Source organism: Algibacter miyuki, assembly GCF_030409805.1.
In the GTDB taxonomy this organism is placed as follows: Bacteria; Bacteroidota; Bacteroidia; order Flavobacteriales; family Flavobacteriaceae; genus Algibacter; species Algibacter miyuki.
In genome coordinates, this window is record NZ_JAUFQP010000013.1 from 1079215 (window position 1) to 1136885 (window position 57671).

Sequence of the window (57671 nt, forward strand, 5' to 3'; positions counted from 1 at the left end):
ATATTATGAATATTTACGGTGAAGCCTTAATAGAAAACAATAGCTTGAAAGCACGTGATGCTATAGGTATTTCGGAAATCGATACTTTTGAAATTAAAGCAAAAACGGTAACAAGTCTATTATTTATAGAAGTACCAATGCTGTTTTAGAACAAATTAAATTGAAATAAAAAAGAGCTGTTTAAAATATTTAAACAGCTCTTTTTTATATGTTATTTTTCAGAAGTATTATGAATAACTTGGTTTCAGTTTCTGACGCTTGTTAAATCGATACTTTCTATAAAAAATAATACCGATGGCAATAAATACGCCAAGTACGGCCATGCCAGCACCAACCCAATCGGCCGATGTGTAGCCGTAACCCATAGCAATCGGTAAGCCTGCAAAATAGGCTCCAGCAGCATTTCCAACATTAAAAGCACTTTGGTTTAATGACGAACCTAGAGTCTCAGAACCTTTGGAAGCGTTTATAATGGCTAGTGAAATGGGTGTAGATAAACAAAATGTAACCAATCCAATAATAAAAGTCATCACTAAAACCATTACTTTATCAGAAGCAAAATAGGTGTTTAGAGCCAAGCAAATAGCCATAAACACTAAAGTTAGCATTACTGCAAAAATAGGTTGCATTTTTTCGGCAAGTTTAGCTCCAATTATATTTCCGATAACCATACCTAGTCCAGCAAGAATCATCGCATAAGACACAACGCTGTCTTCATGATGTGCCACATCAGTTATTAACGGCGCAATATAGCTGTACCACGCAAAAAATCCGCCAGTTCCTATGGTGGTTAATAAAATAATTAACCATAGTTCTAGGCGTTTAAATATTTTGAATTCTTTTATAAAGCTCTTTTCCGAAGATTGTTTTAACACAGGCATCCAGAATTTCACACTTAAAACAGCTAAAACACCAACAATACCAACCATTAAAAAGGAAATATTCCAACTAAAATGTTTACCTAAATAGGTTCCGAGTGGTACACCTAAAAGGTTGGCAACCGTTAAACCGCTAAACATAATAGCGATACCTTGCGCTTCTTTTCCTTTTTTAGAGAGTTTTCCAGCAACTACAGCACCAATACCAAAAAAGGCACCATGTGGCAATCCCGATAAAAAACGTAAGGCTATAAAAGAGTTGTAACCTGTGGCAAAAGCTGACAGTGTATTAAAAACCGTAAACCATAGCATTAACACAAGTAAAACTTTGTTTGCAGGCCATTTGCTTCCTAAACCTGTAAGTATGGGCGCTCCAACGACTACACCAAGTGCGTAGGCCGAAATAAAATGTCCTGCCGATGGAATGCTAATTGCAAATGATGTGGCAATATCTGGTAAAATCCCCATGATAACAAACTCGGTAAGTCCGATACCAAAGCCACCAATGGCAAGAGATAGTAGGGCTTTATTCATAATAAAACTTTTTTTAAAATTGGGTACGTTTAAAATGCCTGCAAAAGTAGTTTATATCTCAGGTTTTGAACGTTAATTTTTCATAAAAAAAGCGTTAATAAATAACGATTTTCTTTATTAATAAGGAGCCGTATTGATAAAATTAAAGGAAGCGCCTTTTTAGTGGGGTTTAATGATATAAGATCCTTCTGATTGAAAAGTATGTAAAGTTTGAAATTTAATTATTGGAAACTTTAATTTTTACCTCTAAAAATGCGATATTTGCCTTTAGACTAACTATCAAAATTTAGAGAAAGATTATGGCAATGAATAAAAATACGGTTTTAGCTTGGGCTACATTTGTAATGATTTTTGTAGGATTGGCTTTAATAGCCTTAGGTGCATTTAGATATGATGATGTTGCAGGTTGGGGTTTTGCAGCAGTAGGATTCGGCTTTTTTGCCGTAGCTTGGGTATTTAATGCTTTAAAGGGACGTGTTTAAAATTTAGGTTTTAGACATTACAAAAATAAATTGATCAACCATTTAAAATAATACGCACAAAATGAGTGACGATAAAAAAATAATATTTTCAATGTCTGGTTTAACCAAGACATTTCCAGGTGCTAATACACCTGTATTAAAAAACATCTATTTAAGTTTCTTTTACGGAGCAAAAATTGGAATTTTAGGTCTTAACGGATCGGGAAAATCGACCTTACTTAAAATTGTGGCAGGAGTTGATAAAAACTTTCAAGGTGATGTTACTTTTCTACAAGATTATTCAGTAGGATATTTGGAGCAAGAGCCGCAGTTAGATGATGATAAAACCGTGATGGAAGTGGTTCGTGAAGGAGCTGCGGAAACGGTAGCTATTCTTGATGAATACAATAAAATTAATGACCAATTTGGATTAGAAGAAGTATATTCTGATGCAGATAAAATGGAGAAATTGATGAACCGCCAAGCGGAACTTCAAGATCAAATAGACGCTGCTAACGCTTGGGAGTTAGATACCAAATTAGAAATTGCTATGGATGCTTTACGTACTCCAGATGGCGACAAGAAAATTGGTGTATTATCTGGTGGTGAAAAACGTCGTGTGGCTTTATGTCGCTTACTGTTAAAAGAACCAGATGTTTTATTATTAGATGAGCCTACCAACCACTTGGATGCAGAATCGGTACATTGGTTAGAGCATCATTTAGCACAATATAAAGGGACTGTAATTGCTGTAACGCACGATAGATACTTTTTAGATAACGTAGCTGGGTGGATTTTAGAGCTTGATAGAGGTGAAGGTATTCCTTGGAAAGGAAACTACTCGTCTTGGTTAGATCAAAAATCGAAACGTATGGCACAGGAAAGCAAAACGGCTTCTAAACGTCAGAAAACTTTAGAACGTGAGTTGGATTGGGTACGTCAAGGTGCAAAAGGACGTCAAACAAAGCAGAAAGCGCGTTTGAAGAATTACGATAAATTAATGAGTCAAGACCAAAAGCAACTTGACGAAAAATTAGAAATATACATCCCGAATGGTCCGCGTTTAGGAACCAATGTTATTGAAGCTACTGGTGTTTCTAAAGGGTATGATGATAAATTATTGTATGATGATTTAAACTTCAACTTGCCACAAGCTGGAATTGTAGGTGTTATTGGTCCGAATGGTGCTGGTAAAACCACTATTTTTAGAATGATCATGGGTGAGGAAACTCCAGACAAAGGAGAGTTTACAGTGGGAGATACGGCTAAATTAGCTTACGTAGACCAGAAACACTCCAATATTGATCCTGAAAAAACAATTTGGCAAAATTTTAGCGACGAGCAAGAATTGATATTAATGGGCGGAAAAGAAGTAAATTCTCGTGCTTATTTAAGTCGATTTAATTTCTCAGGTGGCGAACAAAATAAGAAAGTAAAATTACTTTCTGGTGGAGAGCGTAACCGTTTGCATTTAGCCATGACGCTTAAAGAGGAAGGAAACGTATTGCTTCTAGATGAGCCTACAAATGATTTAGATGTAAATACATTGAGAGCTTTAGAGGAAGGTTTAGAGAATTTTGCAGGTTGTGCCGTTGTAATTAGTCACGACCGTTGGTTTTTAGATCGTATTTGTACACATATTTTAGCTTTTGAAGGCGATTCGCAAGTGTATTTCTTTGAAGGTAGTTTTTCTGAATATGAAGAAAATAAAAAGAAACGTCTTGGTGGTGATTTAATGCCAAAACGAATTAAGTATAGAAAACTAGTAAGATAGTTTTACTTATATTTTTTATTAAAAACGCCCACTGAAAAGTGGGCGTTTTATGTTTGTAATGCTCTTATAAGTTAAATATACTGCTGTTGGGTTTTAAGTTTTTCTTATTAGTAAAAGACTGCCGCCGCGAACATTGCGCAAGGGATTGAACGGTTTGTTTAAGCTCCCGACCTTAGGAGGAGCGCGTAGTGAAAGCCCGACCCTTTTCGGGATGCGCCCAAATTTTTGTTTGAAAAGATTAAAATGATGATTGAAAAAATAATATATAAAAAAGCGAAAAGGTGCTATGGTATGAAAGCGGTTGTTGACAAAGGGTAAAAAAAATATATATGACACTGTGTCAGTGTGACATGGTTGGCATAATGATTGACTTATACAACTCGAAATAAAAAATTAATATTCAACACAAAATAAAATATATTATGAGTAAAATTATTGGAATCGATTTAGGAACAACCAACTCTTGCGTTTCTGTAATGGAAGGTAACGAGCCAGTAGTTATTCCTAATGCAGAAGGAAAAAGAACAACACCATCGGTAATTGCTTTCGTAGAAGGCGGTGAGATTAAAGTTGGTGATCCTGCGAAACGTCAGGCAGTAACAAACCCAACAAAAACAGTTTATTCTATTAAACGTTTTATGGGTAACAAATATTCTGAGTCTAAAAAAGAAGCAGAACGTGTACCTTACAAAGTAGTAAAAGGAGATAACGATACGCCTAGAGTAGATATTGATGGTCGTTTATATACGCCACAAGAATTATCAGCTATGATTCTTCAAAAAATGAAGAAAACTGCTGAAGATTATTTAGGCACAACAGTAACAGAGGCTGTAATTACAGTACCTGCTTACTTTAACGATAGCCAACGTCAAGCAACTAAAGAAGCAGGTGAAATCGCTGGTTTAAAAGTTAGACGTATTATTAACGAACCAACCGCAGCTGCTTTAGCTTACGGTATGGACAAAAAAGGAACTGACCAAAAAATAGTAGTATTTGATTTTGGTGGAGGAACGCATGATGTATCTATCCTTGAATTAGGTGATGGTGTATTTGAAGTACTTTCTACTGATGGTGATACGCACTTAGGTGGTGATGACGTTGATGAGAAAATTATTAACTGGTTAGCTGATGAGTTTAATGCTGAAGAGTCTATGGATTTAAGAAAAGATCCAATGTCTTTACAACGTTTAAAAGAAGCTGCTGAAAAAGCTAAGATTGAGTTATCATCTTCTGCACAAACAGAAATTAACTTACCTTATATTACAGCAACGGCTAGTGGCCCAAAACACTTAGTACGTACATTAACACGTTCTAAATTTGAGCAATTAATTGACGACTTAGTAAAACGTACTATCGAACCATGTCAAACAGCTTTAAAAGCAGCAGGTTTATCTAAATCTGATATTGACGAGGTTATTTTAGTAGGTGGTTCTACACGTATTCCTGCAGTACAAGCAGCAGTTGAGAAATTCTTCGGAAAAACACCAAGTAAAGGTGTAAATCCTGATGAAGTTGTTTCTTTAGGAGCTGGTATCCAAGGTGGTGTTTTATCTGGAGATGTTAAAGATGTATTACTTTTAGACGTAACACCTTTATCTTTAGGTATTGAAACTATGGGTAACGTATTTACTAAATTAATTGAAGCAAATACAACAATACCAACTAAGAAATCGCAAGTATTTTCAACAGCAGCAGATAACCAACCATCTGTAGAAATTCACGTTTTACAAGGTGAAAGAGCTATGGCTGCCGATAATAATACTATTGGACGTTTTCACTTAGATGATATTCCACCAGCACGTCGTGGTACACCGCAAATTGAGGTTACTTTCGATATTGATGCCAATGGTATTATTAAAGTATCAGCTACGGATAAAGGAACAAATAAAACACAAGATATTCGTATTGAAGCATCTTCTGGTTTAACTGAAGAAGAAATCCAAAAGATGAAAGCTGATGCTGAAGCAAATGCTGAATCAGATAAAGTTGCAGCTGAAAATGCTCAAAAATTAAACGAAGCTGATTCTATGATTTTTCAAACAGAAAAACAATTAGAAGAGTTTGGTGATAAATTATCTGAAGATAAAAAACAACCAATAGTTGAGGCTTTAGAAGAATTGAAAAAAGCTTACGAAACTAAAGATGTTGCTGTTATCACTCCAGCTTTAGATAAAATAAACGAAGCTTGGAAAGTAGCTTCTGAAGAAATGTACAAAGCACAAGCCGACGCAGGTCAAGGTGGAGCACAACCAGGACCAGATGCAGGAGCAGAAGCTCAAGCAGAAGGAAGTGATGTTGAGGATGTAGATTTCGAAGAAGTAAAATAAGCAGATTACCAATTTCGCTTATTCCGAATTTGTTTCGGAAGCTTTGAAAAGCATATCATATTAATTAAAACGCAACCAGAAATGGTTGCGTTTTTTTGTTTAAAAAGGTGTTTTTAATCCGTTTATTTTACGTGAAAAACCAAACCAAAACCGTTACTTTTGCATTAAATTTCTAGCATGTCTTTTTCAAATAAAATAGAATCCAATTATACGCCCAAACGTCTCGCTGTAAAGTTAAATGCTAAAGGCGAACAATTTGTGGTACAAGGTCACCCATGGGTGTTTTCAGATAATATTACCAAAATTAACGATAATGCCAAGTCGGGAGATTTAGCCATTATTTTTGGTAAAAACAAAAACCGAGTTATTGGGTTGGGTTTGTATGATGCGAATTCACCTATTCGTATAAAAATGCTGCATAGTAGCACGGAAAAGGCAGAAATAAATACGGCTTTTTTTCAAAAGAAAATAAATGAAGCTTTTGCTAAACGTCGCTCGTTATTAAAAACAAACACCAATAGTTACCGTTTGTTATTTGGCGAAAACGATGGGTTTCCTGGCTTAATTGCCGATGTGTATGCATCTGTTTTAGTGGTAAAAATATATTCTGAAATTTGGTTGCCTTATATAGAAACCATTATACCAAGTTTACAAACCACATCGGATACCAAAACGGTAGTGATTCGATTAAGTCGAAGTTTAGAGAATTCAAAAAAGCACAAGTTGGAAAATGGCGATGTTGTTTTTGGAACACTTAAAAATGAAGTAGTTCAATTTGTGGAACACGACGTTAATTTTTCAGCAAATGTTATAAAAGGTCATAAAACCGGTTATTTCTTAGATCACCGCGCTAATCGAAAACAAGTGGGCGAGTGGAGTAAAGGTAAAACGGTACTCGATGTGTTTTCTTATGCTGGTGGCTTTTCTGTGCATGCCTTAGCGAATGGAGCAAAAGAAGTTACCAGTTTAGATATTAGTAAACAAGCTTTAGAAATTGCCTTAGAAAACGGAAAACTAAATAAATATAGAGGGAAACACCACACTATAGCTGGTGATGCTTTTGACGAACTTAAAAGTTTAATAAAGAAAAAAGTAACCTTTGACGTTGTGGTTATCGATCCGCCAAGTTTTGCAAAACAAGCTTCGGAAATTGAATTAGCCAAAAAGAAATACGCACAACTGGCCGAATTAGGCGAGAAATTAACGGCTAAAAATGGCATGTTAATGTTGGCTTCATGTTCGTCTCGCGTTTTGGCACAAGCCTTTTATGATATAAATAGTCAAGTGTTAGCCGATACCAAACGAAACTATAAAATTCTTGCCAAAACACAGCATGACACCGATCATCCTATTGGTTTTCCGGAAGGCGCATATCTGAAGTCTGTATATTATAGGTTTATAGATTAGTTACTGGTTACTGGTTACTGGTTACTGGTTACTGGTTACTGGTTACTGGTTACTGGTTACTGGTTACTGGTTACTGGTTACTGGTTACTGGTTACTGGTTACTGGTTACTGGTTACAATAGAACAAATGTTATGCGTGCATAATATTTTATTATATTTGTATAAATCAATATAACCAAATGGAAACTAAACTCACCACACTGCTTCAAATAAAATATCCAATAATTCAAGCTCCAATGTTTCTCGTGTCCAACACGGCCATGGTAATCGAAGCCATGAAAAGTGGTATTGCCGGATGTATTCCTGCGCTTAATTATCGGAGTTTAGATGATTTAAAAACGGCTATACATGAGTTAAAAGCGGCAAAAGTAGAAGGTGGTTCATTCGGTTTTAATTTAATAGTAAACAAATCTAATATAAAATATAAAGAACAATTACGTGTTCTTTGTGAAGAAGGCTGCGATTTTATAATTACTTCTCTAGGAAGTCCAGAAGAAACCATAAATCAAGCTCATAAGGTAGGTATAAAAGTGTTTTGCGACGTTACCGATTTGCACTTTGCTCAAAAAGTAGAAAAGCTTGGCGCCGATGCGGCAATTGCAGTAAACAATGAAGCAGGAGGACACCGCGGTAATTTATCGCCCGAAGCCTTAACAAACCAGTTAAGTAAAGCGTTAAAAATACCTGTAATTTCTGCTGGAGGCGTTGGTTGTAAAGCCGATATCGACAAAATGATTAGCTATGGAGCGTCTGGTGTTTCTGTTGGAAGCCCCTTTATAGCCTCAATAGAAGCAGGTGTAACCGACGAATATAAGCAAGCCTGTGTAGATTATGGAGCCGAAGATATTGTAATGACCGAGCGTATTTCTGGTACGCCGTGTACCGTAATAAACACCCCTTATGTACAAAAAATTGGAACCAAACAAACGTGGTTGGAGTCTGTTTTAAACAAAAATAAAAAACTTAAAAAGTGGGTTAAAATGATTCGTTTTTCTATAGGAATGAATGCCACTAAAAACGCCGCAACCAAAGCCACATATAAAACCGTTTGGGTTGCAGGACCAAGTATATCGCACACAAATGCTATTTTACCTGTAAAAGCTATTGTTGATAAATTAACCAAAAATTAGAAGTTTTACCTTTTTGGCGCAACCCAAAGGGTCGGGCTTTCCGTTTCAAGTCCTCGCACCTCCTTCGTCGGGCTGTGGGCTTTCCACTGCAATCCCTTGCGCATAGTTCGCAGCTGTAGTTTGTGCAGCTGTGTTAATTGATTATCAAAAAAATGAGTCTTTAGCTTTAAACACTAAATATGGCTTGCTGATTTTTTAAGGCGTTATACACGTGCTTTGAATTTCGATGATTGACTAATATATAGATTACCTTATTTAATTATTTGGTGTTTTAGTACAGAACATCTTACATTTGCGTATATACTTAATGCGCTAAATGAACATATTAGATAATTATTTCCGTAAGTTTCATGTACTTTTTATTCTTAAATTTAAATTTTCATATGGCTTAGTTATTTTTTTATTGTTAACTTCATTTTCTGCAGTTAGTCAAACTTTCGACAGATTAAATACGCAAAACCTAAAAGGCGGTCACCTTGGTTTTAGTTCGTTTGTAGATTATAACAATGATGGGTTTTTAGATATTTTTGTAACCGGAGTCGATTTTGATAATAGATTCAATAATGCTGTGTTTTATAACAATAATGGCGATTTAAGCTTTACTGAATCCAATATTACTAATATTCCTAGAGTTATTTATGGCGATCATTCGTGGGGAGATTTTGATAATAATGGCACCCAAGATTTACTTTACACCGGAACTACAAGTGGTGGGGCTGATTATACTATTACTAAAGTTTATAAAAATTCTAAAAATGGATGTGAATTTATCGAAATACCTTTAGGCTTACCAGGTATTTATACAGGAAGTTCTAAGTGGGTCGATATTGATAGTGATGGTCTTTTAGATATTTATTTATCTGGTTTTGATGTGAGTGGTGTGGCTATTATTACAGCATATAAAAATGAAGGTGATGATACGTTTACAAAGCAAGATATATCGACACTTGATGGCGTATTAGGAGGGAGAGGTAATTTTACACGAAACAAATCGCGGTGGGAAGATTTTGATAATGATGGTCTACAAGATTTAATTATTGCTGTGTCTTCTAAAACAGACAAGTCGTTTGATGTTTATAAAAATTTAGGGAATTTTCAGTTTTCTTAACAAAATATTGGACTTCCTCAGCTTTCATATGTGGCTATGGATATTGATGATATTAATAATGATGGACTTGCAGATATTGTATTTACGGGGAGTCCTAATCTTGAAAATACATCAGGTGATGGAACAGGGGATTTTTACGTTTTTGCAAATAATGGTAATATGAATTTCTCCAACACTTTTACAATTGCAGACGAAGGTGTTTTTTATAATGATATCGAACTCGGGGATATGGATAATGATGGGTTTTTAGATGCCATAAATTATGGAACAGGACCTTGGGGGACTTTTCCGGAAATAACTAAAATGTATAAAAATAACGGAAATGGAACTTTTTCTAACTTTTCGCATACCTTACCAGACTGCCGTTTTGGAGGCGTTGAATTTGGTGATTTTGATAATGATAACGATTTAGATATTCTTTATTTTGGAAGGATATCAGACCCGAGGGATAATGAAATCACCTATATTTATGAAAATAAACTGATAGATAAGGCCGCGCCATCAGACATTGTTGTAAGTCAAAATTGCATTTGCGATAACACTTTAAATTTTAGTCTTAACAGTGATTCAGACTCGGTTATATGGAGTTTTGATGATCCAACCACAGGTGCATTAAATACGTCTTTAGATAAGAAAACAAGTCATTTGTTTTCAAATGAAATGACGTACACCATTTCAGCAACTTACACTAAAGGTACCTTGACAAGTACAATAAAAAAGGTTGTTAATATCATTGGATTACCAAGTATAGCAAAGCCAGACGACCTTGTAACATGTTCAGGAGGTAGTGTTAATACATTTGATTTTAATACTTTAAAGGATACTGAAATACTTCAAGGAGCATCGCTTGATAATTTTGAGTTGTTTTATTATACATCTTATAACAATGCAGAATCTGATGTATATAGACTTACCATGCCATATAACCCCCAGAATGTAAACGAAACTATTTATTCTCGAATTCAAAATAAGAATAACTCTAATTGTTTTGTTATTACCGATTTTGATATTATCTACGAAGCACCACCAATAGCTAATGCTGTTGAAAATATTTTTACCTGTGATGATAACGATGATGGTTTTGCGTTATTTGATTTAACTTCTACTGTGGCTACTGTAATTGGTACCCAAGATAAAGTTACAGTTGAGTATTACGATAATCTGGGAACTATAATTCCGGTGAGTTCGTTAAGTATTTATGAGAATACTATAGCTAATAGCGAAACAATTACGGCAAGAATTGTAAGTACGGAAACAGGATGTTTTGCTGAAACCGAAATAAACTTAGTGGTTAACCCGCAACCTAAAGCAAATATTATTAGTGAATTAACGGGCTGTGATGATGATAATGATGGTATTTCTAAATATTTTGATACTTCTATGATTAAAGCGGAAGTACTAGGCAATCAAACTAATATAGATGTTACTTTTTATAATAGCAACGGCGATTTATTATCTGAACTTCAAAATCCATACACTAATATATTTCCAGATAGTGACTTTATTACAGCAAGACTTACAGATCGTGACACGGGATGTTTTACAGAAACTAGAGTGCTATTACGAACAGTTTCAAAAATAAGTTGTATCGAAGAATCGGGAGAAGAAGTTGTTATTGATGGACCGAAGTTTTTTAGCCCAAATAATGATGGGTTTCATGATTATTGGCAAATTAAAAACATTAATAAATATCCAAATTCGCGTATTTTTATATTTGATAGATACGGTAAACTCTTGAAAGAATTTACAGAAAATAGTGTTGGATGGGACGGTTTTTATAATAAAAAAGCATTGTTGTCTGATGATTATTGGTACAGAGTTAAACTTAGTAACGGACAAATATTTTCCGGACATTTCTCACTAATAAGATAACCCTTTTTGCAGAACCTAGCAAGACTGAATTTTCTGTCTATTGAAAAACGAACCACTGCTCACCAGTCTGCGTTAGGGATAGAACGGCATGTTTGAAATCCTTTTTGTTTTCTTAAAAAACAAAAAGATTGAGTAGTGATAGCCCGACCCTTTTCGGGTAACGCTCAAAAAATAAATCTAAATTTTATCTTTTAAATACTTTCCAATTTCCGAATCTTTAATTTTTACAATTTCTTCGGGCGTTCCTACTGCAACGAGTTTTCCACCAGTTTCGCCACCTTTTGGGCCTAAATCGATAATGAAATCGGCACATTTGATAAGTTCGATGTTATGTTCTACAACAATAATAGAATGACCATTTTCAATTAAAGCCTGAAACGATTTAAGAAGCTTTTGAATATCGTGGAAATGGAGTCCGGTTGTAGGTTCGTCGAATATAAAAAGTGTGTTGTCTTTTTTGCTGCCTTTACCTAAAAATGACGCCAGTTTAATACGCTGCGCCTCGCCACCAGAAAGGGTAGAAGAGCTTTGTCCGAGGGTAACATAACCCAAGCCAACATCTTGCAACGGTTGGAGTTTGTTCTTAATTTTTGTTTGATTGTTGGCCTCAAAAAAGGTAACTGCATCATCAATGGTTAGGTTTAAAATATCGTCAATATTTTTATCTGCAAAAGTAACTTCGAGCACTTCTTTTTTAAAGCGTTTGCCTTTACAGGTTTCGCATTCTAGATGCACATCGGCCATAAATTGCATTTCAATAGTCACTTCGCCTTCTCCTTTACAGGTTTCGCAGCGTCCGCCATCGACATTAAAAGAAAAATGCTTGGCTTGGTAGTTTCTAATGCTACTTAATTTTTGTTTTGAGAATAGGGCACGAATATCATCGTAAGCTTTAATATAAGTTACCGGGTTGGAACGCGACGAACGCCCAATAGGGTTTTGATCTACAAACTCAATTTGTTTTATGTTAGCAAAATTGCCTTCTAAACTTGAAAATTGCCCAGGTTTATCACCAAAATCGGTTAGTTTTTTCTGTAAAGCAGGAAATAATATTTTTTTAACGAGTGTACTTTTTCCACTTCCAGAAACTCCTGTAACCACGGTTAACATGCCTAAAGGAAAGCGTACATCTATATTTTTAAGGTTGTTTTCGCGCGCTCCTTTGATGTCGACATAATATTTTGATTGACGACGTTTTTTAGGGACTTCAATTTTTAAAGTTTCGTTTAAGTATTGTGCTGTTAACGAGTCGGAAGCCAAAATTGCATCGTAATCGCCTTGCGCAACAACGTGCCCGCCAAATGTTCCTGCTTCGGGGCCAATATCAATAATGCTATCGGCAGCCTTCATAATGTCTTCGTCGTGCTCCACGACAATAACGGTATTGCCTAAATCGCGTAAAGATTTTAAAACTAAAATTAAACGCTCGGTATCTTTTGGGTGTAAACCAATACTAGGCTCATCTAAAATATACATGGAACCTACCAAACTACTTCCTAAAGAGGTGGCTAGGTTTATACGCTGACTTTCTCCTCCAGAAAGTGAGTTCGATTTACGGTTTAACGTTAAGTAATCAAGTCCTACATTGGCTAGAAATTCTAAGCGGTTATTGATTTCTTTTAATAAACGCTTGGCAATAGTAGTATCGTGTTCGTTTAATTCTAGCTTATTGAAAAATTCGGCTAATTGATCTAATGGTTTTTCTACCAAATCGGAAATACTAGCGCTGCCTACTTTTACATAATTAGCCTCTACTCGTAAACGTTTACCATTACAGGCTTTACATTTTGTTTTTCCCCGGTAACGCGAAAGCATCACCCGATTTTGGATTTTATAAGCTTTAGATTCGAGTTCGGCGAAAAAGGAGTTTAAGCCTTCAAAATGTTCGTTACCGTCCCAAATAAGTTGTTTTTGTTCCGTAGATAATTCAAAATAAGGTTTGTGTATAGGGAAATCAAATTTGTGCGAGTTGTTTACCAATTGGTCTTTATACCAACTCATAGACTCACCACGCCATGGGAAAATGGCGCTTTCATAAACCGATAAAGCGGTGTTTGGTATTACTAAATCGTCGTCAATACCAACAATGTCACCATAGCCTTCACATTTTGGACAAGCACCATAAGGATTGTTAAAACTGAATAAATGCACATTGGGTTCTAAGAAGTTTAAGCCGTCTATTTCAAACTTATTGCTAAAGCTACGTTGTTTATTATCCTTTAAAGTTTCGATGGTACATTCGCCTTTACCTTCAAAAAAAGCGGTTTGTACAGCATCGGCCAAGCGGTTGTAAAAATCTTCTTCGTCCTTTGTAATAATACGATCTACAACTAATAAAACCTTGTCTTTTTTGCCAATTTTTGTAGTATCGTCTATTCTAACAACATCTTCATTAATTTTTATCCTAGCATAACCTTGTTGATTTAAGGCTTTTAATTTGTCTTCAATAGTTCGTCCTTCTTCTAAATGAATAGGAGCGAGGAGGAGCATTTTTTCGCGTTCAGGAAATGTTTTTAAGTAATTTAAAACATCGGTTACGGTATCTTTTTTAACTTCAGTTCCAGAAATTGGTGAGTACGTTTTTCCTATTCTAGCAAAAAGCAATTTTAAATAATCGTAAATTTCCGTAGTCGTTCCAACGGTAGATCGAGGGTTTGTTGAATTCACCTTTTGCTCAATAGCAATAGCAGGTGCAATCCCTTTTATATAGTCTACTTTGGGCTTATTGAGTCGGCCTAAAAATTGTCTGGCATAACTCGAAAGGCTTTCTACATAACGGCGTTGCCCTTCGGCGTAAAGCGTATCGAAAGCCAGACTTGACTTCCCAGAACCCGAAAGCCCAGTAATTACAACCAATTTGTTTCGTGGGATAACAACATCAATATTTTTAAGGTTGTGCAGTCTAGCTCCTTTAATAATGATATTTTGTTTTGGGTCAACGTCGGAAATACTTGTATTCATAAGCTTTTATATGCAAATTTCACAAAGATAATTAAAGTGTATGAGCTTAAAAAATAGAATGCTTAGTAAAGAAATGTTAAAAAAGTAGATATATTTTTGCATTTTAGGAACGATTCTTGTTATATTTGAACCAGCTAATTAATTATAAATCAACACTTGCCTATAGCATAACATTACTTTAAAAAAAATAACTCTAAAGAAAGATCCTTTTTTCTTTGAATAAAGTAATGATTATGAAACACGAACTTATCTCAGATGCTACGTTAGTTAGTAACTATATTAAAGGCGATGAATGTGCTTTAGAAGTACTTATTAAAAGGCATAAGCAAAGAATTTACAGTTTTATTTATTCGAAAGTATATGATGGCGATGTGGCCGACGATATTTTTCAGGATACCTTTATTAAAGTAATTCGAACATTAAAACGAGGCGCTTATAATGAAGAAGGTAAGTTTTTACCATGGGTGATGCGTATTGCGCATAATTTGGTAATCGATTTCTTTAGGAAAAACAACCGCATGCCTAAGTTTTCTAATACAGGTGAGTTTAGTATTTTTTCGGTACTTAGTGATAGTACTTTAAATGCTGAAAAAGCGTTGATAAAAGAACAGGTAGAAACAGATGTGAGACGTTTGGTAGACGAACTTCCAGAGGATCAACGTGAAGTATTATTAATGCGTATTTATAATGATATGAGTTTTAAAGAGATATCAGATAGAACAGGCGTAAGTATTAATACAGCATTAGGTAGAATGCGCTATGCCTTAATTAATTTAAGAAAGATTATCGATAAGCATAATATTGTTTTGACCGATTAAATTTGATACAGGCAATAAAGTAAATGTTGCTGCGTTTATTATTTAAATTAACCCTTAAATTTTAAGACATGCAGAAAATTTACTCTAAAAAATCTTTTAATCAACCTGAAAATAAGGAACCCAAAGCGGAAACGGTTAAGTTTCTTTTGGACTATTCAAAGGCATTAAAAGTAACCGTTTATAAAAATTTAGAGTTTGAAACACTCTTAAACTAAACATAAAAAAAGCGTCTAAATTATTAATTTAGACGCTTTTTTATGTTCTTCAAAATTTGAACTAATACTGTAAATTAATTAGATTTCTTACAGAATCTAAAGTATTTATGAGTGTTTTACTGAATTCAAAATTCATAATATCACTTTCTTTTTTACCATTACGAATAAGGTCATTAAAATGAATGGCTTCGTAATTATAACCAATAGTTTTATAGTTGAAATCTAGTCTTTCTTCTTTTTCGTTAGCTTTTACAGTTACCGTTGTTGGCATATGAAACATGGTGTTAATGGTTATTGTTCCACCTTCACAATGAAAAATAGCCTCTGTAGGTGTGGCTTTTAAAAGCGTACTTTTTAAGTGTGCAGTTTCTCCATTTTTATATTCAAAAACCATATTGCAAGTAGAGTCTGCTCCATTTTCAAAAAAAGTAGCGTCTGCTTTCATCGTTTCAGGAATACCTAAAGTGGACAAGGCTGCAAAAATAGGGTAGATACCAATATCTAATAAACTACCTCCACCAAGCGATTTATTAAAAAGGCGTGCTTTGTTATCAAAGTCACGATGAAAACCAAAATCAGCTTCAACTTTAAGAAGTTTTCCGTAGGTTTCATTTTTTAATTCGCCTAAAACAAACTGGTAATGTGGCAAGAAATAAGTCCACAGTGCTTCCATAAGGAGCACATTTTTTTCTTGCGCCTTAGCAATCATTTCATCAACCTGGTAAGTATCCATTGCAAAAGGCTTTTCGCATAAAACGGCAATGCCGTGTTCTAAACATAAAAGCGTATTTTCTTTATGCAAAGCGTGTGGTGTGGCAATATATACAGCGTCAATATTTGGGTCTTGGGCTAAAGCTTCATAACTGTTATATGCTTTTGTAGCCTTATATTTTGACGCAAAATTATCTGCTTTTTCTTGTGAACGTGATGCCACAGCGTGCAATTTTGCATCCGGAATAGTTAGTAAATCTTGAGCAAATTTGTTTGCTATATTGCCGAGACCAATAATGCCCCAGTTTATGGTTTTATGTTGTGATGGATTTGTCATTTGGTGTAATAAATTGAATTAAACATGCAATACCGATTACGATAGCACAACCTACAAAATTTAGCCATAAAAAGGGCAAATTAATCAAGTTGTTTAAGTCTAAAAGATATAAGGTGATAACTAAAATTTGCGTGATTAAGGCGCCTATAAAAACGGCATTTCCTTTTACAAATTTAAAGAAAAAAGCCAAAAGGAAAATACCTAAAACATTACCATAAAAAATAGACCCGATGATGTTAACCAGTTGAATTAAATTTTCAGCCAAATTAGCTACACAAGCGACACCAATTGCGATAATACCCCAAGCAAAGGTGAACCAGCGCGAGGCTTTTACCATTTCAGCTTCGGTTTTTTCACTCGTGTTTCTTTTGTATAAATCTATGGTTGTTGTAGATCCTAAGGCGTTTAATTCACTGGCTGTGCTAGACATAGCTGCACTTAAAATAACTGCTAAAAGCAAGCCTATAAGTCCGCGAGGAAGGTTGTTTAGTATAAAATGAATAAACACGTAATCTTTATCGTTACTTTCCACTTTTATGTTTTCACTTGCCGAAGCTTTATCTATTAAATCGCGTGCTTCTTGTCGTAACTCGTCATTAGCTTTGTTGGCTAACGCAATATATTTTTCAGCTTCAGGATTATCGGTATTTATAAAAGCGTTTATAATTTTTTGTTTATCATTAAAAATGGCTTCTTGTTCGTTTTGAAGATTTTTATACGCTTCTCCATATTCAGAATTTAAAACGACTTCAGTTGCCGTAGGATTGAAATTTACAGGGGCTTGGTTGAATTGATAAAAAACAAACACCATAACACCTACTAATAAAATGAAGAATTGCATTGGTATTTTTAATAAACCATTGAATATTAAACCGAGTTGCATTTCCTTAACAGATTTACCTGAAAGATAGCGTTGAACTTGACTTTGATCGGTTCCGAAATAGGAAAGCATTAAAAATGTACCACCAATAATACCAGACCAAAAGGTATATCTATTATTTAGGTTGAATGAAAAATCTAAGACTTCCATTTTTCCACTTGCCCCAGCAATATCAAGCGCTTTACTAAAGGTGATGTCTTCTGGAAGTTTATCTACAATTAAAAAGAAGGCCACCAACATACCAAAAAAGATAACCACCATTTGATGTTTTTGCGTAACGTTTACTGCTCGCGTTCCTCCCGAAACGGTATAAATTATAACGAGTAAACCAATAACAATGTTTAGGGTTAATAAGTCCCAACCAAGCACAACTGACAGAATAATAGCTGGAGCAAAAATGGTAATACCTGCGGCTAAGCCACGTTGTATTAAAAATAAAATGGCAGCAAGTGTTCGGGTTTTTAAATCGAAACGTTTTTCTAAAAACTCATAAGCCGTGTACACTTTTAAACGGTGATACAGTGGGATAAAAACCATACAGATAACCACCATGGCAATAGGTAAACCAAAGTAAAATTGCACAAAACCCATGCCGTCGTTAAAGGCTTGTCCTGGTGTTGATAAAAAAGTGATGGCGCTGGCTTGCGTGGCCATAACGGATAAGCCAATAGTCCACCATTTTGAAGTGTTTCCACCTTTTAAGTAATCTTCTACATTGCGGCTTCCACGAGTTTGGTACGTGCCGTAAGCTACTATAGCGATTAAGGTAACGCAAAGTACCGTCCAATCAATCCAATTTAAAGTTTGCATAAATTAAAAGGCTTTGGTTATCAAATAAAATAGAACAAAATACACCGCGTTAGCTATTAACACTACAGAATATAGCTTTAACCACGTTTGTTTTGGAGGTTGATTGTTTTCCATATTAGTCGTTTAATTTGTTTTCGTTTTTTAAGTCTTCTTTCCCGATAGAGAGCATGTTGGCAAATAAGCGATAAGCTCCAGATACACCTGCTGGGAATTCTCTAAAAAAGCTTAAGCCTGTGTAAATAAAATGACCTTTACCATATTTAGCAACAAGCAGACTTCCCTTTTTAACAGATTCACCTTTGTCATGCATGGCTAAAATAGGCGTGAAGTTGTTGTCCCATTTATTTGGGAAATACAAGCCGCGTTCTTGTGTCCAACCTTTAAAATCGTTTTGAGTAATTTTATTTGGGTAGTTTAAAACAGGATGCTCTGGGGCTAAAAATTTAACTTCCGCATGTTCATCGGTAACTCTATCTCGTGATAATTCTAATTCATAAGGCGCTAAATTAGCAACCTTAATACCGCGATTGGTGTTGTACTGCACAATCATATTTCCGCCTTGCGCTACAAAATCAAACAGTAATTGTTGCTTAAATTTTAAATCTTCCACCGTATTATAAGCTCGAATACCAACAACAACAGCGTCAAAAAGACTTAAAGTTTCAGCATTGATTTCTTCAGGTTTTAAGATACGAACGTTATACCCAATTTGCTGTAAACTTTCAGGAACTACATCGCCAGCGCCTTGAATGTAGGCAATGTTTTCGCCTTTCTTTTTAATATCTAAACGTACCACTTTACTTTCGCTTGGGAGTAAAACCGTTTGAAATGGAATATGGTCGTAATCAATTTCTATCAGTTCTTTGGTGTAGTCTTTATCATTGACATGAACGATAGGGCTAATAGTGCCTTCGCTTTGATTTTTAGGAGGAATTACAGTAAAAACAAGCGTTTGCTCTTCTCCTTTATTTTTAATGGATACTTTTTGAGTTTTCGGGTAAATATTCCAGTCTTTAGGATGGGAAACTTCAACCGAACCTTCGACATTATTTCGTCCAGCTTTTACAACCACCGAAATATCGTGTTGCTTGTCGGAATCTAAAATGATGACTTTCTCCGTGATTTTTGCAGTAACTTCCGGAATAACTTCAAACGGACGATACAATTCGCCTTTGTCTGGTTTTGAAAAACGGTAAATCACATTTTTAGTAAATGTGATAGGCACATTGTTTATTAATAGATTGAAATCTACGCTGTAAACGCGTGGTGTTTCTGCTAAGCCAATTTGTTTAGAATCATCCACTTGATACATGCCCAAAGTGCCTTTTTTTGTTAACCAATATGGTGTTGTAGGTTGTTGGTGGCTTCCAATTTTAAAGGTTTCTTCAAAATTGAATTTTTCATTTTCGGTTAAATTTATATTTTTTGAAATCTTGATTGCATTTGCATTTTTAATGCTTTCCAAAGTAATTTGTTGGTTACTTCTGTTTAAAACTTCAATGTTTAGTTTTACAGTTTCATTTTGAGTGGCCCAATTATTTTCCGCAGAAACTTCTAAATATAAACCAGCACATTTTTCAATAATAGCTTTTAAAGCTTTCGTTTTTTCAATTTTGAAGTGATCGTCTTCTATATTTTGAAGTAGTTTGTAAGCTTCAATAAGTTGCGGTAGGTGTTGTGAAGGATTGGTGAAGTTGAAGTTGTTTTCAACGGCATACAAAATATCACCAATAGCTTTACCGCCTTCTATTCGGCTCCAAGTGGTATCAATACCTTCAAATATATTTTCGCTATCATTTAAAGGGTCTCCTTTTAAAAATTCGATGTATTCTGTTTCAGAACCACGTTCTAACATACGCCCGAAACCTTGGCACAAATGCTGACTTCTAGCTTGGGCAGCAACTTCGTTATTAGATAAACCTTTAAGCGGAAAATAAACGCCAACATCTAGTTTTAACATGTTGCTTTTATTTACTTTATTGAATTTTTCTTGACTACCATAAGCCCACCAACTGGTGTTGTAAAATAAGCGTTTTGGTTGCCATAAGGAGGTTTGCTTTAATTGATTGGGGTAAGCCGTGTTGCTGTTAGCTAAATCAAAAGCTTCCATACTAAGCATGGCAGAACTGGTGTGATGACCATGGGTGCTTCCTGGAGTTCTATGGTCGAATCTATTTATAATAACATCTGGTTTAAACTGACGAATAGCTAAAACTACATCGCTTAAAACATCGTTTTTATTCCAGATTTGTAAGGTTTCATCGGGGTGTTTAGAATAACCAAAATCGTTTGCTCTAGAGAAAAATTGCTCACCACCATCCACACGTCGGGCGGCCAATAATTCTTGGGTTCTAATAACACCTAATAATTCTCTAATTTCAGGTCCAATAAGGTTTTGCCCACCATCGCCACGTGTTAAAGATAGGTAAGCCGTGCGTGCTTTAACATGGTTAGACATGTATGAAATAAGTTTGGTGTTTTCATCATCTGGATGCGCTGCGATATACAAAACCGAACCTAAAAAGTTAAGTTTTTGAACAGATTCGTAAATGGCGTTAGATGAAGATGTTTTTGGCTTTTGGGCATAAGCCATTGAAGCGGTAAGTACCGCTATAAAAAAATAGAGTTTTGCTCTTTGCATAATGAGTTCGTTAGCTAAGCCTCAAATATAGCGAAGATACCTAGGGTTTCGAGTGGTTTTAATGTTTCTTTAACTTTATGAAATCTTGATATTTTAAAGCTTTAAGGGTTACGGTTTTAATATGCAAATTCAATAAAAAGATAAGAGATTATAGTTTTTAGTATAAAACTAAAGCCATTTTTTTCTTTTAAAATAGAAAAGCATCCCAATGAAAAGTAAAATCATAACTACCCAAAGAATATAATATGAGTATTGATAATGTAGCTCTGGAATGTTATCGAAATTCATACCATAAATACCAGCAATAAAGGTTAAAGGAATAAAAATTGAAGCCATAATGGTAAGAACTTTCATTACTTCATTCATTTTGTTACTAATGGTGGTCATGTACATATCCATTAAACTCCAAATCATTTCACGGTAAATATCAATGTTTTCGGTAACTTGAATTAAGTGATCATAAATATCTCTATAATAGTTAAGTGTGTTTTTTGAGATTAAGCCATTATCACATTTTTCAATGCGATTTATAACTTCGCGAAGCGGAAAAATAGCGCGACGTACACGAAGGATTTCACGTTTTAAATTTTGAATGTTTTGGGATACATCATCACGTGCTTGCCCGTTGAAAATTTCAGTTTCAAAGTCTTCAATTTTATCGCCTAAAATTTCAATAATATTGAAATAGTAATCGACTACAGCATCAATTAAAATATAAAGTAAATAATCAGAATCCATAGACCTAACACGACCTTTAGCTTGTCTAATGCGATCTCGAACGGTATCAAAAACATCTCCTTCCGATTCTTGAAAGGACAATACGTAATTTTTACCTAAGATGAAACTCACCTGTTCCGATATTATTTTTTCATCCTTATCATAGTATAACATTTTTAAAACGATGAATAAATAATCGTCGTATTCATCAATTTTTGGGCGTTGCGAAATGTTTACAATATCCTCTAAAACCAAAGGGTGTAAGCCGTAGTGCTGACCTATTTTTTCAATATCTTTTACATGATTTAATCCGTTAAGATTTATCCATGTTTTCGAATTAGACGATTTAAAATCAAAGGCTTCGGAAATATGCGATAGTTCTTTTTCTCTAAACTCTGTTTCATTATAATCAAAAGCTTCAATAAATAATTTTTCCGAAGTTTTTTCACCAGTATAAATGGCCGTTCCTGGAGCCTGACCTGCCTTTTTTTTGTAATTATGTTTTCTTGTTTTCGCCATTTGAAAAAGTTATTCTATAAAGATATCAATAATTTAAATAGCATCACTACCTTCATCAATAGCGTCTTTTTCGATTAAAGTTACACCTTTTTGAAGCATAAGATTATTGGGGTAAGTAACCAAATCACCATTATCTAAACGTAAAATAAGTTGAAAAGCACGAATATCTTCAATAATCGCTTTAATAGGAAAATCCTTATCGTGAATTTCAATTTTGTCGCCTACTTTATATGGGAAATTAAAAAACATAATTATACCCGAAGTTACATTACTTAAAATAGACCAAATGGCAAATAATGCAATACCTAGCACGGCAAATACAGAAGAAAAAACAACCGCTAAATCATGAAACTGAGCGCCAAAAACAAAGGCTTCAATAACTAAAGCAATAAGCAGAAGTGTTGCGGTTATATAACGCCGTATTAAACGGATTCTGGCATCGTTAATACCACTTTTTTTACCGATTTTAGTTACAGTAACGTGCACTAAATAACGAATAATAAATAGGACGAGAATAACAATACCTGTAATTTTTAATTCGGTTGAGTAAGTTTCAAAAAACAACATAATGTTAAGGCTTTAAAATTTGCTGCAAAGATACATTAGAAATTAGTGTAAAGTTTTTTTTAAGATAGATTTATAATACTTTTTCGGAAAGCGTATTTAATGTTTTATAAACTAAATGCGTAGGTAAACCCATGACGTTAAAATAGGAGCCTTCAAGTTTGGTTACAGCAGTTAAACCAAGCCATTCCTGAATACCGTAAGCGCCTGCTTTATCAAATGGTTTAGCTGTTTTTATATAGTAATTAATTTCTGCGTCTGTTAATTTTTTAAAGGTAACTTTAGTGATGTCGTACAGTATTTTTTCGCTAGTTTTTGTTGTGAAACAAACCGATGTAATTACCTCATGTGTGGTGTCACTTAATGATTTTAAAATATTAAAAGCGTCGTCGGCATCGCGTGGTTTCCCTAAAGCTTTATTATCATGCCAAACAATGGTGTCGCTAGTAATTAAAATGTCTTTTTCTTGCAGTTCACTTTTAAATGGAAACGCCTTTAATTGCGCTAAATAATTAGTGATTTCATAATGGGTTAAATGGTTTGGGTAGTCTTCTTTTACGGGTTTCAATCGAATTTCAAAATCTAAGTCTAGATCTTTGAAAAACTGTTGTCTTCTGGGTGATCCTGAAGCTAAAATAATATGATGATTTTTTAATGTATCGTTTAACATAAGTTTTCTTTTTTTAGAATGAAAATAGGAGAGAGGCTGTTATAGAATTCATCTATTTGAAATGATAATAAGTGGTCGTTTTTCTTCCGGAAAGTGTACTAATATTTTAAGTTGAAATAGTAAAGCAACAACGATAATACACCAGAAAACATTACCAACTTGAGTAAGTTACTAATAAAATGATAGTCTTTTTTTGATTTAGCACTAAATAATTTAAGGCTTATATAAAGGAGTGGGCCAATAATTAAAAATATAAAATATGCAGCCGAAATGGTGTTTTTATAAAGTGTATTTAGAACATAAAAAATGAGGCTAAGCACTGGAATTAAAGAAAGAATAAATAGAATTTTAGTGGTTCGCTCACGTCCAATGGCAATCGGTAAGGTGTTCATTCCTGCTTTATAGTCGCCATCGATATCTTCTAAATCTTTGGTAATTTCTCTTAGTAAATTGATGATAAAAGCAAAAATAGCATAATCTAAAATGATGTTGAAAAACGTGAGTTGAATGGTTCTGTTTTCAGTGGTTATTGCTGGAATTAATTCAAAAATGCCAACAATTAAAACGCTAAGTGCAACTAATATTGAAATAACGATGTTACCAATTAAAAGGGTTCGCTTTAAATATGTAGCATAAACATAAAGCAGGGCCGAAATAATAACAAACAACGAAAAAAAAGCACTTTTACCAACATCATTTGAAATATAAAACCCAGCGGCAACACCAACAAAATTGAATGCTATAAATAAATTGTATCCTGTTTTTTCAGAAATAGATTCACCAATAATAAGTTGGTCTGGTTTGTTTACAAAATCGGTTTCAATATCGTAGATATCATTGATAATATTTCCTGCGGCTGCAATACAAAGTGTAGCAAATATTAAAATAGAAATCCCAAAACCATCTAAAGTTGTTGCTACACCAAAAGGCTCTAAAAACGCATACTTTATCAATAACTGCGCTAAGGCAATCATCAATAAATTTTTCCAACGAATAAGGTTTAGGAAATTGCGCATGGTTTTGTTTAGTGAACAGCTTAGGTTTTATGATAATGAATTGGAATACAAAAAAGCAAAGTTTCTTTTAAGGAAACTTATAATTTAATCAAATTTTGCGGAATAAAATCCACTCCATTTACCTTGCACTTTTAAAACCTGTTCTATAACATCGCGAACCGCACCTTTTCCGCCTTTTTTATGCGAAATATATTTAGAAATACTCTTTATTTCGGGCACCGCATCTTGTGGACAACATGGTAAGCCAATGCCTTTCATTACAGGGTAATCGGGAATATCATCGCCCATGTATAGTACGTTTTCCGATTTAATATCATTCGCCGTCATATAATCATCTAGTTGTTCAATTTTATTTTGAGCACCCAAATAAATATTTTCTATACCTAATCCTTTTAAACGGATGCGAACACCTTCGTTTTTTCCTCCAGAAATAATACAAACATTATAGCCTTTATCTACAGCAGCTCGTAAGGCATAGCCATCTTTCACGTTCATGGTTCTTAGCATTTCTCCGCTGGTTAAAACCGAAACAGTACCGTCTGTAAGTACGCCATCAACATCAAAAATAAAAGTGGTAATGTGTTCTAAATATTCTTTATAACTTTTTTCTTCCATGGGTTTTTTGAATTGATTTGGTAAGCAGTTCGTAAACCGCTTTATGGTGGTTATTATCGTCTAATTGCTTTAAATGCTTTTTTATGGTTTTTTTGTCGTGGCGTTTCGCAGGACCTGTCTGTGCTCTATACGGCGATAAATCTTCTATTTTTTTCGCAGTTTCAACAATTAATGGTTTTAACATGTCAAATTCGGCACCTTCGCTTTCGGTAATTTCATGTCCAATTCGATACAATTGATTGGTGAAATTATTAACAAAAACAGCTGCTAAATGCAATACACGTCTTTGGTCGCTATTTACTTTCTGTACTGGACTGCCTAAATTTTTTGCTAAAGTTTTTAATAAGGGATAGCTCTTTTTATCCACTGTTTCTATGCAAATAGGTACATTGGCGAAATCCATTGCAGCACCTTTTGTAAAACTTTGTAGCGGATAAAATACACCACGATTATGTTTTTTGTCTAAATCGTAAATACCAACACTGCCCGAAGTATGTACAACCATACGGTTTTCAAACTCAAGTTTGCTTGATAATTTGGCAACAGCATCGTCGCTAACGGCAATAATATAAACGTCGGCTACTTTTAAATCCGATAGGTCATCGGTAATATCAACCTCATTTTTATACTGCTCCACAGTGGTTAAATTTCGGCTATACCATTGTGTGACAGAAACGTTTTCCGCTAAGCTAAATCCTCTAAATAAATGTGTGGCTACGTTGCCAGCTCCTAAAATTACTACTGAAATCATCCTGCAAAAATACTAACCAATTATTGAAAATAGAGCCTATTAAACATAATTTTTTAGAGTAAATTTTATGACGTATTTCAATTTGAAAACGCTTTGTTTTTTTGAGCTTATATAATATGACATGAAATGTGATGTTTTATTCTAAGCTTCGCATTGTAGAAAATCGCGGTTTAGGTCAAACTTGCTTCAGTAAAAATGAGTAACTTTGTTTAGATGAAAACAGATTTAAAAACACGAAACGACGTCTATTTATTGGTATCTTCCTTTTACGATAAAGTAAGGGCAGATTTAATTTTGGGACCTTTTTTTAATGATGTTATTAAAGATTGGGATGCCCACATTGATCGTTTAACAACCTTTTGGGAAGCGAGTTTGTTTTTAAAAACAAAATACAAAGGTAATCCGCTAGAAACGCATATAAAAGTGGATGCCGATAACAACAATAGTATTACCGAGAAACATTTTGGATTGTGGTTAAATTTGTGGTTACAAACCATCGATGAGCATTTTGTTGGCGATTATGCTGAAAATGCAAAGCGTAGGGCACGAAAAATGGGGTCGTTTCTTTATCTGAAAATATTTGAAGCCCGAGGTCTTTAATACACAATGGTTTAGAGTAAGATGGTGAAGTTTCTGGATGTGAAATTTTTTGTTTTGGATTGTTCTTAATTGATATAAGTTACTTTTTTTGTGTTTTAGAGGGCTTTTTAAGGTAGAAATAGGTCTGTTTTTTATAATAGTTTTAACACTTCAAAATAAACTTAAATCCTTAAATTTGCGTGACCTTAAAAAGGGTTCATATTATGCAAAAAAAACTAGCCAACATCCTTTTCTCAACACGACTAACTTCTATTTTATTTATTGTTTTTGCGGCCGCTATGGCAACAGGTACTTTTCTAGATGCCGGACAAGATATGTCGCCAACGCCATATACGCGAAACGTGATATACAACACGTGGTGGTTCGAGGGAATCATGGTGTTTTTTATTATTAATTTTGCAGGAAATGTGTTCCGTTTCCGTTTGTATAAAAAAGAAAAGTGGGCCACTTTTATTCTGCATTTGTCATTCATATTTATCTTATTGGGTGCTTTTATAACGCGATATGCTAGTTTTGAAGGCATGATGGCTATTCGTGAAGGTGCTACTGAAAATACATTTCTATCTCAAAAAACATACGTTACCACTTATATCGATGGCGATTTTGAAATTGATGGCGTAGCGCAGCGTCGTGTTTTGGAAAATGAAGTTGATTTTTCGGGACGCATGGATAATCACTTTAATGTTCAAAGTGTATATCATGATAAACCTGTAAGTATTTCATTAGAAAAATTTATTGTTGGTGCTGAAGAAGATATTATTCCTGACGAAAGTGGCGAATCATATTTGAAAATTGTTGAAGCTGGAGCCAGTGGACCACATAATCATTTCTTGAAAGTGGGGCAGGTGGCCAATATTCATAATGTATTATTTGCTGTTAATAAACCTACAGATGGTGCTATAAACATCACGCATTCTGATGATGAACTGACTATAAATTCCCCTTTTGAAGGTGAATACATGACCATGGCAACACGTGCGGAAGGCGTTTTGGTTAAAGATAGTTTGCAACCTTTGCACTTGCGTTCCCGTTATGTTATTGGTGATATGCAAATTGTGTTTCCAAAACCTATTGTAAAGGGTGTTTTTGATATTGTTAAGAAGGCTAATTTTCTTAAAAATGATGAAGACGGCTTGGTATTAAAAGTTACTGCTAATGGTGAAACTAAAAGCGTAGGTTTACTTGGCGGAAAAGGAACTAATAGCAGTTTTAAACAGATTAATGTTGGCGGTTTAGATTTTGCATTTAAGTACGGTTCTAAATTATTGGATTTACCTTTTTCTATAAAACTAAACGATTTTGAGGCAGAGCGTTACCCAGGTACCGAAAGAGGCTATTCGGCATATTCTAGTGAAGTTACTGTTTTAGACGAACAAGAAGGTGATTTTGATTATAAAATTTTTATGAATAATATTTTAGACCATCGCGGTTATCGCTTTTTTCAATCTGGATTTGATCCAGACGAACAAGGGACTATACTTTCTGTAAACCATGATTACTGGGGAACTTTAATAACATATATTGGTTATTTTATGTTGTATTTTGGGTTAATGGCTATTTTATTTTCTAAGCACTCTCGTTTTGGTGATTTAAAAAAGCAACTAGAAAAAGTGAAAGCTAAAAAAGCGAAAGGCTTAGCCGTTTTATTATTATGTTTTGGTTTAAATGGATTTGCGCAAGAACATCATGAAGGTGATGGGCACGACCACTCAACAAAACCTACAAAAACGCAAATTGATTCTATTTTAGCAGCTAATATTACGCCTAAAGCACATGCCGCAGAATTCGGGAATTTAGTGATTCAGGATTTAAGCGGACGTATGATGCCCGTGAATACGTATGCTTCGGAAATGCTTCGAAAGTTAAGTAAGTATGATACTTACGAAGATTTTGATGCCAACCAAGTCTTTTTGTCTATTCAGGAAAGTCCTCAGCTTTGGTATAATGTGCCAATTATTTATTTGAAAGCTAAAAAAGCAGATTCTATTCGTCACATGATTGGTGTTGATGCAGATGAAACGTATGCTACATTAGCCGATTTTTTCACAGAAAGAGGCGAGTATATTTTAGCACCATATTTAGACGAAGCCTATAAAGCACAAGTGCCAAATGGTTTTCAAAAGGAATTTAAAGAAGCCGATCAACGTGTTAACCTATTGTTTAATACGGTAGAAGGACGCTCACTAAAAATATTCCCAATCCCTGACGATGAAAATCATAAATGGATTTCTAATTTCGATTATAAGCAAGACCCAACGGTTATTAAAGATTCACTTTATAATAATTTCGTAAAAAGCGGATTTCTAGCTTATTTATATACTTTAAATGCGGCAAAAAAATCGGGAGATTTCGATCAAGCGTCCAAATTACTAAGAGCCTTTAAAGATACACAACATAAATATGGTGGCTCGGTAATGTTGAGTGATCAAAAAATAAAAACTGAGGTTTTATATAACAAGTACGATATTTTTAAAAGGCTATTTAGTTGGTATATGTATGCCGGTACACTCATGTTTGTGCTTTTAATTTTTCAAATATTTAATGCTAAAAACAAAAAATTAAACACAGCTATTACCGTGTTTAAATTCATTATTATTGGCTTGTTTTTATTGCATACAGGAGGTTTAATTGTGCGTTGGTACCTATCAGGGCACGCACCTTGGAGTGATGCTTATGAGTCTATGATTTACGTCGCTTGGGCAACTATGCTTTTCGGATTGCTTTTCGGAAGAAAAAGTGATTTAACCATGGCTTCCACCGCATTTGTAACAGCCATGATTTTAATGATTGCACACTGGAATTGGATGGATCCTGCCATTGCAAACCTACAGCCTGTATTAAATAGTTATTGGCTTATGATACATGTAGCGGTTATTGTGGCAAGTTACGGTCCATTTGCTTTAGGGATGATTTTAGGAATTGTTTCACTCTTTTTAATGATTTTCACGAATAAAGAGAATAAGCAGAAAATGTTACTTAATATTAAAGAGCTAACCATAATTAACGAAATGGCCTTAACAGTAGGTTTAGTAATGCTTACCATCGGAAACTTTTTAGGTGGTATGTGGGCTAACGAAAGTTGGGGACGTTACTGGGGCTGGGATCCAAAGGAAACTTGGGCGCTTATTAGTATCATGATTTACGCTTTTGTAGTACACATGCGTTTGGTACCTGGACTTCGTAGCCGTTGGTTGTTTAACCTATGTTCTATTATCGCTTTCGCAAGTATTTTAATGACTTACTTTGGTGTGAATTTCTACTTAGCTGGTTTGCATAGTTATGCGAGTGGTGATCAAATTGTAAGTGTGAAATTTATTGGTATTGCATGTGCTATTGTAGCTGTTTTAGGAGCTTTCTCTTATCGTGGTTACACTAAGTATTATAAAAAATAATAAGGTTTAGCTGAATAACTTCGGAAGTAAAACATCATATTTTAACAGTTTTAGATGATTTATCCTACGCTTTAAAAGGGTAGGATAATTATCGATTTAGGAGATTTTATTTTTATAAGAGATTGTAAAGTAGCTGTTTCTAACGGTTTATGGTTTTATTTTCTATTTGTTTTAAGTATTAAACATAAATAGCTAAGCATGAAAGTTGCGATGGTTTTATGTGTTGTTGGCAAATGTTATTCTTTTTGAACTAATCCATCAATGTTTTTTTTGTAGATGTTAAATCTCCATTTTCATAATTATTTACCGTGTTATTATCATCTGTTAAATGGCCTTTATTCATGAGGGAAATTTATTATCATAGTATAAAAAAATATTCATAAGTTTTCCATCATTCCAAAGTCTTGTGTGATAAATGGAATCATTAGAATGATATATTTTCCTGTTGGTTTCCCGTTATTATATACTCCATTACATCCATTATTATGAAGGATGTTAAAATGTCTGATGTTTTCTCTATTGGAGATACCTTGAAAGGTATTAGAGGTTTGAAAGAGATTTGTCAGCGTATATTAGAGCGGTTAGAAAGCAAAGGCAATTTACATCCACAGACAAAAAACTCCCTTGTAGAAGGGATTCCCGATTCTTATGAGGAATAAGTTTAAAGAATGACATGGAAACCTTGTAAAGTTTTTCTAATTCATCTTTTGTTTTGTAAACATCTAACCTGTTTGTTTTTATATTTAAGAAAAATTGATAATCATCTTCAGTTAGTATATCTCTAAACTTTTTTTCGTCATTTATATATTCAGATACGCTCATGTTTAGAAACTTTTTAGTGCCTTTTATCGTAGTGTTGTAGGGGGTTATTTTATCACTAATATTAGATAAGTCTAGTTTTGTTATTTTCATTGTGGTTTCATTTTTTTGTTAAACACTATGTTTTAAATTATAATTGATACGTCGCTGTATGTAAGAATAAGGTCAATCGTATTTTTTAACACATTAATTGTTTTAAGTTTTTCTTCAAGGTCGAGTATTATTTTCTGTTGACTTCTGATTTCAAGACTTAATTCGGTAAGCTCACATTTTTCTTCAAATAAAGGTTTTGATATCTCTTAGAACTATTTCTGTCAAGTCGTCTAAACTGTATTTATTTTCTTTCCTATCCATTCATGTTTTCATTGGGTGACTTATTGGATGTAACGTGCACCGGATATAGTTAATCATTAGTTCTAGTCTTCATAAAAGAATTCTCATAGATTTTCAGTGTTGCTTTTTATGTATTAAATATAAGTAATCAAGATATATATTAAACCATATGCATCAAAGCTATTTTTTTTCTTTCCAAATTACTAATAATTTAGGATCTAACTAACTAACTAACTAACTACTACCTAATATAAGCTAGTAGAAACTGATAACTTATTCCAAAAAGGACAGCAAGGCCATAACTTAAAAGGGTTCCTATTAAAATGTATTCGGTAAGTTTACGGTCTTTCGCTTTAGATAAATCACTGAAACGCAACACCGATTTTGCAGCTATAAGAAACCCAATCCCTTCCCAATGGTTCGTAATTATAAGGACAAACACGAAAAGACGTTCTAGAATACCAATAAAAGCGCCCGCATTTTCTAAGGATAGGTTGCTGTTATCTTCCTTGAAATACCATTTAGAAATCACGGTTTTCATAATAATAGAAGAGACTACGGTAACGCCTAAAATAGTGGTGATAAATAGAAGAAATATAGGATTGTAAAAAGAGTTAATATTGAGTTCAAAAGGTTCGTAAATGCTAACAACAATCGCGATAATAATAAAATGTGCCAGTTGGTCTAAGGCGAAAAGACGCCTGGCATTCGATTTTGTTTTTAATTTCAGTTTTATCAGGTCGATAATGTAGTGCGATAAAATGATTATTAAAAAACCAAGCCAATAGTCAAAATTGAATTGTAATACCAGTAATAAGGCTATTAAATGTATTAAAACATGGTAGTACAAAAATTTAGATTTGTGCTTGTGTTTTTCTTTATGAAGCACCCATTTTTCGGGTTGTAATAAAAAATCGCCAACAAAATGTGCTAGTATGAGTTTAATAAATAGTGGAATCATAGTTGTTTTACTTGTACGTTGTAGTAGTTTAGTAGTTTTGAAATTTCGTCGAAACCGCCACGTTTTAAGCCTTTACTGATGTTGCTTTGTGTGGTTTCAAAATGCTGAGCGAGCTCTACTTGAGTGAGTTCAGGATTTTCTAAAGCGGTTTTAATTAATTTTGCCGAAGTGGTGGTCCAGTTATTTATAGTTAATAAAGCCAACTCAAACATCAGGTTTAAATTATTGTCAAAAGACTCAAAAGGCGATTTTATAGCGAGTGTAACTTTTTTTAAATCGTCAAAACATTCTCCGGAATTTATAAAAGCAGATCCGTTAGACTCTGTTATTTTATCGGCTTGATATGTTTTTTCGCCAATACCTATGGCCATTCTAACATCAATATTTTTAAATTGTTTCAGGCTAGCCTTGATGAGAATAGCAGCTTGTAAGGCTTGTTCTGGCGGTGTTTCCAATTGAAAACTATCACCTCTAAACACATCCCATGTTGCGGGCTGTGGGCCATATGTGCTCAAAATTGTTTTAAGCGTGTTTAACCATGTTTTTGGTTCGCTAGATTTCGAATTTATAATATCTCCTGTAATTATGCTGGTCATAGTTTGGTATGCTTCTGTATCAAATGTATTACTTTTCTTTTAGTATTCAAAATTATTCCTTTAAAAAGTAATATTTATAATTATTACCGAATATGGTAATAATTTGTTTAAGATGATATGTTAAGTTGAAGATTAGAAAATAACAATATTCCTTTAAAGAGTAATAATACAAAATATACCCTTTTAAACAGATAATATAAATGCGATTACTATATTTTAATTTCGCGAAAGCGTTAAGAAATAAAACACCAAAGCAATATCTTTGCAACTGTAATAAAATAGATTATGAAGTTATTTAAAGAATTTAAGGAGTTTGCCGTAAAAGGTAATATGATGGATATGGCTATTGGTATTGTAATTGGTGCTGCTTTTAATAAAGTGATCGATATTTTGGCTAAAAAAGTAATTTTACCACCATTAACATTATTAACTAATGGGGTTAATTTTAGAGAGCAACGCATTATTTTACAAGACGCTGTTTTAGATGCTTCTGGTGCTATTCAAACTGATGAAGTTGCTATAGGTTATGGGGCATTAGGCGAGGCTTTACTCGATTTTTTAATTATAGGATTTACTATTTTTATAGTAATGAAATTTATGAATAGATTGCGCAATAAGGCGCAAGATACTAAAGATAAAACGGTGACAACACCAAAGGATATCGAGCTTTTACATCGACTTACAGATTTAATGGAAGAGCAAAACAGGTTATTAAAATCGAAATAAGATTATGGCGAAAACAGGACAAGATAAAAACACGAAAAACAAGGCGAAGCATTCTAAGTTAATGGCTCAGAAAAAGAATAAGAAAAAAGCCGAAGTAGCCCTAAGAAAAGAGCGATTAAAAGAAATTATACAGCAATCTAAAAATCAAAAAGAGTAAATAGAGTATTATAAAAAAAACAAGTTATAGCGAGCTGTTGTTTGTGCTTTCATGCTCAAAAAGAGACTCTTTACGTTCATTATAACTTACGTTTTCTTTTATCAAAATGTCGATAGGTAAATAGGTTTTGGTGTTCGGTATTTTATTTTGAACTAAATAGTCGGTGAGTAGGCGTACAGCCTCATAACCTTGATCGAAGGGTTTTTGTGATATTAAAAACGCCACCGAATCATCTAATAAGCACTCAATATTTTGTGGTGTGTTATCAAAACCAATCAGTTCTAAGTTTTTAAGGTGTGCATCATCAATGCAATCTACAATAATATAAATTCTACTCGAAGGCACAAATAGTCCTTTAACTTCTGGGTGCGCGTTTAAATAGGTGTTTATTTTTTCTTTAGTTCCCGAAGAATTATCTAAGTTTTCAAGATTTATAGTTTGGTTTTCAACAGGAATATTGTTTTTCAAAAAATAATCATTAAAACCTTTTATTCTGTTTGATACAGCGTTATTTTTAGTGATATTATGGCGCGCTTGAATAATTAAAAAAGCATCCGATTTCGGTCTACTTAAATGCATTAATTTTCCCGTAATATAGCCAGCCATATAAGAATCTTGTCCAACAAAAGCTAAGTTGTTAAAGCCTTTAATGTCAATATTTAGAAAAATGTATGGGATATTTTTGGCTTCTAATTGAGCTACAACGGCACTGGTTTCTTTAGAGAAATTAGGAACCATAATAACAGCCGAAGGCTCCGATTTTAATAAAGTGGTAAAGGTTTCAAAATAAGAAGCTTCATCGTATTGGTTGTAGGCAAAATTAGTAACTTGAACACCTAGAGATTTTACATCATTCTCGGCTTTTAAAACGCCTAAATAGGGCGATTTCCAGAACAAATCGGCATCATCATGCTTGGGCATTAACGAGGCGATAACATACTTGTTTTTCATGGCAAGCGCACTCGCAACGGGGTTTACGCTAAAATTATGATGCTCAAGAAGGGCTTTGATTTTGGCTTCCGTTTTTTTAGAGACGCCACCACGGTTGTGAATTACACGATCTACAGTACCTTCGGAAACTTGAGCTTCTTTTGCTATATCCTTTATCGTTATCATATTCAAAAATGAAAATTTATGCTTGTACGAAGTTATGAAAAACTTGCACGTATAAAATTAATTTCAAGCAATTTAGGTAAAATTACTTTTATTTTTGTGTGCGCACACTATCTTTTTTGTTATATTTGTGTGTGCGCACACGAAAAGCGCAAATTTATACTTAATTTAAATAAGATATACCATGAGTAAAATAATTGTTTTAACAGGAGCGGGAGGCGTTTTATGTGGCGCATTAGCCAAAGCACTTGCTAAGGAAGGTCATAAAATAGCCGTTTTAGATTTGCGTAAAGAAGCTGCAGATGTTATTGCTAGCGAAATTAATGCCAATGGCGGAACTGCAATAGGTGTTGCTGCTAATGTTTTGGAAAAAGATTCATTAGAAGCCGCAAAGCTAGAAGTTAACAATCAATTAGGGCCTTGTGATATTTTAATCAATGGAGCAGGCGGAAATCATCCTTTAGGAACCACCTCAAATACGCATTTAAAAGAAGAAGATCTAGCAAACGATACCGATGGTTTTAAAACATTTTTCGATTTAGATCCTTCAGGAATTAAGTTTGTATTCGATTTAAACTTTATTGGTACCTTATTACCAACTCAAGTTTTTGCAAAAGATATGGTAGGAAAAAAAGGATGTAGTATTTTAAATATTTCATCTATGAATGCCTTTACACCATTAACTAAAATACCAGCATACAGTGGTGCAAAAGCAGCTGTTTCTAACTTTACACAATGGTTAGCAGTTCATTTTTCAAAAGTTGGTATTCGCGTAAATGCATTGGCTCCAGGATTCTTTTTAACAGACCAAAATAGAAGTTTACTTACTGAAAGCGATGGTAGCTTAACGGCTCGTGGTAATCAAATTATAGATCAAACGCCAATGGGTAAGTTTGGAGAACCAGAAGATTTAGTAGGCACAACACTTTGGCTTTGTGGTGAAGGTGCATCATTTATTACTGGTGTAGTCATTCCAATCGATGGCGGATTTAGTGCGTATAGCGGCGTTTAATATTTTATATAACGAACACTTTTAAAAAGAAATTATGGAACAAACATGGCGTTGGTACGGGCCAAATGATCCCGTATCGTTAACAGATATAAAACAAGCAGGAGCAACAGGAATTGTTTCTGCATTACATCATATTCCAAACGGTCAAGTATGGACGGTTGAGGAAATTCAAAAACGTAAAGACACTATTGAAAGCACAGGACTTACTTGGAGCGTTGTAGAAAGTGTGCCAGTACACGAAACCATTAAAACCCGTTCGGGAGAGTTTCAAAAGTATATTGAAAACTATAAAACCAGCATTCAAAATTTAGCCACTTGTGGTATTCATATTGTATGTTATAATTTTATGCCTGTATTAGATTGGACACGTACCGATTTAAGTTTTGAGGTAGAAGATGGCTCTAAAGCCTTGCGTTTTGATGTGGTTGCTTTTGCTGCTTTCGAATTATTTCTATTGAAACGTCCGGGTGCTGAAAATGATTATTCTGAAACAATTCAAGCCGAAGCAAAAGTTTATGCCGATGCGCTTTCCGAAGAAAATAGAACTCAATTAATTAATAATATTATCGCTGGATTACCAGGAGCGGAAGAAGGTTATACTTTGGAGCAATTCCAAACTATTTTGGATACATATGCCGATATTGATGCACCAAAATTAAGAGAAAACCTGGCCGCATTTTTGAAGGAAATTATCCCTGTTGCTTCTCAAAATGAAGTGTTAATGTGCATTCATCCAGACGATCCGCCGTATCCTATTTTAGGTTTGCCAAGAGTGGTAAGCACCGAAGCAGATTACGCCTATTTGTTCGAGCAAGTGCCAAACCGTTCTAACGGCATTACATTCTGTACAGGTTCTTTAGGTGTGCGTGCCGATAATAATTTGGTGCAAATTTTCGAACGTTTTGCCGATCGTGTTCATTTTTTACATTTCCGAAGTACACAACGTGACGAGAAAGGAAACTTTTACGAAGCCAACCATTTAGAGGGCGATGTCGATATGTATAGCGTTGTAAAAGCCGTGGTTTTTGAAGAACGAAGACGCAAAGCAGCCGGTATGAAAGATGCCATAATTCCTGTGCGTCCCGATCATGGTCATCAAATGTTAGACGATTTACATAAAAAAACAAACCCAGGATATTCGGGAATTGGGCGCTTGAGAGGTCTTGCTGAATTGAGAGGTCTAGAATTTGGAATTTCGAAAAGCTTATAAATTATGTCTGCAATAAAATCAACAAACTTTATCACCGATAATTTTTTATTAAATTCGGAAGTTGCTGAAACCTTATATCATAAGTACGCGAAAGATTTACCCATTATAGATTACCATAACCATTTGTCGCCACAGCAAATTGCTGAAAACAAACCAGTGAAGAACATTACAGAAGTTTGGTTAAAAGGCGATCATTACAAATGGCGTGGTATGCGGGCCAATGGTATTGAAGAATTTAATATTACAGGAGCGGCATCATTAAAAGATAAGTTTTTAAAATGGGCAGAAACGGTACCTTATACCTTGAGAAACCCGTTGTTTCATTGGACACAATTAGAGCTAAAACGGTATTTTGATATTGATGACATCCTGCAGCCAAGTACTGCAGAAGCTATTTACGAAAAGGCAAATAGTATTTTAGAAAACAAAACACCAGCGCAACTTTTAGAAGATATGAAGGTGGAAGTAATTTGTACGACTGATGATCCAGTGGACGATTTATTATACCACAAAGAAATTTCCGAAGGTAATTTTTACACCAAAGTACTGCCTACATTCCGACCTGATAATTTATTTTTAATAGGAAAACCTAACTTTTTAAATTATTTAACGAAGCTAGAAAATGCGGTTGGTTTTAAAGTAGACTCTTTTGAAGAATTTTTAAAAGCGATTGATGCACGTATTGTTTATTTTAATGATTTAGGCTGTCGAATATCCGATTTTGGATTAGGAGAACATCTTGAAATGGTTGATTTTACAGATGAACAAGTCGCTTTAATTTTTGAAAAGAAACTAAAAAATGAAACACTTTCAATAGAAGAAATTACAACGTATAGATCATTTTTATTCCTTTACTTAGGAAGGAAATATCACGAATTCGATTGGGCACAGCAATACCATTTAGGTTCTATTAGAAACAACAACACCCGCTTAGAAGCTCAAGTTGGTTTGGATGCGGGTTGCGATTCTATTGCTGATTATAATTATGCCGAATTTATGTCTGCACTATTTAAAAACTTAGAGTCTACCAACCAATTAGCAAAAACAATTACTTATAATTTGAATCCTGCGCAAAATGAAGTTTTTGCAACTATGATGGGGAATTTCCAAAGCGGAACCACACCAGGGAAAATGCAATGGGGCTCAGGTTGGTGGTTTTTAGACCAAAAAGATGGCATGGAAAAACAGCTTAATACCCTATCAAATATGGGCTTATTAAGTCGTTTTGTGGGGATGTTAACCGATAGCCGCAGCTTTTTATCTTTTCCAAGACATGAGTATTTCCGAAGAATTTTATGCGATTTAATTGCTGAAGATGTCAACAAAGGCCTAGTGCCAAACGACACGGTGTTTTTAGGCAAAATGATTCAGGATATTTGTTACAATAATGCCGTAAATTATTTTAACTTTAAGCTCTAAATTCAACATACCCAACAACTAAACTAAATAAAATGATGAATAGAATTATATGGGCGCTCTTAGTAGTGTTCGTTATGCAAAGTTGCAAAAAGGACAATGGTGTAAAAACCTTGTATTTGGCGCATACACTACCGCAAACACACCCTGTACACAAAGGGATTTTAGAATTCCAAAAGGCTTTAAACGAAAAATCTGGAGGCAAATTAGAAGTTAAAATATTTCCTGACGGCCAATTAGGTTCGGAACGTGAAGTATTAGAGTTGCTGCAAATAGGCAGTGTGGCTATTACTAAAGTAAGTGCCGCTACCTTATCTAATTTTGTGCCTGAATATCATATTTTAGGTATTCCGTATTTGTTTAGAGATAAACAACACCAATTTGATGTTTTAGAGGGTGAAGTAGGAAAATCTATTTTACAAAAAGGTAGTAAATTTTGGTTACGTGGCTTGTGTTATTACGATGCTGGTAGTCGAAGTTTTTACACATCGAATAAAGCGATACGTACCCCTGAAGACTTAAAAGGCTTAAAGATTAGGGTGATGAATAACCAAATGGCAATTAACATGGTAGAAGCTTTAGGAGGCTCGCCAACGCCAATGGCTTACGGAGAATTGTATACGGCCATTCAGCAAGGTGTGGTTGATGGAGCGGAAAATAATCCGCCATCATTTGTATCGTCTAACCATTATGAAGTGAGTAAATATTACACTTTAGATCAACACTCATCGGTTCCTGATGTGTTATTAGTGGGGACTAAATATTGGGATAGTTTATCCGAAGAAGAAAAGGTATGGGTTCAAGAATCTGCTGATGAATCTTCACAGGCTGAAAAAGTGTTCTGGAATAATTCAGTAGAAGAATCTATGGCCAAAGCAAAAGAAGCTGGCGTAGAAATAATTATACCAGACAAGTCGCTTTTTCAAGAACAATCGAAGTCTGTTTTAGAAGCCTTTCAAAAAGATCACCCAGAAATGAGTGAAATCATCAATCAAATAAAAAATCAATAAGTATGAAAACAGGAGATATTCTTTTTAATAAGGTATGCCGAATTATAGAACATATTTTAGTTTTTATATTCGGATTATTGGTTATTGATGTGTTAGGGCAGGTGTTTTCACGATATATTTTAAATAAATCGTTTGCCTTTACCGAAGAGTTAGCGCGTTTTTCTTTAATATGGTTATCCATTCTTGGAGCGGCTTATTTAAGCGGCAAAAGAGAACATTTATCAATGGATTTCTTATATCAGAAATTCTCAACTAAAACGAGAAAAAAAGCACTCATCTTTATAGAAATTTGCATTTTATTATTCGCCTTAGTGGTTATGGTAATCGGTGGGTTTAACTTAGTTTACACCACCTTACATCTAGGTCAGCTTTCGGGAACATTACGTATTCCGTTAGGCTATATTTATGCCATTTTACCATTAAGTGGTTTGTTAATTATGTGCTTTTCAGTATATCACTTAGGAAAAATTAATGCTAACGAAATAACCGAATAATTATGAGTATTGAAGTAATAAGTATCATCGTTTTATTTGCAAGTTTTTTCACCTTGCTTATGCTTAAGGTTCCCGTAGCTTATAGTATAGGTATTTCAACCACGTTAAGTTTACTATTAAATATTGATAATTTACCAGGACTTACAACCATTGCTCAACGTATGACGACGGGTATAGATAGTTTTGCGCTTTTAGCCATTCCATTTTTTGTATTGGCTGGTGAAATTATGAAGCGTGGCGGTATCGCTAACCGATTAATTAATTTCGCAAAATCGTTGGTGGCCAGTTTACCAGGAGGTTTGGCTTATGTAAACGTTTTAGCATCGATGTTGTTTGGTGCTATTTCTGGTTCTGCAATTGCAGCAACTTCGGCTATTGGTAGTATCATGACCGATAGAATGGAAGAGGAAGGTTACCCAAGAGAATTTAGTGCATCGGTAAATATTACCTCGGCAACTACAGGATTATTAATTCCGCCAAGTAATATTTTAATTGTTTACGCACTAGCTAGTGGTGGTACAGCATCGGTTGCAGCTTTATTTATAGCAGGATATTTACCAGGGATTTTATTAGGTTTTGCTATTATGGCATATATTGCTTTTGTGGCTATAACACGTAAATTTGCAAAAGGAGATCGTGTACCATTATCGTTAATTTGGACGTATTTCAGAAAAGCATTTTTTAGTTTATTGCTATTAGTTATTGTGGTTGGTGGTATTGTTGCGGGGGTTTTTACAGCAACAGAAGCGTCGGCAATTGCGGTATTATATGCAGGTGTTTTAGCCTTAATTTATGGCGATGTAAAAACTAAAGATTTTCCTTCTATTTTACTTACTAGTGCAAAAACAACTGCGGTAGTTATGTTTTTAATTTGTACTTCTATGGCTATGTCTTGGTTATTTTCTTTTGAAGGTATTCCAGAACTTATTAGTAGCTTTTTGTTGGAGCAATTCAGTAATAAAATTGTTATCTTTTTAGTGATTAATGTGGTGCTTTTAATTATTGGAACGTTTATGGACATGACGCCAGCCGTTCTAATATTTACACCTATATTTTTACCTGTAGTAGTGGCTTTAGGTATGGATCCAGTACATTTTGGTATTGTTTTAGTGCTTAACCTTTGTATTGGTCTGTGTACACCGCCTGTGGGTACCATTCTCTTTGTGGGGAGTGGAGTCGCTAATGTCCCGGTGTCGCAAGTTATAAAGCCGCTAATACCGTTTTTATTAATTATGGTACTGGTACTACTTTTAATAACTTATATTCCTGCAATTTCAATGTATTTACCAAGTTTATTAGATTTGTAGGAGTATATTAATTTATATTTTTAATAAGGTTGCATATTCAGTGCGTAAGTTTCAAAACTTATATTTACTGAATTTGCAACCTTACTTATTTTATAATGATTTTAAGAGTTAATTAGGAGTTGCATTTACAGGGTTTTTACGAACATATCCTTTATTTTTAAAAGAAATATGATAATTACTATCAAAAAATCGACTTGGTAAATAATAATCGGTGGTTATAATCTGTGCTCCAGATTTTTTAGCAGCTTCAAAATGTGAATAATCGTTTGCTCTTGCTTCTTTTGTTCCAGCATCGGCTCGGGTTCTAATAATATAGCCTTGAGACACCAAGCTTGATATCGTTTTATCTTCCGGATTATTTCTAATTAATGTAGCAGCTTCTGGACTTCCTGGTTCTGCATTTGCAAATAAAACACGTCCTTTTAATGATGGATGATTTTTGATGTACAAAGCACGCTTGGCTTTTGCATCATCTAAAATAAAAAGAAACTTTCCACGAGAAGCTTTTAGAGTAGGCCAGTTATTATTTAAAATAGCTTCTTCTAAGGTGGCGTGTTCACCTCTAACATCGTCTGGAGTTATAAGTTTATCTCTGCCAAGACCAGCAATTAAAGCATTATCCAAGTTTTTAAAACTAGTTTCAGTAAAGGCTTCAGGTGTTGTTCCAAATCTATTTGTATCTCCGTCTTTAGCTTCCAAGGTAATAAATACAGGTTCGTGCGTTGGGTTAGCGTCAGACCACGATTTTATCGCCATTAAACAAGCCTCTAAAGTATTGTAGTGCGATCTAAAATCTATATCAGGCATGTGTAAAACTTTAAATCCTGGTTTTAACATGTCCTTATTAGGATCAAAATCTTCTTTTGGCTCTGCAAATTGTAATCCTTTAGGGTTTGCGAATTTTCCGCCTTCGGTATCAAGGTAAACATCTATTTCTAAATTTCGTAATCCTAAATTTAACTGTTCAGGTATAGAGATATGGTCGTACTGCAGAGACTTCATTTTATCACTTTGTGATTCTAAAAAGCTATACAATTTATCTTCAATAGCCTTTTTATAACTGTTGTGAGAACCAATAACTTGTATTTGGTTAATATGTAAAGTGTCGTGTTGTGCAAATACGTTAAAACTAAAATATAGGAGTAGTAAAGCGCTGTAATGTTTCATAAAATGGAGTTAAATTTTTAAGGCACAAAAGTAGTCTGCTAAGTTTAATAGTATGTTAATAAAATGAAAATAAAAGACCAATTTTTGGTTTCATATTAATATTTAAAAATATGCTTAAGTGTTTGATTTGTTTATTGTTAATGTTTTTTAGGTGAAATTGTAAGTTGGGATTATTTAATAATGAGATAACGATAAGGTAAATTAGAAGAGGTTGATATTTTATTGTTTTGCAATCTCTAAGAACATAAGAATATGTTAAAAAAGGAATCTACAAACTCAAAATTTGAAACCGATGTAATAATTAAATAGCAACCCTAATTTACAAATTAAAAACCGTAGTTGCTGGAACAACTACGGCTAAATCATTAAGCATTGTAAAACCAATCACTTAAAAATGTACACTAAAAATAATTTTTTTACACTAAAGAACATAGCTTTTTTAGTTTTATCTATTGTATTATACCAAACAGGATATGCAAATAGCACGTCTGCTAGAAGTTTAAATGTCGTAAAAACGAAGATTCAAAGCCCTATAAAGGGTGTTGTTTTAGACGAATCTGGCGTGCCATTACCTGGAGCTACCATTATTTTAAAAGGAACTTCAACAGGAGCTTCTACCGATTTTGATGGTGTTTTTTCTATTAGTGCCGTTATAGGGCAAACACTTCAGGTGTCTTTTGTAGGCTATGAAACTTTGGATGTTGAAGTAACATCCGAAAATTTAAAAATTAATTTAAAGCCGTTAAATGCGATGTTAGACGAAGTTCTAATTGTAGGCTACGGACAACAAACAAAAAAGGATTTAACAGGAGCGGTAACTCAGTTGTCTAGTGACGATTTCAAAAAAGGGGTTAACGTTTCTCCAGATAATTTAATCCAAGGTAAAGTTGCAGGTGTACGCGTTGTACAATCTAGTGGCGAGCCGGGTGCAGGTGTTAATGTTTCCATTCGTGGTGTAGGGTCTATTCGTAGTGGTAGTTCGCCATTATTTGTGGTGGATGGTATACCGTTAAGTAACGAGAACGTTAGTGCTGCTAGCCCGAATGTAGGTTTGGGTAGTTCTAGTGCTAAAAACCCGTTAAACTTTTTAAACACTAGCGATATTGCTTCTATTACCGTTTTAAAAGATGCATCGGCGGCCGCTATTTACGGGGCTAGGGGTTCTAATGGTGTTGTAATTATCACCACTAAAAAAGGAAAAACTGGAGAGGCGTCTATTACGGTAGATTCTTATTTAAGTGTAGCTTCTGTTATTAAAAAGACCAACGTGTTATCGGCTGATGAATACAGAAACGCCATTACCGATGTAGCTTACGATCATGGTGGATCTACCGATTGGCAAGAGGAGTTATTGCGCAGCGCAGTAACAAAAAACAACAACTTTTCGTTTGCTAAAAAGACGGACAGCGGAAACTATTATACCTCTTTATCTTTTATGGATCAGGAAGGTATTGTTGAAACGAGTGGTTTTAAAAGAACAACAGCACGTTTAAATGCTGAAGAGTCGTTTTTAGACAACAAACGTTTAAAGGTTAAAGTGAATTTAACGGCCAGTCAAATTAATGAAACAGGTGTTCCAAATGGAGCAGATGCTGGATCGGATGGACAATTAATTATTCATGCGTTAATGGCAAACCCAACACAACCTGTTTTTACTGAAGATGGCGATTTTACCAACTTCAACCTAAACCAAAATTATAACCCCATGTATTTGTTGGATATTTATGATGACCATACGCAAACGCTACGTGTTTTAGGAAATCTAGAAACCTCCTTCAGAATTATAGATGGTTTAGAATACAAGTTTAATTATGGTATAGATCGTTCGGTTTCCGAAAGAAATTCTACTATTTATCCAAATGCTACCGATAGAACGCCAGATGGTGCTTATGTTCAGAATAATTTAGAGTCTGAAAGTGTTTTAATGGAGCATTATTTAACCTACCGATTTGGTTTAAATAAAAGTAAGTTTGAAGTTTTAGGAGGGTTCTCTTATCAAGAATTCGATTTCTCTGGAACTACATTTTCTTTAATAGGTATAGATGAAAAAGGTACGGGAGTAGCTCCTGAATACGATCCTGGTTATTCTGGTGAGCAATCTGGCGTTAGTGGATATGCGCAAAGAAATGAGTTGCAATCTTACTTTGGAAGATTAAACTATAATTTTGATGATAAATATTTACTTACTGCTTCTTTAAGAGCGGATGGTTCTACACGTTTTGGCGAAAATAATAAATATGGTTATTTCCCATCGTTTGCTTTAGGTTGGAATTTAGATAACGAAAACTTTATTAGTGAAGTAGATGATATCGATCAATTAAAATTTAGAATGAGTTGGGGGCAAACGGGTAACCAAGAAGTTCAGAATAAAATTACTCAAGCCAGCTATTCGCAATCGGCTTCAGGTGGTTATTATTTGTATGACGATTATAATTTAATAAACGGAATTGTTGTAAACCGTACGGCAAACCCAGATTTAAAATGGGAAGTTGTAGAACAATTAAACGTTGGTTTAGATTTCAGTTTATGGAACAACAAGCTTTACGGATCTTTAGATTATTATAATAAAACGACAACCGATGCTATTTTAAATATTTCTTCGGAACCATTAAGTCCTACTACAACGGTTTGGAAAAACATCGATGGAAAAATTGTAAACAAAGGTTTTGAGTTTGCCTTAGGTAGTAAACTTATTAATGCTGAAGATTTTTCATGGAGCGTAGATGTTAACGGAGCAACTTTAAATAATGAAATACAAAATCTACCAGTATCAGAATTATACTCAGGGAGTGTTGCAGGTCCTGGATTATCTGGGGTTTTTGCCAATATCTATAAAAGTGGATACGAGGCTGGTTCTTTCTTTATGCTGAAACATTTAGGTTTTGATGCTGATGGAAACGATATTTTTGAAGATTTTAATAATGATAGCGTTATTAATACTGAAGATCGTCAAATATTTGAAGGCGCACTTCCAAATTTCACCTTTGGTTTAAATACAAACTTAAGCTACAAACGTTGGGATTTAAGTCTTGCTTTTATTGGGCAAACAGGAGGTTTATTGGTTAATAACACCAACTTGGCATTAAACATTAACAATATTGTTTCAGATAGAAATGTATTGTCTGAATTTTATGATGATGGTGCAAGTTTTACAAACCAACCACAATTATCTACACTATACTTAGAAAAATCAGATTTCATTCGTTTAAACAATGCGAGACTTGGTTATTCTATAGACACCGATGCGCTTAACATAACTTGGTTACAAGGTTTAAACCTTTACGTTAGCGGACAAAACCTTTTTACAATCACTAATTATTCAGGATTCGATCCGTTGGTTAACAGCCCGCGTGCTTCTGGAGGAAATCAATCTATTGGTATAGATTACACGACTTATCCTTCTTCAAGATCATTTTTACTTGGTGCAACTTTAAAATTATAATTTATGAAAATTTCAAATAAAATATCAAAAATAGCTTCCGTATTCATGGTTGGTGCACTCGTTTTTAGTTGTACAGATTTGAATGAAGAAGTAATAGACGAAGTTATTGGTGGAGAAAGCTCTAACCCAGAAAGCGCCATGGCTGCGGCTTACGGTCAATTAGCAAATAGAACCTTTACCGATCATGGTAATGTGTTTGGTTTGCAAGAATATCCAACCGATGAGTGTATGTTGCCAACCCGAGGAAGTGACTGGGGCGATGGTGGAAAATGGCGTGCATTAACCGAGTTTACTTGGGGAACAAACAATGCTGCAGTTGCCGGTACTTGGAATAATTTAACGAGCGGAATCACTAAAACCTTAACTGCAATTGAGTCTTTAGAGCAAAATCCAGATTACGCAAATTACGATTTGTTTTTAGCAGAAGCTCAAGGTTTATTGGCTTTATATGTTTACAATACGTTAGATTTATTTAATCAAGCGCCATATAGAGACCCTTTTACAGCGGGTGCGCCTTTAGAAATTCTTCAAGGTGAAACTGAAATTGATAACCTTATTGCCGATGTAGAACGTATTATACCAAACCTTGTTAATTTAGGTGAACAACAAACCTATAATGGGCGTTTTACAAAACAAGCGGCTTATGCATTATTGGCAGATATGTACTTAAATAGAGCTGTTTTTAAAGATCGTTATAATGCAAGTTCTAGTTTTAATTTTACGGAAACTGCTGTAGATAATAATGGTAACGATATGGATAAAGTTATTTATTACACATCATTATTAATTGATGGTAGCTTTAGTTTAGAGAGTAACTATTTTAAGAATTTTGATATAGATAATGGCAGCGGTTCTGAAATTATTTTTGCTGTAGCTCAAGAAAATGATAACATACGTACTAGTGATAACGATTTTGCATACATGTCTACAGGGCGTGCACAAAAGCAAACACCAGATAATCGTGGTACAAACGGATCTTGCGTAGAACCTGAGTTTTACTACACTTGGGATGGAAATCATGACGATCCTCGTTTTCACCGTTACTACCAATATAGTGATGGTACTTGGTTTATGAACGATGGAACCACAGGGAGTGTACCTGCTGAAGATACCAGAACAGATACCGGAAAGTTACTTGTACATTTTAACCGTGGTTTACAAGTAGGGCAACAGTATGGCCCAACTTTAGACGGAAAAGGTGGTTTTAACATGACGGCCGATGGACGTATTGAAATCACTAAATTGTACATGGAAAAAAACACGACAACACCAATGGATTATACTCCAGATTTAGATTTTAGTAACCCGGTAGAAGCTGTGTTTTCTCAAGATCAAATTAATCGTGGTGTACGTAACTTTAAGTGGGAATTCGACCCTAACTACGGTAACGGAAACTCTGCCGTAGATGTGCCACTATACCGTTTAGGAGGTATGTATTGTATGCGTGCAGAGGCTTATTTCCGTAACGGAGAAACAGCTTTAGCGCTTGCCGATATCAATATGTTAAGAACAAGTAGAACGCGTGAAGCACTCTTCGGAAATGCGCCAGGTGTTGCTATTACTTCTTTAGATGAAACAACATTATATAACGAAATTGGTTTCGAAATGTATTGGGAAATGTATCGTAGAAAACAGATGATACGTTTTGGAACTTTTGATGAGCCTTATACAGCCAAACCAACTACGGAGCCGTATTTAAGAGTTTACGCTATTCCTCAGGCTACTATCGATGTAACCGCTGAAATTAGTCAAAATTTCGGGTATATTAATTAAGTATCAATTTCATAAATTGGTAATATGGAAAATCTCAGGCTTATGGTCTGAGATTTTTTTTTTCTAATTTTTTTAAGAATTTACTCGTTTAGAAATAACCACCACTTTATTGTTATCTATATCGGTAGTGAAAAATAAATACAATTCACCACCGTCTTTAATGTTGAATTTTTTTCTAATATTTTGCACCGTTTCCGGGAAATTTCTCGTGGTAATATTCGCTTTTGAAAGCCTAAGTTTTTTGATTTCTTTTTTATTATACTGAAGTGTTTTTTCAATTTTAAAAACCCGACCAGGAAAATCGATTAAGACGTCACTAGTATAAAGATGAGAATGTTTATGAAGCTTGAAAATGTTAAAATGAAGCGCTATGGAATTAAAAGCTCCCGATTTTAAAATAGCCGAATTAGGCTCGTATAAATAGGTGAGTGGCTTAGAATAGTTAGATTCAATCGTTTTTTCTTCATCTAAAACAAAGTTGAAGGTTTCGTTTTTATCTTTTTTTAGGTTGATAGTTTCAATGGTTGTTTGTCCTGAAAATTCAGCTTCTAAAATCCACAGTAATTCTTTAACTTCATTATTTAAAGCTACAATTTGAATGGTTTTAACTTGTTTTAATTCACTTATGCCAACCGATAAATCGAGTAAAGGTGCTGTTTTAATCATGATGTTTTTAGCACGACTGAATAAAACATCTAAATATTGTGGCACATTGGGCAAGCAATCGTTTAAAAAGAAGACTTTGCCTTTACTATCGTGTCGTCGCGATGGATCGATATAAATCCAATCATAAATTGCGTTAGTTTCACTTAAATACGCCATACCGTCAACGGCCAGAGTTTTTATGTTTTCAACGCCTAACTGTTTGTAATTATGGTTTACAATTTCTGATAGTTTGGGATTAATTTCGCAATGTGTAACGGTTTTAAATTGTTTCGAAAAGTAAAAACAATCGACTCCAAAACCGCCTGTTAAATCTATTATAGATTTTCCGGTGATTAAATCGGCTTTGTGTTTTGCTGTTTTTTCCGAAGAGGTTTGTTCAATATTTAATTTATTAGGAAAATAGATGTTTTTGGCGTTAAACCAAGTTGGTAACTTTTTTTCGCAACGTGTTTTCGCTTCTATTTGTTCAATAATGGTACTGGTTTCTACCAAAGGAAAAGCTGTGCCTTTTAGTAAAATAGAAGTGACATCAGTTTTTAAATTGGCATCTATAAATTCTTGAATTTCGGTATGTAAAATGGAAATATTCAAAAGCATTATAAATTTTTAGTCAGCTTTTTTACCACTTGATTTTCTGATAAGAAAGCTTTTAGAATAACTTTTATCGCAGTGTATGCAGGTACAGCAATGATTAAACCAATAATGCCAAACAGGATGCCGGTAATTAAGATAACTAAAAATATTTCTAAAGGATGTGATTTTACACTTTTTGAAAATATAATGGGTTGGCTGCCAAAATTATCAACCAATTGTCCTATCATAAACACGATAAATACCCAAAATGTTTTTGGCATAATAACCTCGCTAAAACTTTCGTCTAAATTGCTGGTCATAGTTAAGGTTAGCATTAAAAATGCACCAATAAGTGGCCCAACATAGGGGATTAGGTTAAGTAAGGCACATAAAAAAGCAATAACAATTGCGTTTTCGACACCTACAATAAGTAAACCAATAGTGTAAATGATAAAGAGGATTAGAATTTGAAAAATAAGCCCTACGAAATAACGAGACAGTAAATCTTTTATTTGCGTTGACGATTTTTCCCAACGAGATTCCTTGTTATCTGGAATAAAAATAAGGATGCCATTGGCGAACAAATGACTGTCTTTTAAAAAGAAAAAAGATATAAATAGTACAGAAAATAGACCAATACTGAAACTTCCTAAACCACTGATAATAGCGTTTAAAAAATCGGGAATCATGGCGAAATTTATTTTTGATAATATATTAGATTCTTTAAGTGATTGTTCAACATCGATTTGATGTAAGTCAAAATACTTTATAATTTCGCGGTATAAATGTTCAACATTATCTTGTAATTGGTCTATGTTTAAAAGGGATAAATTTTGTCCTTGCTTAACCACTAAAGGAATAAATAAGCCTACTAAACCAAGAAATAAGCCCAGTAAAACAAGCATAGTTATAATCACAGCAATGGTGTTTTTAAACTTCAATTTACGCTCTAAAAACAGTACAATAGGGCGACCAATAAGCGAAATAACAGAGGCAATGGCAATGTAGCCAATTACCGATTGTATTTTGTACAGAAAATATAAGGTAAGCGCCACGCCTAAAACAATGCCTATGGCTTTTAAAATACCGTTGGAAATGGTGTTTGAATTCATAAAGTAAATATAATATTATTTGGGAGAAATTTTGAGAGGTACTTTTTATAATATCTATTTTCTGAATTTTATTGGGAAGCAGAAATTTGTTTTGTTATTTCATATAAAGCAATATTCGTGGCTTGAACCACATTCATACTACTGTTTTGTCCGAACATATCAATATGAATAACCGCGTCGGATTGTTTTAAAATAGCGTCGGAAACACCAAAATTCTCATCACCAATAAATAAGGCGATTGGTTTTTTTGTTGAAAACTGAACATTGTGAATAGGTTCGCTAGAATCTGTAATTTCTAATGAAATAATCTGATAGTTTTTACTTTTTAAATCTTTAATAATTTCTAAAGCATCTTGATTAACTTCATAAGTTACAACTTTTTCTGTGGCTCGAGATGTCTTTGCCATTTTTCTACCAAACGAAATATTTTCACCACAAAGTATTAGTTTTTCAATACCAAAAGCATCAGAAATTCTGAATAAACTACCAATATTTGGAGCGTTGGTAACGTTATCACAAACCAAAATTATAGGAAATATACGTTTGTTGAAATTTGTAGTGTAGTGGGTGAGTTGCAATTTGAGTTATTTTTATTTAAAATGTTTATTCGGTTAAATGCTTTGTTTTTTACTTTTTGTTATTCAATTCTCAAAAGCATATTTTATAATATTAGCTCCCATTTGTAGTGCTTTTTCTCTTACATCTACTGGGTCGTTATGTATTTGTGGGTCTTCCCAACCATCTCCTAAATCACTTTCAAAGGTGAATAATAAAATGAGTCTGTCGTTATTAAATAGTCCAAAAGCTTGCGGACGTTTTCCGTCGTGTTCATGTATTTTGGGTAAACCTTTAGGGAATTTATAAGCCGAATTAAAAATAGGATGATTTACCGGAAGTTCAATAAGATCTTTATTCGGAAATACTTTTTTGAGTTCCTTTACAATATAAGGTTGCATACCGTAATTATCATCAATATGCAAAAAACCACCAGAAATTAAATAATTGCTTAGATTTTCAGCATCCGTTTCATTAAAAAATACGTTGCCATGCCCCGTCATATGTAAAAATGGATATTGAAAAATATCGGTACTGCCTACTTCTACAATTTCTGTTTTTGGGTTTATTTTAGTATCTATGTTTTTATTGCAAAAGGCAACTAAATTGGGCAATGCTGTGGGGTTACCATACCAATCGCCACCGCCTTGATATTTTAAAACGGCCACTTTCTGTGCAAAGCAAAAAAGGGTGAGCAAACATAAAATAACAGACAATTTAATTTTTATAGCCATTTTCGGACTTTAGATTTCGTTTGTAAACGCTACGGAATGGCAAGCCACAATAGCAGCTGTTTCAGTGCGTAAACGCGTTTCTCCCAAAGTTACAGGAATAAATTTATTTTGAAGCGCTTGTTCTATTTCTTTAACAGAAAAATCGCCTTCTGGGCCAATTAAAATCGTGATGTCTTGCTTTGGTTTGAGTTCTCCTTTTAACGATTTTTTATCTGTTTCTTCACAATGTGCGATAAAAAGATTACCTGAAAAGTCTTGTTTTATGAAGTCTTTAAAGGAAACAGCATTATTTAAAACTGGTAAATAACAGCTTAACGATTGTTTGGCTGCCGATTGTATAATACGTTCGAAACGTTCGGCTTTAATTACTTTACGTTCGCTATGGTCGCAAAAAATAGGCGTAATACTATCGATACCTATTTCGGTTGCTTTTTCTAGAAACCACTCGTAGCGGTCGTTCATTTTTGTTGGAGCAACCGCTAAGTGTAGATTATAATTTCTTTTAGGTTGTAATGTTTTTGAAACTATTTCGGCTGTACATTTATTAATGTTAGGTATGGAAATTTCGGCTGAAAACAACCAACCTTTACCATTTGTAATATGTAATGTATCGCCAACTTGTTTACGTAAAACCTTTACAATATGGCGGCTTTCTTCTTTTTCAAAAGAAAATTGTGTGGTGTTCTCGTTTACTGTGGAATTATAAAATAATTGCATTATGCTTTGGGTTCAACGATTTTTAAAACTTCAACTTCCGAAATGTTTTTTGGATCGTAAGTTTTCAAGACCACATAATACCAATTTTTTTCGGGAATATCAATAGTAAAAATATCATTTAATTCGTGATTACCATTAATTATTTCGTTTGCAAAAATGGGGTCTACGTCACTTTCTAAAAACCAACCTAAATCGCCACCTTTATTAGCGTTATCATCCATAGAATATTGCTTCGATAAAAAGTCGAAAGGAGCACCATGGTTAAATTTGAATATAATTTTATCTCGTAGATTGTTTAAATCTTCTAAATTATATTTTGTACCATCTAAATAGATATAAGATATTCTATTGTAAGATTTTGTATGTTTCTCTACAACTTTGTAAATCGTTTTTTCAAATTGATTTTCGTTTACTTTGGTTCCGCCAATGCGTAAACCTAAGAGTTCTTTAGCTAAACTTGTTTTGTGTTTTTCTTCGTTAAAAGTAATGAGTTTGTTTTTTGTAGAGTTTTTAGATTCTAGAAAGGCTTCGATTTGCTCAGGTGTTTCAATCGTTTCCAATTGTTTTTCTATTGATTTTTGAGCGTTTACATAACAAGAAAAGCCTATAAAGGCTAGCACTATTAATGATTTTGTCATAGGATTTGGGGGTTTGGTTTGACTTCAAATTTAAAGGTAATGTTTCTTATATGAAAGAACTTACAAAAAGTTATCAATAAATTATTGTTTAAGTATTGATTTATAGTGTTCTAGCAGCGTTTTAGGATGATGTTATTTTAGAATAAATAAAAGTCAGTGCACAGCAAATAAATAAAATTATTGATGTGAAAATAGTGATATCAAAATAGGTTATCACATACTAGTTATCATAATAGATGAACACCATACTGTCATGATTTTTTTAGAAAAAAGTACTGCTTATTGCTGCATTAATTGCTGAAATACAGAAGAAAACATATGGTTTTTGTTTATTCAACCTAAACAATTAAATTTTTAATCGGGCAGAGGCTACGACATCTTGTTCTGCAAAATCACCATCTAAATATTTTAAATAACCAACAATAGCAATCATGGCTGCATTATCTGTTGTAAACTCAAATTTAGGTACGTAGGTAGTCCATCCAAATTTTTGTTCACCATCTTTTAAAGCTTGTCTAATCCCGGAATTGGCCGATACACCACCGCCAATAGCAATATGTTTTATACCTGTTTCTTTGGTGGCTAATTTCAACTTATCTATTAAAATACCTATAATAGTAAATTGAATAGAAGCACAAATATCATTTAAATTTTCTGCTATAAAATTAGGATTGGCCTTAACTTCACGCTGAATAAAATATAGTACAGCTGTTTTAAACCCTGAAAAACTAAAGTTTAAACCAGCTACTTTTGGTTTTGTAAATTTAAAAGCTTTCGGATTTCCGAGTTTAGCGCGTTTATCAATTTCTGGGCCTGCAGGATAGCCTAAACCTAAAATTTTCCCACTTTTATCAAAAGCTTCACCTACGGCATCATCGATGGTTTCACCAATAACAGTCATTTCAAAATAAGAATCTACACGTACAATTTGTGTATGCCCTCCAGAAATAGTCATGGCCAGAAACGGAAAAGGTGGTTTTTCAAAGCCTTCTTCATCTATAAAATGTGCCAAAATATGAGCTTGCATATGGTTTACATCAATTAGCGGAATGTTTAAACCATAGGCTAGAGATTTCGCAAACGATGTGCCAACCAATAAACTTCCCATAAGCCCAGGGCCACGTGTAAAGGCCACTGCGTGCAGTTGTTCTTTATTAATATTGGCTTTTTTTAGCGCTTGACTTACGACCGGAACAATGTTTTGTTGGTGGGCGCGCGAAGCTAATTCTGGCACTACACCACCAAATTCTTCATGTATTTTTTGGGTAGCAACAACATTGCTTAAAATTTTTCCGTTATGTATCACGGAAGCCGCAGTATCATCGCAGGACGACTCAATTCCGAGGATATAAATATTTTGTTCCTTCATTAGTGAATTTTAGGCACAATAATTGTTAATTTTGAATCCGAATAAACTTCTCAACAGATTCTTTAAATATGGAATTGCAAAAATAGTTTATTCTTAATAAATTTATATCGTTAAACGTATCAAAAAATTTCTAAAAATACTATCAAAGATAGCAGGTGTTTTACTGTTGTTGTTCATCATTTTGGTGTTGATACTTTCTATTCCCGCTGTACAAACCGGAGTAGGAAGGTATGTTACAAACCGGATAAATACGGATTTTAAAACCAATATAAATGTAGATCGAGTAAGCCTTCAGTTTAACGGCGATGTGGAGCTTAAAAATATTTATATTGAAGATTATAAGCAAGATACACTTATTAGTATTGTTGAATTGAATACCTCTATTTTGAGTGTTAGAAATATCATTAATGGGCAGCTTGTTTTTGGTGATATTGATATTGAAAATCTGCTTTTTAATATTGTAACTTATAAGGATACAACAGAAACTAATTTAGACGTTTTTGTGGCGCGATTTAATAGTGATAACCCGAGAACTGAAAAAAGTAAATTTTTGCTATCTTCTAGTGATGTGTCCATTAATAATAGTGTTTTTAAGCTTTTAGACGAAAATAGAACCACGACCAAAGTGCTTCATTTTGAAGATTTAAATATCAACGCCACCAATTTTTTAATTAACGGAAGCGATGTTGATGCCCGAATAAATACCCTTAATTTTAAAGATAGCCGTGGTGTTGTTGTAAAAAATATGATGACGAATTTTAGTTATACTTTAACTGAAATGACCTTTGCAAATTTGGATATTAAAACACCAAATTCGGTATTAAAAGGCGATTTGAAATTCTCTTATGATCGTGCCGATTTTAAGTATTTTACAGATAAGGTTTTGGTGTCTGCTAATTTTACAGATTCTAAGGTGCAATTAGATGAGCTGAATACGTTTTACAATGAATTTGGCGTGAACCAAACCGCCAGTTTTAGTACTGAAATTTCAGGAACATTAAACAATTTACAAGCTTCTAATTTACAATTAAATACCAATAGGAACACGCGTATTTACGGCGATATCAATTTCAAAAACCTGTTTAATAAAGACGCTGGTAATTTTTATATGACGGGTAATTATAGAAATTTATCGTCCACGTATAAAGATTTAAAAAGTTTACTACCTAATGTACTTGGCTCAGCTATTCCTTCATCTTTTGATCGTTTAGGCTATTTTACAATTACCGGAAATTCACAAGTAACATCGTCGGCTGTAATTGCAGATATTCAAATTGATACCGAGTTAGGTTTTGTAGATTCTAATCTGGAAATTAGTAAAATAAACGATATTGATAATGCAGCATATAAGGGGAATATTATTTTTACAGAATTCGATTTTGGTACTTTTTTAAATGCGCCAGATGTAGGCCGAGCATCCTTAAATTTTGATGTAGACGGTAAAGGTTTTGTAACCAAAACGGTTGATACCAAAGTAAAAGGAGATGTTTTTGAAATTGAATATAACGGCTATAAATATTCTGGAGTTAAAGTTGCAGGAAATGTAAAAAATAACATTTTTGATGGTAACTTAATTGCAAATGATGTAAACCTGAAACTTAATTTTACAGGACTTGTAGATTTTTCTGAAACGGTAAACAAATACGATTTTGAAGCTAAAGTAGATTACGCAAACCTTAATGCATTAAATTTCGTGAAAAAAGATAGTATTTCTATTTTTAGAAGTATTGTAAAAATGAATATGAATGCCAGTAATTATGATGATGCTTATGGTAAAATTTCATTTTTAAGAACAAAATACATCAACGAAAACGACACCTATTTCTTTGATTCTTTCGATGTTTCATCACGTTTTAGTGACGATTTGAGATATATAGAAATTAATTCGCCCGATATTATAGAAGGCGATTTAAAAGGACAATTTAAGTTTGAAGAACTTAAAAAATTGTTCGAAAACTCTATTGGGCATATTTACACCAATTACATTCCGCATAAAGTAGCAGCTAACCAAAGTATCGATTTTAATTTTACTATTTATAATAAGATAATCGAGGTTATTTATCCAGAGTTAGAATTGGCAAAAAACACCTTTATACGTGGAAAAGTAGAAAGTGATGAAAAGCAGTTTAAACTCACTTTTAAATCGCCTAAAATTAAGTTATTAGATTATTTTGCGAATAACATTGAGTTGCAAGTAGATAACAGTAATCCAGTTTTTAATACCTATGTTGAAGTGGATAGTTTGAACACTAAATATTACAATGTGTCTAACTTCAACTTAATTAACGTGACCGTGAATGATACCTTGTTTATGCGTTCTGAATTTACAGGAGGAAAGCGTAATCAAGATAAATTTAACCTTAGTTTTTATCATACCATAAATGAATCGGCCGAATCGGTAATTGGTTTTAAACAATCAGATATTACCATAAAAAATAATACTTGGAATATTAATGAATTGCAAGATCAGTTTCATAAAATATCTTTCGATAAAGCATTAACAAAATTTAATATTGATAAGTTTAGAATTAATCATAATAATGAAGAAATTCGGCTTTCAGGTTTCTTAAGAGATTCCACAGAAAAAGATATTAAACTTAATTTTACAAATGTCGATTTAGCTAAAATTACACCCGATATTGATAGTTTGTCTTTCTCTGGGAATGTCAACGGAAAGCTGGATGTATTACAGCAAAATGGAAACTATTTGCCAAATTCGAGTATTGTAATAGACAATTTTAAAGTGAACGATTTTCTATTAGGTTCTTTTGATGCCAATATTAGTGGAGACGAATCGCTAACAAATTATATGGTTGATGCCACTATTAGTACAGATGAAACAAACTCGTTTAAAGCAAATGGAGAAATTTATGTGGCCGGAAAACAATCTAAAATTGATGTGGCTTTACTATTTAATGGTTTCGATTTATACCCTTTAAATCCGTTGTTGCAAGGTGTTTTAAGTGATATTCGAGGTCAGGCTTCTGGTAAGGTTAATGTAACAGGTAATTTAAACCGCCCAAGTATTAATGGTGAATTATCATTACAAAAAGCAGGATTGGGCATTCCGTTTTTAAATGTAGATTATGCCTTTGCTGATAAATCTTCGGTAACATTAAAGGACCAAAGTTTTATCTTCAATAAAATAAAAATAACCGATACTAAGTTTCAAACCAAGGGGCAACTGGATGGTAATTTAAATCATGTTAACTTTTCTAAATGGGGCTTAGGACTTGATGTTTCAACTAAAAATTTATTAGTTCTAGATACCAAAGAATCAGAAGATGCGCTGTATTACGGCACCGGATTTATTGGAGGAGAAGCCAGTATTTATGGTCCAACCGATGAATTGAGAATTAATGTTATAGGCGAAACAAAAGCGGGTACGGTATTTAAAATTCCGTTGAACGATGCAGAATCGTTTGGCGATAATTCATTCATTCATTTTATAACAAAAGAAGAAAAGGAAGCTCGAAATAGTGGAACAGAACTCGTTTTTGATGAAATAAAAGGGATTGAACTCGATTTCGATTTGGATGTTACGGAAGATGCCGAAGTTGAAATTATAATAGATAAAAACACGGGTCACTCTTTAAGAGGAAAAGGACGTGGCGGATTATTAGTAGAAATTAATACGAATGGTAAATTTGATATGTGGGGCGATTTTGCTGTTTTTGAAGGTGTTTACAATTTTGCGTACGGAGGTTTTATTCAAAAACAATTTATAGTACAACCAGGTGGTACATTGGCCTGGGAGGGCGACCCACTTGATGCAGCTATAAATATGAATGCCATATATAAAACCCAAGCCAATCCATCCCCTTTATTAGATGTTCCTATTAATAGAAGTATCCCTGTAGAACTAAATATTGCTTTAACAGGTAATTTAGAACAGCCTAACCCAGAGTTTACTTTTGATTTTCCTAACGTAAATTCAACTATAAAATCGGAGCTAAATTATCGCTTAGAATCAGATTCTGATAGGCAAGATCAAGCTTTGTATTTAATTTCTACCGGCTCTTTTTCTGGAGGGCTAGACGAACTTAATTTTTCAGGAACCATTG

The 57671-nt window shown here is 34.0% G+C and carries 46 protein-coding genes (2 of these 46 only partly in view); 23 read left to right on the forward strand and 23 right to left on the reverse strand.

Features of this window, described 5'->3' with window-relative positions; all coding sequences use genetic code 11:
* A protein-coding gene (locus QWY92_RS16555) for a pirin family protein (protein ID WP_290273279.1) crosses the window boundary here: on the forward strand, nt 1-149 show its 3' end. Its footprint begins 574 nt before the window's first position; 149 of the gene's 723 nt are visible here — the last part of the coding sequence; its start codon lies beyond the left edge, outside the window; its stop codon occupies nt 147-149.
* 78 nt (nt 150-227) lie between these two features.
* On the opposite strand, the gene QWY92_RS16560 is transcribed toward QWY92_RS16555, so the two are convergent.
* Nucleotides 228-1412 carry an MFS transporter gene (locus QWY92_RS16560; protein ID WP_290273281.1) on the reverse strand — a complete coding sequence of 395 codons (1185 nt, stop codon included), beginning with the start codon at nt 1410-1412 and terminating at the stop codon, nt 228-230.
* Nucleotides 1413-1711: 299 nt separating this feature from the next.
* Between QWY92_RS16560 and QWY92_RS16565 the strand changes: the two genes are divergently transcribed.
* The 7 genes from QWY92_RS16565 (at nt 1712) to QWY92_RS16595 (ending at nt 11490) form a co-directional block, all read left to right on the forward strand.
* Entirely contained in the window at nt 1712-1894 is a 183-nt protein-coding gene (locus QWY92_RS16565; RefSeq protein ID WP_290273283.1) for a CAL67264 family membrane protein, read from the forward strand.
* Nucleotides 1895-1955: 61 nt separating this feature from the next.
* The gene (ettA, locus tag QWY92_RS16570; RefSeq protein WP_290273285.1) at nt 1956-3647 is read left to right on the forward strand and encodes an energy-dependent translational throttle protein EttA; all 1692 of its coding nucleotides are present in this window, start codon (nt 1956-1958) and stop codon (nt 3645-3647) included.
* Nucleotides 3648-4069: 422 nt separating this feature from the next.
* Nucleotides 4070-5974: a molecular chaperone DnaK gene (gene dnaK / locus QWY92_RS16575; protein ID WP_290273287.1), complete on the forward strand. Its 1905-nt coding sequence runs from the start codon at nt 4070-4072 to the stop codon at nt 5972-5974.
* 177 nt (nt 5975-6151) lie between these two features.
* The gene (locus QWY92_RS16580; protein WP_290273288.1) at nt 6152-7381 is read left to right on the forward strand and encodes a class I SAM-dependent rRNA methyltransferase; all 1230 of its coding nucleotides are present in this window, start codon (nt 6152-6154) and stop codon (nt 7379-7381) included.
* 178 nt (nt 7382-7559) lie between these two features.
* Nucleotides 7560-8510: an NAD(P)H-dependent flavin oxidoreductase gene (locus tag QWY92_RS16585; protein ID WP_290273290.1), complete on the forward strand. Its 951-nt coding sequence runs from the start codon at nt 7560-7562 to the stop codon at nt 8508-8510.
* Between the two features lie 316 nt (nt 8511-8826).
* Nucleotides 8827-9618: an FG-GAP repeat domain-containing protein gene (locus QWY92_RS16590; RefSeq protein ID WP_290273293.1), complete on the forward strand. Its 792-nt coding sequence runs from the start codon at nt 8827-8829 to the stop codon at nt 9616-9618.
* Nucleotides 9619-9654: 36 nt separating this feature from the next.
* Nucleotides 9655-11490, forward strand: coding sequence for an FIDD domain-containing protein (locus QWY92_RS16595; RefSeq protein ID WP_290274129.1), 1836 nt, complete (start codon nt 9655-9657; stop codon nt 11488-11490).
* 177 nt (nt 11491-11667) lie between these two features.
* Here the strand turns inward: QWY92_RS16595 and uvrA are convergent, their stop codons facing one another.
* Nucleotides 11668-14451 (reverse strand): excinuclease ABC subunit UvrA, encoded by a 2784-nt coding sequence (uvrA, locus tag QWY92_RS16600; RefSeq protein ID WP_290273294.1) that lies wholly within the window; start codon nt 14449-14451, stop codon nt 11668-11670.
* A 233-nt stretch (nt 14452-14684) separates the two neighbouring features.
* Here uvrA and QWY92_RS16605 point away from each other — a divergent pair, with 233 nt between their 5' ends.
* Nucleotides 14685-15269 carry an RNA polymerase sigma factor gene (locus tag QWY92_RS16605; protein WP_290273296.1) on the forward strand — a complete coding sequence of 195 codons (585 nt, stop codon included), beginning with the start codon at nt 14685-14687 and terminating at the stop codon, nt 15267-15269.
* A 68-nt stretch (nt 15270-15337) separates the two neighbouring features.
* Nucleotides 15338-15484 (forward strand): hypothetical protein, encoded by a 147-nt coding sequence (locus tag QWY92_RS16610; protein ID WP_290273298.1) that lies wholly within the window; start codon nt 15338-15340, stop codon nt 15482-15484.
* A 61-nt stretch (nt 15485-15545) separates the two neighbouring features.
* On the opposite strand, the gene QWY92_RS16615 is transcribed toward QWY92_RS16610, so the two are convergent.
* The 9 genes from QWY92_RS16615 to QWY92_RS16655 all read right to left on the reverse strand — a co-directional run bounded on the left by QWY92_RS16615 (nt 15546) and on the right by QWY92_RS16655 (nt 25715).
* On the reverse strand, nt 15546-16532 hold the full coding sequence (locus QWY92_RS16615) for a Gfo/Idh/MocA family protein (protein WP_290273300.1): 987 nt from the start codon (nt 16530-16532) through the stop codon (nt 15546-15548).
* Entirely contained in the window at nt 16510-18222 is a 1713-nt protein-coding gene (locus tag QWY92_RS16620) for a sodium:solute symporter family protein (protein WP_290273301.1), read from the reverse strand. Before QWY92_RS16620 ends, QWY92_RS16615 begins: the two co-directional genes overlap by 23 nt.
* Before the next feature lie 115 nt (nt 18223-18337).
* Nucleotides 18338-20863 carry a PIG-L family deacetylase gene (locus QWY92_RS16625; protein ID WP_290273303.1) on the reverse strand — a complete coding sequence of 842 codons (2526 nt, stop codon included), beginning with the start codon at nt 20861-20863 and terminating at the stop codon, nt 18338-18340.
* A gap of 168 nt (nt 20864-21031) precedes the next feature.
* Nucleotides 21032-22099 carry a magnesium/cobalt transporter CorA gene (corA, locus tag QWY92_RS16630; protein ID WP_290273305.1) on the reverse strand — a complete coding sequence of 356 codons (1068 nt, stop codon included), beginning with the start codon at nt 22097-22099 and terminating at the stop codon, nt 21032-21034.
* 33 nt (nt 22100-22132) lie between these two features.
* Complete coding sequence (locus tag QWY92_RS16635; protein WP_290273308.1) at nt 22133-22666, reverse strand: mechanosensitive ion channel domain-containing protein; 534 nt, start codon at nt 22664-22666, stop codon at nt 22133-22135.
* A 70-nt stretch (nt 22667-22736) separates the two neighbouring features.
* Entirely contained in the window at nt 22737-23333 is a 597-nt protein-coding gene (locus tag QWY92_RS16640; RefSeq protein WP_290273311.1) for a Maf-like protein, read from the reverse strand.
* A gap of 98 nt (nt 23334-23431) precedes the next feature.
* Complete coding sequence (locus QWY92_RS16645) at nt 23432-24349, reverse strand: geranylgeranylglycerol-phosphate geranylgeranyltransferase (protein WP_290273314.1); 918 nt, start codon at nt 24347-24349, stop codon at nt 23432-23434.
* A gap of 84 nt (nt 24350-24433) precedes the next feature.
* Nucleotides 24434-24964 (reverse strand): KdsC family phosphatase, encoded by a 531-nt coding sequence (locus QWY92_RS16650; protein WP_290273317.1) that lies wholly within the window; start codon nt 24962-24964, stop codon nt 24434-24436.
* The gene (locus QWY92_RS16655; protein ID WP_290273319.1) at nt 24945-25715 is read right to left on the reverse strand and encodes a Rossmann-like and DUF2520 domain-containing protein; all 771 of its coding nucleotides are present in this window, start codon (nt 25713-25715) and stop codon (nt 24945-24947) included. The genes QWY92_RS16650 and QWY92_RS16655 overlap by 20 nt, the downstream gene beginning before the upstream one ends.
* A gap of 213 nt (nt 25716-25928) precedes the next feature.
* On the opposite strand from QWY92_RS16655, the gene QWY92_RS16660 reads away from it, so the two are divergent.
* On the forward strand, nt 25929-26315 hold the full coding sequence (locus QWY92_RS16660; RefSeq protein ID WP_290273322.1) for a group III truncated hemoglobin: 387 nt from the start codon (nt 25929-25931) through the stop codon (nt 26313-26315).
* Nucleotides 26316-26518: 203 nt separating this feature from the next.
* Entirely contained in the window at nt 26519-29707 is a 3189-nt protein-coding gene (locus tag QWY92_RS16665; RefSeq protein WP_290273325.1) for a cytochrome c biogenesis protein, read from the forward strand.
* 540 nt (nt 29708-30247) lie between these two features.
* On the opposite strand, the gene QWY92_RS16670 is transcribed toward QWY92_RS16665, so the two are convergent.
* The 3 genes from QWY92_RS16670 to QWY92_RS16680 form a co-directional block, all read right to left on the reverse strand.
* A complete protein-coding gene (locus tag QWY92_RS16670; protein ID WP_290273328.1) occupies nt 30248-30619 on the reverse strand; it encodes a hypothetical protein in 372 nt (123 codons plus the stop codon).
* Between the two features lie 481 nt (nt 30620-31100).
* Complete coding sequence (locus QWY92_RS16675) at nt 31101-31820, reverse strand: DUF3307 domain-containing protein (protein WP_290273330.1); 720 nt, start codon at nt 31818-31820, stop codon at nt 31101-31103.
* Nucleotides 31817-32416: a SatD family protein gene (locus tag QWY92_RS16680; RefSeq protein WP_290273332.1), complete on the reverse strand. Its 600-nt coding sequence runs from the start codon at nt 32414-32416 to the stop codon at nt 31817-31819. The genes QWY92_RS16675 and QWY92_RS16680 overlap by 4 nt, the downstream gene beginning before the upstream one ends.
* A 285-nt stretch (nt 32417-32701) precedes the next feature.
* On the opposite strand from QWY92_RS16680, the gene mscL reads away from it, so the two are divergent.
* Both mscL and QWY92_RS16690 read left to right on the forward strand, forming a co-directional pair.
* Nucleotides 32702-33142 (forward strand): large conductance mechanosensitive channel protein MscL, encoded by a 441-nt coding sequence (mscL, locus tag QWY92_RS16685; protein WP_290273335.1) that lies wholly within the window; start codon nt 32702-32704, stop codon nt 33140-33142.
* 4 nt (nt 33143-33146) lie between these two features.
* Complete coding sequence (locus QWY92_RS16690) at nt 33147-33299, forward strand: hypothetical protein (protein ID WP_290273338.1); 153 nt, start codon at nt 33147-33149, stop codon at nt 33297-33299.
* Between the two features lie 24 nt (nt 33300-33323).
* Here QWY92_RS16690 and QWY92_RS16695 read toward each other — a convergent pair whose 3' ends face one another.
* Nucleotides 33324-34415 carry a LacI family DNA-binding transcriptional regulator gene (locus QWY92_RS16695; RefSeq protein WP_290273340.1) on the reverse strand — a complete coding sequence of 364 codons (1092 nt, stop codon included), beginning with the start codon at nt 34413-34415 and terminating at the stop codon, nt 33324-33326.
* Nucleotides 34416-34596: 181 nt separating this feature from the next.
* Between QWY92_RS16695 and QWY92_RS16700 the strand changes: the two genes are divergently transcribed.
* From QWY92_RS16700 to QWY92_RS16725, 6 genes are read left to right on the forward strand one after another with little or no spacing between them, the layout of a single operon-like run.
* Nucleotides 34597-35424, forward strand: a complete 828-nt coding sequence (locus tag QWY92_RS16700) for an SDR family oxidoreductase (protein ID WP_290273341.1) — start codon at nt 34597-34599, stop codon at nt 35422-35424.
* A gap of 34 nt (nt 35425-35458) precedes the next feature.
* Nucleotides 35459-36634 (forward strand): mannonate dehydratase, encoded by a 1176-nt coding sequence (gene uxuA / locus QWY92_RS16705; protein WP_290273344.1) that lies wholly within the window; start codon nt 35459-35461, stop codon nt 36632-36634.
* Between the two features lie 3 nt (nt 36635-36637).
* On the forward strand, nt 36638-38053 hold the full coding sequence (gene uxaC / locus QWY92_RS16710) for a glucuronate isomerase (RefSeq protein ID WP_290273347.1): 1416 nt from the start codon (nt 36638-36640) through the stop codon (nt 38051-38053).
* 32 nt (nt 38054-38085) lie between these two features.
* Complete coding sequence (locus QWY92_RS16715; RefSeq protein WP_290273350.1) at nt 38086-39060, forward strand: TRAP transporter substrate-binding protein; 975 nt, start codon at nt 38086-38088, stop codon at nt 39058-39060.
* Between the two features lie 2 nt (nt 39061-39062).
* Complete coding sequence (locus QWY92_RS16720; protein ID WP_290273352.1) at nt 39063-39554, forward strand: TRAP transporter small permease; 492 nt, start codon at nt 39063-39065, stop codon at nt 39552-39554.
* Between the two features lie 2 nt (nt 39555-39556).
* Nucleotides 39557-40861 (forward strand): TRAP transporter large permease, encoded by a 1305-nt coding sequence (locus tag QWY92_RS16725; protein WP_290273356.1) that lies wholly within the window; start codon nt 39557-39559, stop codon nt 40859-40861.
* A 108-nt stretch (nt 40862-40969) separates the two neighbouring features.
* On the opposite strand, the gene QWY92_RS16730 is transcribed toward QWY92_RS16725, so the two are convergent.
* The gene (locus QWY92_RS16730) at nt 40970-42028 is read right to left on the reverse strand and encodes a phosphatidylinositol-specific phospholipase C1-like protein (RefSeq protein WP_290273358.1); all 1059 of its coding nucleotides are present in this window, start codon (nt 42026-42028) and stop codon (nt 40970-40972) included.
* A gap of 394 nt (nt 42029-42422) precedes the next feature.
* Here QWY92_RS16730 and QWY92_RS16735 point away from each other — a divergent pair, with 394 nt between their 5' ends.
* The gene (locus QWY92_RS16735; protein WP_290273362.1) at nt 42423-45470 is read left to right on the forward strand and encodes a SusC/RagA family TonB-linked outer membrane protein; all 3048 of its coding nucleotides are present in this window, start codon (nt 42423-42425) and stop codon (nt 45468-45470) included.
* Nucleotides 45471-45473: 3 nt separating this feature from the next.
* Complete coding sequence (locus QWY92_RS16740) at nt 45474-47243, forward strand: RagB/SusD family nutrient uptake outer membrane protein (RefSeq protein WP_290273365.1); 1770 nt, start codon at nt 45474-45476, stop codon at nt 47241-47243.
* Nucleotides 47244-47315: 72 nt separating this feature from the next.
* On the opposite strand, the gene QWY92_RS16745 is transcribed toward QWY92_RS16740, so the two are convergent.
* The 7 genes from QWY92_RS16745 to tsaD all read right to left on the reverse strand — a co-directional run bounded on the left by QWY92_RS16745 (nt 47316) and on the right by tsaD (nt 53607).
* Entirely contained in the window at nt 47316-48506 is a 1191-nt protein-coding gene (locus QWY92_RS16745) for a THUMP-like domain-containing protein (RefSeq protein ID WP_336622101.1), read from the reverse strand.
* Nucleotides 48506-49594, reverse strand: a complete 1089-nt coding sequence (locus QWY92_RS16750) for an AI-2E family transporter (RefSeq protein WP_290273369.1) — start codon at nt 49592-49594, stop codon at nt 48506-48508. Before QWY92_RS16750 ends, QWY92_RS16745 begins: the two co-directional genes overlap by 1 nt.
* 68 nt (nt 49595-49662) lie before the next feature.
* Nucleotides 49663-50172 carry a TrmH family RNA methyltransferase gene (locus QWY92_RS16755; protein WP_290273372.1) on the reverse strand — a complete coding sequence of 170 codons (510 nt, stop codon included), beginning with the start codon at nt 50170-50172 and terminating at the stop codon, nt 49663-49665.
* Nucleotides 50173-50235: 63 nt separating this feature from the next.
* Entirely contained in the window at nt 50236-50883 is a 648-nt protein-coding gene (locus QWY92_RS16760) for a DUF4159 domain-containing protein (RefSeq protein ID WP_290273376.1), read from the reverse strand.
* A 9-nt stretch (nt 50884-50892) separates the two neighbouring features.
* Complete coding sequence (locus QWY92_RS16765) at nt 50893-51600, reverse strand: 16S rRNA (uracil(1498)-N(3))-methyltransferase (protein WP_290273379.1); 708 nt, start codon at nt 51598-51600, stop codon at nt 50893-50895.
* Nucleotides 51600-52238 (reverse strand): peptidylprolyl isomerase, encoded by a 639-nt coding sequence (locus QWY92_RS16770; protein ID WP_290273383.1) that lies wholly within the window; start codon nt 52236-52238, stop codon nt 51600-51602. The genes QWY92_RS16765 and QWY92_RS16770 overlap by 1 nt, the downstream gene beginning before the upstream one ends.
* A 346-nt stretch (nt 52239-52584) precedes the next feature.
* Nucleotides 52585-53607 carry a tRNA (adenosine(37)-N6)-threonylcarbamoyltransferase complex transferase subunit TsaD gene (tsaD, locus tag QWY92_RS16775; protein WP_290273384.1) on the reverse strand — a complete coding sequence of 341 codons (1023 nt, stop codon included), beginning with the start codon at nt 53605-53607 and terminating at the stop codon, nt 52585-52587.
* A 184-nt stretch (nt 53608-53791) separates the two neighbouring features.
* Between tsaD and QWY92_RS16780 the strand changes: the two genes are divergently transcribed.
* Nucleotides 53792-57671, forward strand: the 5' portion of a protein-coding gene (locus tag QWY92_RS16780) for a translocation/assembly module TamB domain-containing protein (RefSeq protein WP_290274136.1). Its footprint extends 494 nt past the window's final position; only the first 3880 of its 4374 coding nucleotides appear in the window; it begins with the start codon at nt 53792-53794; its stop codon lies off the right edge, out of view.

Bases quoted from the DNA above. Each gene is read 5' to 3' on its own strand.
- QWY92_RS16650 (WP_290273317.1), bottom strand. From the start codon at position 24,964: ATGGAAGAAAAAAGTTATAAAGAATATTTAGAACACATTACCACTTTT.
- QWY92_RS16645 (WP_290273314.1), bottom strand. From the start codon at position 24,349: ATGCGCAATTTCCTAAACCTTATTCGTTGGAAAAATTTATTGATGATT.
- QWY92_RS16585 (WP_290273290.1), top strand. From the start codon at position 7,560: ATGGAAACTAAACTCACCACACTGCTTCAAATAAAATATCCAATAATT.
- QWY92_RS16750 (WP_290273369.1), bottom strand. From the start codon at position 49,594: ATGAATTCAAACACCATTTCCAACGGTATTTTAAAAGCCATAGGCATT.
- QWY92_RS16560 (WP_290273281.1), bottom strand. From the start codon at position 1,412: ATGAATAAAGCCCTACTATCTCTTGCCATTGGTGGCTTTGGTATCGGA.
- QWY92_RS16720 (WP_290273352.1), top strand. From the start codon at position 39,063: ATGAAAACAGGAGATATTCTTTTTAATAAGGTATGCCGAATTATAGAA.
- uxaC (WP_290273347.1), top strand. From the start codon at position 36,638: ATGTCTGCAATAAAATCAACAAACTTTATCACCGATAATTTTTTATTA.
- QWY92_RS16680 (WP_290273332.1), bottom strand. From the start codon at position 32,416: ATGACCAGCATAATTACAGGAGATATTATAAATTCGAAATCTAGCGAA.
- QWY92_RS16660 (WP_290273322.1), top strand. From the start codon at position 25,929: ATGAAAACAGATTTAAAAACACGAAACGACGTCTATTTATTGGTATCT.
- QWY92_RS16675 (WP_290273330.1), bottom strand. From the start codon at position 31,820: ATGATTCCACTATTTATTAAACTCATACTAGCACATTTTGTTGGCGAT.
- QWY92_RS16715 (WP_290273350.1), top strand. From the start codon at position 38,086: ATGATGAATAGAATTATATGGGCGCTCTTAGTAGTGTTCGTTATGCAA.
- QWY92_RS16670 (WP_290273328.1), bottom strand. From the start codon at position 30,619: ATGAAAATAACAAAACTAGACTTATCTAATATTAGTGATAAAATAACC.
- uvrA (WP_290273294.1), bottom strand. From the start codon at position 14,451: ATGAATACAAGTATTTCCGACGTTGACCCAAAACAAAATATCATTATT.
- ettA (WP_290273285.1), top strand. From the start codon at position 1,956: ATGAGTGACGATAAAAAAATAATATTTTCAATGTCTGGTTTAACCAAG.
- QWY92_RS16615 (WP_290273300.1), bottom strand. From the start codon at position 16,532: ATGACAAATCCATCACAACATAAAACCATAAACTGGGGCATTATTGGT.
- QWY92_RS16700 (WP_290273341.1), top strand. From the start codon at position 34,597: ATGAGTAAAATAATTGTTTTAACAGGAGCGGGAGGCGTTTTATGTGGC.
- QWY92_RS16625 (WP_290273303.1), bottom strand. From the start codon at position 20,863: ATGCAAAGAGCAAAACTCTATTTTTTTATAGCGGTACTTACCGCTTCA.
- QWY92_RS16620 (WP_290273301.1), bottom strand. From the start codon at position 18,222: ATGCAAACTTTAAATTGGATTGATTGGACGGTACTTTGCGTTACCTTA.
- QWY92_RS16725 (WP_290273356.1), top strand. From the start codon at position 39,557: ATGAGTATTGAAGTAATAAGTATCATCGTTTTATTTGCAAGTTTTTTC.
- corA (WP_290273305.1), bottom strand. From the start codon at position 22,099: ATGGCGAAAACAAGAAAACATAATTACAAAAAAAAGGCAGGTCAGGCT.
- QWY92_RS16565 (WP_290273283.1), top strand. From the start codon at position 1,712: ATGGCAATGAATAAAAATACGGTTTTAGCTTGGGCTACATTTGTAATG.
- QWY92_RS16770 (WP_290273383.1), bottom strand. From the start codon at position 52,238: ATGACAAAATCATTAATAGTGCTAGCCTTTATAGGCTTTTCTTGTTAT.
- uxuA (WP_290273344.1), top strand. From the start codon at position 35,459: ATGGAACAAACATGGCGTTGGTACGGGCCAAATGATCCCGTATCGTTA.
- QWY92_RS16760 (WP_290273376.1), bottom strand. From the start codon at position 50,883: ATGGCTATAAAAATTAAATTGTCTGTTATTTTATGTTTGCTCACCCTT.
- QWY92_RS16745 (WP_336622101.1), bottom strand. From the start codon at position 48,506: ATGCTTTTGAATATTTCCATTTTACATACCGAAATTCAAGAATTTATA.
- mscL (WP_290273335.1), top strand. From the start codon at position 32,702: ATGAAGTTATTTAAAGAATTTAAGGAGTTTGCCGTAAAAGGTAATATG.
- QWY92_RS16640 (WP_290273311.1), bottom strand. From the start codon at position 23,333: ATGTTAAACGATACATTAAAAAATCATCATATTATTTTAGCTTCAGGA.
- QWY92_RS16695 (WP_290273340.1), bottom strand. From the start codon at position 34,415: ATGATAACGATAAAGGATATAGCAAAAGAAGCTCAAGTTTCCGAAGGT.
- QWY92_RS16590 (WP_290273293.1), top strand. From the start codon at position 8,827: ATGAACATATTAGATAATTATTTCCGTAAGTTTCATGTACTTTTTATT.
- QWY92_RS16740 (WP_290273365.1), top strand. From the start codon at position 45,474: ATGAAAATTTCAAATAAAATATCAAAAATAGCTTCCGTATTCATGGTT.
- dnaK (WP_290273287.1), top strand. From the start codon at position 4,070: ATGAGTAAAATTATTGGAATCGATTTAGGAACAACCAACTCTTGCGTT.
- tsaD (WP_290273384.1), bottom strand. From the start codon at position 53,607: ATGAAGGAACAAAATATTTATATCCTCGGAATTGAGTCGTCCTGCGAT.
- QWY92_RS16690 (WP_290273338.1), top strand. From the start codon at position 33,147: ATGGCGAAAACAGGACAAGATAAAAACACGAAAAACAAGGCGAAGCAT.
- QWY92_RS16655 (WP_290273319.1), bottom strand. From the start codon at position 25,715: ATGATTTCAGTAGTAATTTTAGGAGCTGGCAACGTAGCCACACATTTA.
- QWY92_RS16605 (WP_290273296.1), top strand. From the start codon at position 14,685: ATGAAACACGAACTTATCTCAGATGCTACGTTAGTTAGTAACTATATT.
- QWY92_RS16735 (WP_290273362.1), top strand. From the start codon at position 42,423: ATGTACACTAAAAATAATTTTTTTACACTAAAGAACATAGCTTTTTTA.
- QWY92_RS16580 (WP_290273288.1), top strand. From the start codon at position 6,152: ATGTCTTTTTCAAATAAAATAGAATCCAATTATACGCCCAAACGTCTC.
- QWY92_RS16730 (WP_290273358.1), bottom strand. From the start codon at position 42,028: ATGAAACATTACAGCGCTTTACTACTCCTATATTTTAGTTTTAACGTA.
- QWY92_RS16595 (WP_290274129.1), top strand. From the start codon at position 9,655: ATGGATATTGATGATATTAATAATGATGGACTTGCAGATATTGTATTT.
- QWY92_RS16635 (WP_290273308.1), bottom strand. From the start codon at position 22,666: ATGTTGTTTTTTGAAACTTACTCAACCGAATTAAAAATTACAGGTATT.
- QWY92_RS16665 (WP_290273325.1), top strand. From the start codon at position 26,519: ATGCAAAAAAAACTAGCCAACATCCTTTTCTCAACACGACTAACTTCT.
- QWY92_RS16765 (WP_290273379.1), bottom strand. From the start codon at position 51,600: ATGCAATTATTTTATAATTCCACAGTAAACGAGAACACCACACAATTT.
- QWY92_RS16610 (WP_290273298.1), top strand. From the start codon at position 15,338: ATGCAGAAAATTTACTCTAAAAAATCTTTTAATCAACCTGAAAATAAG.